The sequence below is a fragment of the Gordonia sp. C13 genome, from assembly GCF_023218005.1.
GTDB classification, from domain to species: domain Bacteria; phylum Actinomycetota; class Actinomycetes; order Mycobacteriales; family Mycobacteriaceae; genus Gordonia; species Gordonia namibiensis.
Window position 1 is genome coordinate 57,502 of the sequence record NZ_JALPSY010000009.1, and the last position, 57,671, is coordinate 115,172.

Annotated in this window: 49 protein-coding genes and 1 riboswitch (2 of these 50 only partly in view); of the genes, 22 read left to right on the top strand and 27 right to left on the bottom strand. The window is 68.5% G+C overall.

The features are described 5' to 3' along the window. From M1L58_RS09895 to M1L58_RS09945, 11 genes are all read right to left on the bottom strand, one after another. Positions 1–78, bottom strand: the 5' end (the start) of a protein-coding gene (locus M1L58_RS09895; RefSeq protein ID WP_248658763.1) for a GyrI-like domain-containing protein. It extends 549 nt beyond the left edge of the window; only the first 78 of its 627 coding nucleotides appear in the window; its start codon is at positions 76–78; its stop codon lies off the left edge, out of view. 22 nt (positions 79–100) lie between these two features. Further along, positions 101–904 (bottom strand): ABC transporter permease, encoded by an 804-nt coding sequence (locus tag M1L58_RS09900; RefSeq protein WP_248658764.1) that lies wholly within the window; start codon positions 902–904, stop codon positions 101–103. After that, positions 904–1,887, bottom strand: coding sequence for an ATP-binding cassette domain-containing protein (locus M1L58_RS09905; protein WP_248658765.1), 984 nt, complete (start codon positions 1,885–1,887; stop codon positions 904–906). The genes M1L58_RS09900 and M1L58_RS09905 overlap by 1 nt, the downstream gene beginning before the upstream one ends. After that, positions 1,884–2,396, bottom strand: a complete 513-nt coding sequence (locus tag M1L58_RS09910) for a GbsR/MarR family transcriptional regulator (RefSeq protein WP_248658766.1) — start codon at positions 2,394–2,396, stop codon at positions 1,884–1,886. Before M1L58_RS09910 ends, M1L58_RS09905 begins: the two co-directional genes overlap by 4 nt. 68 nt (positions 2,397–2,464) lie before the next feature. Continuing rightward, positions 2,465–2,950 carry a PPOX class F420-dependent oxidoreductase gene (locus tag M1L58_RS09915; RefSeq protein WP_248658767.1) on the bottom strand — a complete coding sequence of 162 codons (486 nt, stop codon included), beginning with the start codon at positions 2,948–2,950 and terminating at the stop codon, positions 2,465–2,467. A gap of 25 nt (positions 2,951–2,975) precedes the next feature. Further along, positions 2,976–4,151, bottom strand: coding sequence for a serine hydrolase domain-containing protein (locus M1L58_RS09920; protein WP_248658768.1), 1,176 nt, complete (start codon positions 4,149–4,151; stop codon positions 2,976–2,978). A gap of 77 nt (positions 4,152–4,228) precedes the next feature. Continuing rightward, the gene (locus tag M1L58_RS09925; protein ID WP_248658769.1) at positions 4,229–5,533 is read right to left on the bottom strand and encodes a polysaccharide pyruvyl transferase family protein; all 1,305 of its coding nucleotides are present in this window, start codon (positions 5,531–5,533) and stop codon (positions 4,229–4,231) included. Positions 5,534–5,619: 86 nt separating this feature from the next. Further along, a complete protein-coding gene (locus M1L58_RS09930) occupies positions 5,620–7,251 on the bottom strand; it encodes an FAD-dependent monooxygenase (RefSeq protein WP_248658770.1) in 1,632 nt (543 codons plus the stop codon). 110 nt (positions 7,252–7,361) lie between these two features. Then, entirely contained in the window at positions 7,362–7,757 is a 396-nt protein-coding gene (locus tag M1L58_RS09935; RefSeq protein ID WP_248658771.1) for a hypothetical protein, read from the bottom strand. Between the two features lie 75 nt (positions 7,758–7,832). Further along, a complete protein-coding gene (locus M1L58_RS09940; protein WP_248658772.1) occupies positions 7,833–9,260 on the bottom strand; it encodes an FAD-binding oxidoreductase in 1,428 nt (475 codons plus the stop codon). 119 nt (positions 9,261–9,379) lie between these two features. Beyond that, positions 9,380–12,577: a BTAD domain-containing putative transcriptional regulator gene (locus tag M1L58_RS09945; RefSeq protein WP_248658773.1), complete on the bottom strand. Its 3,198-nt coding sequence runs from the start codon at positions 12,575–12,577 to the stop codon at positions 9,380–9,382. Between the two features lie 114 nt (positions 12,578–12,691). Here M1L58_RS09945 and M1L58_RS09950 point away from each other — a divergent pair, with 114 nt between their 5' ends. Next, a complete protein-coding gene (locus M1L58_RS09950; RefSeq protein WP_006865041.1) occupies positions 12,692–13,069 on the top strand; it encodes a VOC family protein in 378 nt (125 codons plus the stop codon). 9 nt (positions 13,070–13,078) lie between these two features. Beyond that, complete coding sequence (locus tag M1L58_RS09955) at positions 13,079–13,642, top strand: mismatch-specific DNA-glycosylase (RefSeq protein ID WP_248658774.1); 564 nt, start codon at positions 13,079–13,081, stop codon at positions 13,640–13,642. 167 nt (positions 13,643–13,809) lie between these two features. On the opposite strand, the gene M1L58_RS09960 is transcribed toward M1L58_RS09955, so the two are convergent. The 4 genes from M1L58_RS09960 to M1L58_RS09975 are packed head-to-tail and all read right to left on the bottom strand — an operon-like array spanning position 13,810 to position 16,443. Beyond that, positions 13,810–14,106: a DUF503 domain-containing protein gene (locus M1L58_RS09960; RefSeq protein WP_006865039.1), complete on the bottom strand. Its 297-nt coding sequence runs from the start codon at positions 14,104–14,106 to the stop codon at positions 13,810–13,812. A 10-nt stretch (positions 14,107–14,116) separates the two neighbouring features. Further along, positions 14,117–14,947: a polyphosphate kinase 2 gene (gene ppk2, locus M1L58_RS09965; protein ID WP_248658775.1), complete on the bottom strand. Its 831-nt coding sequence runs from the start codon at positions 14,945–14,947 to the stop codon at positions 14,117–14,119. 27 nt (positions 14,948–14,974) lie between these two features. After that, on the bottom strand, positions 14,975–15,958 hold the full coding sequence (locus M1L58_RS09970; protein WP_248658776.1) for a malate dehydrogenase: 984 nt from the start codon (positions 15,956–15,958) through the stop codon (positions 14,975–14,977). Continuing rightward, a complete protein-coding gene (locus M1L58_RS09975) occupies positions 15,955–16,443 on the bottom strand; it encodes an META domain-containing protein (protein ID WP_374112691.1) in 489 nt (162 codons plus the stop codon). Before M1L58_RS09975 ends, M1L58_RS09970 begins: the two co-directional genes overlap by 4 nt. Before the next feature lie 56 nt (positions 16,444–16,499). Between M1L58_RS09975 and M1L58_RS09980 the strand changes: the two genes are divergently transcribed. Continuing rightward, complete coding sequence (locus M1L58_RS09980; RefSeq protein ID WP_248658777.1) at positions 16,500–17,729, top strand: hypothetical protein; 1,230 nt, start codon at positions 16,500–16,502, stop codon at positions 17,727–17,729. Positions 17,730–17,731: 2 nt separating this feature from the next. Here M1L58_RS09980 and M1L58_RS09985 read toward each other — a convergent pair whose 3' ends face one another. Next, positions 17,732–19,273 (bottom strand): hypothetical protein, encoded by a 1,542-nt coding sequence (locus M1L58_RS09985; protein ID WP_248658778.1) that lies wholly within the window; start codon positions 19,271–19,273, stop codon positions 17,732–17,734. Between the two features lie 180 nt (positions 19,274–19,453). Between M1L58_RS09985 and secA2 the strand changes: the two genes are divergently transcribed. From secA2 to gcvP, 8 genes are all read left to right on the top strand, one after another. Then, a complete protein-coding gene (gene secA2 / locus M1L58_RS09990; protein WP_248658779.1) occupies positions 19,454–21,826 on the top strand; it encodes an accessory Sec system translocase SecA2 in 2,373 nt (790 codons plus the stop codon). Then, positions 21,823–22,449 carry a CDP-alcohol phosphatidyltransferase family protein gene (locus M1L58_RS09995; protein ID WP_248658780.1) on the top strand — a complete coding sequence of 209 codons (627 nt, stop codon included), beginning with the start codon at positions 21,823–21,825 and terminating at the stop codon, positions 22,447–22,449. Before secA2 ends, M1L58_RS09995 begins: the two co-directional genes overlap by 4 nt. A 20-nt stretch (positions 22,450–22,469) precedes the next feature. Further along, positions 22,470–22,874, top strand: coding sequence for a glycine cleavage system protein GcvH (gene gcvH / locus M1L58_RS10000; RefSeq protein WP_248658781.1), 405 nt, complete (start codon positions 22,470–22,472; stop codon positions 22,872–22,874). Positions 22,875–23,223: 349 nt separating this feature from the next. Beyond that, the gene (garA, locus tag M1L58_RS10005; protein ID WP_005199386.1) at positions 23,224–23,676 is read left to right on the top strand and encodes a glycogen accumulation regulator GarA; all 453 of its coding nucleotides are present in this window, start codon (positions 23,224–23,226) and stop codon (positions 23,674–23,676) included. 41 nt (positions 23,677–23,717) lie between these two features. After that, positions 23,718–24,404 (top strand): transcriptional regulator FtsR, encoded by a 687-nt coding sequence (gene ftsR / locus M1L58_RS10010; protein ID WP_248658782.1) that lies wholly within the window; start codon positions 23,718–23,720, stop codon positions 24,402–24,404. 157 nt (positions 24,405–24,561) lie between these two features. Then, positions 24,562–25,074 carry a bifunctional nuclease family protein gene (locus M1L58_RS10015; RefSeq protein WP_248658783.1) on the top strand — a complete coding sequence of 171 codons (513 nt, stop codon included), beginning with the start codon at positions 24,562–24,564 and terminating at the stop codon, positions 25,072–25,074. A gap of 255 nt (positions 25,075–25,329) precedes the next feature. After that, complete coding sequence (locus M1L58_RS10020) at positions 25,330–25,971, top strand: MerR family transcriptional regulator (RefSeq protein ID WP_248658784.1); 642 nt, start codon at positions 25,330–25,332, stop codon at positions 25,969–25,971. Between the two features lie 95 nt (positions 25,972–26,066). Continuing rightward, positions 26,067–26,166, top strand: a riboswitch (glycine riboswitch). A 172-nt stretch (positions 26,167–26,338) separates the two neighbouring features. Further along, complete coding sequence (gcvP, locus tag M1L58_RS10025; protein WP_248658785.1) at positions 26,339–29,209, top strand: aminomethyl-transferring glycine dehydrogenase; 2,871 nt, start codon at positions 26,339–26,341, stop codon at positions 29,207–29,209. 175 nt (positions 29,210–29,384) lie between these two features. On the opposite strand, the gene M1L58_RS10030 is transcribed toward gcvP, so the two are convergent. The 9 genes from M1L58_RS10030 to M1L58_RS10070 all read right to left on the bottom strand — a co-directional run bounded on the left by M1L58_RS10030 (position 29,385) and on the right by M1L58_RS10070 (position 40,795). Further along, the gene (locus M1L58_RS10030) at positions 29,385–30,617 is read right to left on the bottom strand and encodes a hypothetical protein (protein ID WP_248658786.1); all 1,233 of its coding nucleotides are present in this window, start codon (positions 30,615–30,617) and stop codon (positions 29,385–29,387) included. Positions 30,618–30,752: 135 nt separating this feature from the next. After that, positions 30,753–32,945 carry a malate synthase G gene (locus M1L58_RS10035; RefSeq protein WP_248658787.1) on the bottom strand — a complete coding sequence of 731 codons (2,193 nt, stop codon included), beginning with the start codon at positions 32,943–32,945 and terminating at the stop codon, positions 30,753–30,755. A gap of 75 nt (positions 32,946–33,020) precedes the next feature. Next, positions 33,021–33,902 carry a 3-methyladenine DNA glycosylase gene (locus M1L58_RS10040; RefSeq protein ID WP_282578542.1) on the bottom strand — a complete coding sequence of 294 codons (882 nt, stop codon included), beginning with the start codon at positions 33,900–33,902 and terminating at the stop codon, positions 33,021–33,023. 5 nt (positions 33,903–33,907) lie between these two features. Further along, complete coding sequence (locus M1L58_RS10045; protein WP_248658789.1) at positions 33,908–34,981, bottom strand: hemolysin family protein; 1,074 nt, start codon at positions 34,979–34,981, stop codon at positions 33,908–33,910. Next, on the bottom strand, positions 34,974–36,395 hold the full coding sequence (locus M1L58_RS10050; protein WP_248658790.1) for a hemolysin family protein: 1,422 nt from the start codon (positions 36,393–36,395) through the stop codon (positions 34,974–34,976). The genes M1L58_RS10045 and M1L58_RS10050 overlap by 8 nt, the downstream gene beginning before the upstream one ends. Position 36,396: 1 nt before the next feature. Next, a complete protein-coding gene (locus M1L58_RS10055) occupies positions 36,397–37,830 on the bottom strand; it encodes a GuaB1 family IMP dehydrogenase-related protein (protein WP_154881804.1) in 1,434 nt (477 codons plus the stop codon). Between the two features lie 16 nt (positions 37,831–37,846). Beyond that, positions 37,847–39,304 (bottom strand): NADP-dependent phosphogluconate dehydrogenase, encoded by a 1,458-nt coding sequence (gndA, locus tag M1L58_RS10060; RefSeq protein WP_248658791.1) that lies wholly within the window; start codon positions 39,302–39,304, stop codon positions 37,847–37,849. A 94-nt stretch (positions 39,305–39,398) separates the two neighbouring features. Further along, complete coding sequence (locus M1L58_RS10065) at positions 39,399–40,349, bottom strand: M56 family metallopeptidase (RefSeq protein WP_248658792.1); 951 nt, start codon at positions 40,347–40,349, stop codon at positions 39,399–39,401. A 47-nt stretch (positions 40,350–40,396) separates the two neighbouring features. Then, positions 40,397–40,795, bottom strand: a complete 399-nt coding sequence (locus M1L58_RS10070) for a BlaI/MecI/CopY family transcriptional regulator (RefSeq protein WP_006360917.1) — start codon at positions 40,793–40,795, stop codon at positions 40,397–40,399. A 320-nt stretch (positions 40,796–41,115) separates the two neighbouring features. Between M1L58_RS10070 and M1L58_RS10075 the strand changes: the two genes are divergently transcribed. The 7 genes from M1L58_RS10075 to M1L58_RS10105 all read left to right on the top strand — a co-directional run bounded on the left by M1L58_RS10075 (position 41,116) and on the right by M1L58_RS10105 (position 46,329). After that, the gene (locus M1L58_RS10075) at positions 41,116–41,538 is read left to right on the top strand and encodes a PaaI family thioesterase (protein WP_006865016.1); all 423 of its coding nucleotides are present in this window, start codon (positions 41,116–41,118) and stop codon (positions 41,536–41,538) included. A 182-nt stretch (positions 41,539–41,720) separates the two neighbouring features. Beyond that, positions 41,721–42,023 carry an urease subunit gamma gene (locus M1L58_RS10080; RefSeq protein WP_248658793.1) on the top strand — a complete coding sequence of 101 codons (303 nt, stop codon included), beginning with the start codon at positions 41,721–41,723 and terminating at the stop codon, positions 42,021–42,023. Between the two features lie 45 nt (positions 42,024–42,068). Further along, the gene (locus tag M1L58_RS10085; protein ID WP_154881802.1) at positions 42,069–42,458 is read left to right on the top strand and encodes an urease subunit beta; all 390 of its coding nucleotides are present in this window, start codon (positions 42,069–42,071) and stop codon (positions 42,456–42,458) included. A 1-nt stretch (position 42,459) separates the two neighbouring features. Next, entirely contained in the window at positions 42,460–44,178 is a 1,719-nt protein-coding gene (locus M1L58_RS10090; RefSeq protein WP_248658794.1) for an urease subunit alpha, read from the top strand. Further along, entirely contained in the window at positions 44,178–44,849 is a 672-nt protein-coding gene (locus M1L58_RS10095) for an urease accessory protein UreF (RefSeq protein ID WP_248658795.1), read from the top strand. Before M1L58_RS10090 ends, M1L58_RS10095 begins: the two co-directional genes overlap by 1 nt. Before the next feature lie 47 nt (positions 44,850–44,896). Further along, positions 44,897–45,583 (top strand): urease accessory protein UreG, encoded by a 687-nt coding sequence (ureG, locus tag M1L58_RS10100; protein WP_248658796.1) that lies wholly within the window; start codon positions 44,897–44,899, stop codon positions 45,581–45,583. Positions 45,584–45,585: 2 nt separating this feature from the next. Beyond that, positions 45,586–46,329 carry an urease accessory protein UreD gene (locus M1L58_RS10105; protein WP_248658797.1) on the top strand — a complete coding sequence of 248 codons (744 nt, stop codon included), beginning with the start codon at positions 45,586–45,588 and terminating at the stop codon, positions 46,327–46,329. Between the two features lie 36 nt (positions 46,330–46,365). On the opposite strand, the gene M1L58_RS10110 is transcribed toward M1L58_RS10105, so the two are convergent. Next, positions 46,366–47,889, bottom strand: coding sequence for an NAD(P)/FAD-dependent oxidoreductase (locus tag M1L58_RS10110; protein ID WP_006865010.1), 1,524 nt, complete (start codon positions 47,887–47,889; stop codon positions 46,366–46,368). 217 nt (positions 47,890–48,106) lie between these two features. Next, positions 48,107–48,715 carry a GNAT family N-acetyltransferase gene (locus M1L58_RS10115; RefSeq protein WP_248658798.1) on the bottom strand — a complete coding sequence of 203 codons (609 nt, stop codon included), beginning with the start codon at positions 48,713–48,715 and terminating at the stop codon, positions 48,107–48,109. 182 nt (positions 48,716–48,897) lie between these two features. On the opposite strand from M1L58_RS10115, the gene M1L58_RS10120 reads away from it, so the two are divergent. The 4 genes in view from M1L58_RS10120 to recD are tightly spaced (at most 9 nt apart) and all read left to right on the top strand, a layout consistent with a single transcriptional unit that may run on beyond the window. After that, positions 48,898–49,362: an acyl-CoA thioesterase gene (locus M1L58_RS10120; protein ID WP_006865008.1), complete on the top strand. Its 465-nt coding sequence runs from the start codon at positions 48,898–48,900 to the stop codon at positions 49,360–49,362. 9 nt (positions 49,363–49,371) lie between these two features. Further along, positions 49,372–52,821: an exodeoxyribonuclease V subunit gamma gene (gene recC / locus M1L58_RS10125; RefSeq protein WP_248658799.1), complete on the top strand. Its 3,450-nt coding sequence runs from the start codon at positions 49,372–49,374 to the stop codon at positions 52,819–52,821. After that, on the top strand, positions 52,818–56,261 hold the full coding sequence (locus M1L58_RS10130) for a UvrD-helicase domain-containing protein (protein WP_248658800.1): 3,444 nt from the start codon (positions 52,818–52,820) through the stop codon (positions 56,259–56,261). The genes recC and M1L58_RS10130 overlap by 4 nt, the downstream gene beginning before the upstream one ends. Next, positions 56,258–57,671, top strand: the 5' portion of a protein-coding gene (gene recD / locus M1L58_RS10135; protein ID WP_248658801.1) for an exodeoxyribonuclease V subunit alpha. 461 nt of this gene lie beyond the right edge of the window; the window shows 1,414 of its 1,875 coding nt (coding positions 1–1,414); the start codon lies at positions 56,258–56,260; its stop codon lies beyond the right edge, outside the window. The genes M1L58_RS10130 and recD overlap by 4 nt, the downstream gene beginning before the upstream one ends.

Consider the following 57,671-nt stretch of genomic DNA (forward strand, 5'->3'; position numbering starts at 1 on the left):
GACCTCGAGGATGAGGAACTCGCCCCGTCTGGCCTGGTAGGAGTCGAGTGTCTTCTTGAAGTCGACCTTGTCGCTCAACGGGTTTCGCTCCGGTCCTCGGTCACGAGGTGATGGCCCGGCGTTCGTAGGTGCGCAGGGCGAGTCCGTACGACACCGCGCCGATCCCCAGACTCCAGGCGATCGCGGCGATCACACTGCCAGTGGACACCGTTGCAGCGGTGAGGGCTCCGCGGAGAACCTCGGTCACCGGGGTGAACGGTTGGTACTCCGCGAACTGTTTGACCCCGACGGGCAACGAGTCGGCAGGAACGAAACCGGTGCTGAGGAACGGCATGATCGTCAGGAACATCGGCGAGTTGCTGGCGGTCTCGACGGTGTCCGCGGCGAGGCCCAGGTAGATCGCGAGCCAGATCAGGGCGATCGAGAACAACACGGTGATGCCCAGTGCGCCGAGCCATCCGAGCGGGTCGACGGTGGGGCGGAAGCCGAGGGCGATCGCCACCGCGAGAACAATCGCAATGCTGAACAGCGCCTGGATGAGGCTGGCCAGGACGTGGCCGACGAGGACCGATGACCGTCCGATGTCCATGGTGCGGAAACGGTTGATGATTCCTGAGGTCATGTCCATCGCGACGACGATCGCCGAGCCCTGCACGGCTGACGCGATGGTCACCAGGATGATCCCGGGGACGACGTAGTCGAGGTAGGCGGCACGCCCGGTGGCCCCGCCGGACGTGGTCATCCCGGCACCGAGCTGCCCGCCGAAGACGAAGACGAACAGCAGCAGGAACACTACCGGCAAGCCGACGAGCATGATGGTCAGCGACGGGTACTTGACGAGGCGTCGGAGGTTGCGGCGCAACATGACCCGGGAGTCGGACACGGCGTAGGCGAGGGTGCTCATCACGCGGCTCCAGATGTGTCGGCGTCGGTCTCGGTGGAGTCCTCGGCCGGGGATCCGGTCAGGGCGAAGAAGACGTCGTCGAGGGTGGGGGTGTGGACGTGGACGTCGGCAACCTCGACGCCTGCGGCGTCGAACAGATTGAGTGTGGTGCGGATGGTGGAAACCGTGTCATCGGTGGCGATGTCGAGCCGCCGCGACTCGAGGACCGGCCGGGCGGACGGGAGAAGTCGCCGGGCCGAGTCGAAGGCATCGTCGTCGTCGAAAGCCAGCCGCACCTCGGAATCGTGAACCCGCTTCTTCAGCTCGGCGGCGGTACCCTCGGCGACGATGTGGCCGTGATCGAGCACGGCGATGCGGTCGGCGAGCTGGTCGGCCTCCTCCAGATACTGGGTGGTGAGGAAGATCGTGACCCCGTCCTCGGCGAGGCCGGTGATGATGTCCCACAACACCCTTCGGCTGCGTGGGTCGAGCCCGGTCGTCGGCTCGTCGAGGAAGATGACGCGCGGGGTGGAGACGAGGGTCATCGCGAGGTCGAGGCGGCGTCGCATGCCGCCCGAATAGGTCGACACCGCCCGGTCTGCGGCACCGGTGAGGTCGAACTGTTCGAGCAGTTCCTCGGCGCGCCGACGTCCGGCCGCACGTCCGAGGTGTCGGAGATCAGCCATCAGGGTCAGGTTCTCGCGGCCGGTGAACAGGTCGTCGATGGCGACGTACTGGCCGGTGACGCCGATGATCGATCGCACTGCCCGGGCATCGGTCACCGTGTCGTGGCCGTCGATGGTCACACTCCCGGAGTCCGCGGGGAACAGTGTCGAGGCGATGCTCACCGTCGTCGTCTTGCCCGAACCATTGGGACCCAGCAGGGCGGTCACCGAACCGGCCGGGACGGTCAGATCGATCCCGTTCAGAACCCGGTGATCGCCATAGCTCTTCGTGAGTCCGCGGACGACCATCTCGGCGCCGGTCATCTCGCTGAGGCTCATGATCGTAGGCCTTCCGACGGGGAGGCCGGGATCTCGCCGGCCGCGATCAGCACCTCGCGTTCCTTCTGCCACTCGGCGTACAGGGCGGGGATCCGGTTGGTGAGGAATTCGGTGAACGCCGCGATCTCACAAAGGACCGCTCGACGTTCCGCGGGGGCGTCGCGGAGGACTTCGAGTCCTTCGCGTGCGAGCGCTCCCAGCTCCTCGTACTCGGCGTTGTCCATCCCGAGGCCGCGTGCCGAGGTGATGTCGATCGAGATGCGGTCCATCCGCTCACCGGTTGCGCGTGACCGTTTCACCTGGCCCACGGACTCCAAAGTCGTGACGGCATTGGTGATCGCCGACCGACTCGCCAGCAGGGCGTCGCTCAGTTCGGCGATCGTGGGGGCGGGCGAATCGCACACCGCGAGAAAGCCGAGGACGCGTCCGACCATCGGCGGATAGCTGTATCGGCGCGCACAGAACCGCGCCATATGATCGGCGAACGTCAGCTGAGCATCGAGTGCCATACGTCACAGTGTGTACGTATGACTGAGATAACACAAATATGTGTCATCTGAGGCGACTACCCGTTGGGTCAGCCGTCCTGCGCGTCCAACTTCGCGGCGACGTCGGCGGGGAAGCCGCCGGTGGCGATCGGACCCCAGTGGGTCGGGGTGATACGGATCAGCGACTTGCCCTGCAGGCGCATCGCGGCGCGGTACTCGTCCCAGTCGGGGTGCTCGCCGGAGATGCTGCGGAAGTAGTCGACGAGGGCGTCCTCGGCGTCCGGCATGTCGAGGACCTCGGCGTCTCCGTCGACCTGGACCCAGGCGCCGTTGAACTCGTCGGACAGTACGACGACGCTCGCCACGGGGGTATTGCGGAGGTTCGCGGCCTTCGCTCGGCCGGGGTAGGTGGAGATCACGATCCGGCCCTCGCCGTCGACTCCGCCCGTGACCGGGGACAGCTGTGGCCCGCCGCTGGATCGGACGGTGCTGAGGATCATCTTGTGGCGTGGCCGGATGAACTCCAGCAGCGCTTCCCGGTCGACGGCATCGGCTTTCGCAACGGTTCTGGCCATGCCGACGACCCTACGCCGCGGCGGATCAGGGCAGGGCGGAGATCAGGCCGGCGAGGATCGCCGACACCGGCGACTCCTGCTTCCCGTCGACGGTGATGTCGTCGTCACTGTTGACCAGGATGATGATCGTCGTGTCGGAGTCGTAGTTGTGGAACAGCGATGAGTTGAAGCCGGGGAAATCGCCGTCGTGGCCCCACCAGCCGTCCCGGTTGCCGATTCCGATGCCGTAGCCGGCGGTGGCGGTGTTCGGCGGGGGAGACGTCAGGATCGAATCGCGCCGCAGTTGTTGCGTTGCGGGATCGAGCACGCCCCGACCGGTGAACAGGGCGTCACCCCAGCGCTGCAGATCGTCGAGGGTCGAGATCACCGCGCCGGCGGTGAAGGCGAAGGACGGGTTCCAGTTCGTGGAGTCGACCGTCTGGCCGGTCGCCTGCCCCTGGCTGGTCACGCCGTCGACATGCGGGTCCGGGATCTCGACGGACCCGCCCGGCCACGACGAATCTGCCATGCCCAGCGGTCGGAAGATCCGTTCGTCGAAGGCGTCGCGAATGGGTTGTCGCAGAACCCTTTCGATGAGGAGCCCCAGTAGCACGTAGTTCGTGTTCGAATACTGCCAGCCCGCCCCGGGTGCGAAGGCGGGCGGCAACGACTTCGCGGCGTCGACGAGTTCGCTTGGCGGCCAGTCATATCCGGGATCGGTGAAAAACCTCTGTGTGAAGGTGTCGGACAGGGTGTACGACGGGATGCCGCTGGTCATGTCCGCGACCTGACGAACGGTCGCACTCCCGTTGGGTGCTTCGGGGACGTACTCGCTGATCTGATCATCCAGCGAGACGCGTCCGTCTTGGACGAGCTGGAGCAGGATGGTCGCGGTCATCGTCTTGGTGAGCGACCCGATGCGGGTGTGATCCGCTGCGGTGATCGGCCGGTTCTGGCCCTCGACCGCGGTGCCGGCCGTTCCCGTCCAGATGCCTGCCGGCAAGATGACGCGAGCGATGACGCCCGGGAAGTCGCCGGATGAGCGGAGGTCGTCGAGCACCTGCTGGAAGGCCGCGCTGCTCTCGGCGGACACCGACGTAGGGGTGGTGCTCGACCCTGGTGAGGACGTCTGGGATGGCGAACAGGCCGCGATGCCCAGCACTGCGGCCACGCCGCACACCAGAACTCGCAGGACAAAGGCGCGCGCGGGCCGACTGGTCATCCTGGGATCCTCTCGCGCGGGGAGCGCAACAGCGGAGTTTCCCGAGCAATCCGGCGCAGAATTCGCGCTGCCGGGTGTCAGGCGCGGTGCGCCAGGAACGGGGCCACCGGATAGATGTCGAGTGCGGTGCCCACCTTGGCCTCGATGGCGCGCTCACGGTCTCCCTCGCCGAATCCGCCACCGGTGGGGCGGTCGGGGATCGTGTCTCCCGAATCGACGATGCTCCAGGCCGATCCGGCCTCGACGAGGGAACGGTGCTTGGTCGAGTAGTAGACCGGCATCGGCACGATCGCCACGCCCGGGTCTCCCGCCGCAGCCGCGATGAGATGCGGGTGGAAGCGGGTGCTGATCCAGGTGTTGCCCTGCCCGGCGGGCAGGCCGCCGAACCAGACGTCGCGGAAGTTCAGGATGCGAGCGCCGTCCAGACGCGAGCCGAGGTGGAAGGGCACCTCGTAGTCGTGACCCGGGATGCCCTCGACGACGGTGACCGCCGATCCCGGGACCTCCCAGGCGTCGAGGGTGTCGTGGACGAACGCGGCCAGTGCTTCGACACCGGAACCCGTTGGCCCGGTGAACTTCTCAGTGAGGTCCGACTGCAGGCAGAGCACGACGCCGCGACCTTGCCCGGGTGTCTCGGCGGGTGCTTCTTCGCGGTAGACCGCCGGCTCCGGCCGGTCCAGCGCGAGCCAGGCGTCGTCCCCGGATTGCCGCACGCCGACCGCGCCTTCGAGCGCCTGCGCCGATGCGGTGTCGCGCACGTCGACGATGTCGAACGCGCCCAACGCGGTGACAAGTGCCGTCCATGCCGGTTCCTCGACCGTCGGCACCAGGCCTTGACCGGTGGCCACGAGCTTCGCACCCGACCGGCCGGACACCGCCACGGCCGCGACGAGCAGCGAGACATGGTGCGGCCACACACTGTTCACGTACCCGCCGCCGAGCAGGTGGATGGTGGTCGCCGAGTGCAGGAGATCGATGCCGGCTGTGAGACGCGGCGCCAGGCCGGCATCGAGGACCGCGCGTCCCACCCAGGACCACGGGGCGTCGGGTTCGGTGTCGGAGGCGTAGTTCGAAAGTTGCCACAGCGTGTCGACGACACGCAGATTCGGGTGCGCGTCGCCCATCAGCGCGCTCGCCGACCCGGGGCTGTGGCAGTCCAGGATGACGATCGCCTGGGGGCGGATGCGTGCGAGGCGACGCAACCATGTGCGCGCGATGAGTTCGTCGCCGTAGTTGGGATAACCGGTCGGCGCGATCAGGTAGATGACCTCGCCGGAACCCAGGGCGCGACCGACAGCGGACTCAGCCGCCCGGCGTCGCGCCGATGCCTCCACACGGTTCGCCAGCGCGCGAACACGCTCCACCTGCCCCCATTTCGTCATGGTGAGAGATTACGGTGGCGACCCGGCGGTGCGACTCGGCGGTCGGGAGACCGGAGCGACTCGGCGGCCCGGAGGCCGGAATCGCCTCAGGCGAACGTCGCACGAAGGTAGGCGAGTACAGCGGCGGTGTCGCCCAGGGGGCCTCGGTAACCGAGATAGCCGTCGGGGCGGATGACGAAGGCGGTCGATCCGTCCGGGAGGTACCCGGCGGCGAAGCGACTCTCGGTGTCGCGGAGCAACGGTAGGTCGGTGCTGCCGACCTGCGCGGTGGGAGCGGCCACCACGTGGGCGGTCATGTGCCCGCGCGCGGCCTCGGTCACATCGGCGGCGAGGTTCTCGAGTACGGCCACGTCCTCGGCCCCCGCGGTCGCGTCGGCGTACAGCACGAGAGCGTGATCGACGCCACTCAGCAACGAGTACAACCGCAGCGCATGATTCACCGAATCACGACCGAGTCCGGCGGCATCCGGGGCCCGTTCGCCCGCCCGCGGTGCGGCCGGCGCGGAGGGGATCGTCGACCCCGCGGTGATCGGGCTGTCGGCGTAGGAGATCAGCAGTTGGGCTTCGCGGCGCGTCACGAACTCGACATCGGTGGAATCGGAGCCGATCCCCTCCCGCGCGTCGCGGACCGTTCGGCCGACGACCTCTTCGCCGACCGGGCGTCGTTCCAGGTCGTAAGTGTCGAGCAGGCCGGGAGCCGCGTCACCGGAGACGGCCAGGGCGAGTTTCCACGCGAGGTTGTGAGCGTCCTGCACGCCGGTGTTCATGCCCTGGGCGCCGGTCGGCGGATGGATGTGCGCGGCGTCCCCGGCCACGAACACCCTTCCGCGACCGTAGGAGTCGACGATCCGGTGGCTGATGCGGAACACCGACGACCACCGCAGGTCCGACACGGTGGCGGGTTCGGGTGACAACCGGTCGACGACGGCCTGGATGTGTGACAGCTCGGGGGTGCGGGTGCCCTCGAACCCGTGGGCGACGCCGTCGCCGCCGGAGGTCGGACCGATTGCGAGCTCCTCCGGCACGAGCATCGACATGCGGTACCGGCCCCGCCCCGGCAGGGGGATGCACACCAGCAGATCGTCGGTGGCTCCGTCAGGGGCCTGGTGCATGGCGCGGATCGCGTACCCGCGGGGCATCGACCAGTCCACGGCCACGTCGCCCAGCATGTACTGCTCGGCGAAGGCTCCGCCCTCGAAGCTCAGGCCCAGACCCTTGCGCACCGTGCTGTGCGCACCGTCGGCCCCGATCAGATAGCCCGCGCGGACGGAGGTCTCGGCGCCGGCCGAGTCGGTCAGAGTGACCGTGACCCCGTCGTCGTCCTGGGTGAACGCCGACACGCGCACGCCGCGCTCGACCTCGGCGTCGAGGTCGGCCAGACGGTCCCGCAGGACACGTTCGGTGGCGTACTGCGGCAGCAGGTGGAACCGGAAGGGCACGTCGGCCGGCGTGACCAGGTCGATTCGTGACACCTGGGCACCGTTGACGAACACGAACTGTCCACGCATCTCCATGCCCGCGTCCAGGATCGGTTCGATCACCCCCATACCCTCGAACACCTCGAGGGTGCGAGGTTGGATGCCAACGGCTTTCGCGTACTGGGGCGGCTCGAGGAGCGGGTCGACGATCCGGGCCCGGACACCTCGTCGGCGGAGTTCGATGGCGGCGGTCAGGCCGATCGGTCCGGCGCCCGCGACCAGTACATCGACGTCGTGCATTCAGTGACCCTTCGTCGTCCGGCGTCTGCGGTGTTCCCGGACCGGATTATTCGCCGAACGGCCGGTACCGGTGCGGTACTCGGGAAATGTGGCACGGCATCGTCGTGGACTCAGCGCGGGATCGACGACGGTCCGAGGATCTCGGCACCCAGCGCGGTGACGCGGGCGCGCAGCTCGCGGTCGGCGGTGACGACCACGCGACGACGATCAGGGTGGTCGCGGATGACGTCGACGATCGTGTCGTCCCCCGACGCCGGGGCCTCGACGACCGTCACGTCGGGAACCGATGCGACCCCGCGCGCTTTGCCCTCCACGACGAGCACGACCTCGATCGGTCCGGTCAATGCGTCGAGACCCGGCTCGGCGAGTAGCGCGAGGCGATCTCTCAGCCGCTGCGCTGCACCCCTCCGATCCCGCCACCAGCCGTCCGGTACCGAACCGACGACGTTCGCGCCGTCGACGACGAGCAGCGGGACGGCGAGGTGGGACGGGTTCGGACCGGTCATGTCACCCATCAGCCCACACGTAGGCGTTGACGCGCAAGCCCTCTCGCGGCTACTCGGTGTGCACCGGCTCGGGTGTCAGGCGATGTCGCCGTGACAGAACCGGTCGTGCGGGTCGAGCGTCGCCTTGATGTCCAGGAGCCGACGGCGGTGCTCGGCGCTGTATGCGTCGGCGGCGCGGCCGGCACGTTCGGCACCGGAGGTGAAGTTCAGGTAGGTGGCACCGGTGACGTAGAGCGCGAGCTCGGTGCGGGTCACGCGCAGCGTCGATTCGACGGCGAGCGCCACATGCGGGTCGGGAACCATCGAGATCAGTTCGAGGAGGAATTGCCCGGAGCGTGCCCGGTCGTTCGCCGCGCGGGCCGCACCACGTGCGATCGCGCCGCCGGCGTGGCGGATCTCGGCGGAGACGATGAGCGGTGCCGAGCCCGGCTCCGGGCGAGCGCGACCGGCGACCACCTCGATGGCCTCGTCGTGCAGCTCGTCGAACCACTCGGTGGTGACCATGACCGGCATCGGTTCGGTGGGGTCCATGCTGATCGCGTCCACTGCGTCGAACGGCATCTCGTCCCACAGGTCGACCAGGGGTGTCCGCCAGTTCCGCCACTCGTCGACGATCACCCGGCCGGTGGCGATGTCGCCGGACCAGCATCCGCGCACCACCGCGAAACTCCCGCCGCGCAACGGCTCCGGGACGTCGTCGGTGGGCGGCAGGTTCAGGATGGTGACCGCAGAGGTCAGGGTCTCCGGCTGGGCCGGTGCCCAGTCGCGGAACCGGCGCATGATCTCCTCGGCGTCGTCGGCCGGGTAGAAGAGGTTGCCCGCGTACACCGTGGTCACGTCGACGAGGGCGATCTCCATCGAGGTGACCACGCCGAGGCTGCCCGCGCCACCACCCCTCAGCGCCCAGAAGATGTGCGGGAAACTCGCCTCGCTGACGCGGATCGGCCTGCCGTCGGGAGTCACGAGATCGAAGGCCAGCACGGCATCCGAACCCAGCCCGAAGCGGCGCCCGAGCCAACCGAAACCGCCGCCGAGGGTGAAGCCGACCGCGCCGACGATGCTCGCCGAACCCATCACCGGCGCGAGGCCGTACGGAACCGCGGCGTCGAGCACCGCCTTCCAGGTGGCACCGGCGGCGACCCGGGCGGTCCTCGTGACCGGGTCGACGGTCACCGCGGTGAGACGGGACGTGTTGATGAGCAGGCCGCCGTCGGCCGGCACCCCGGTCCCGTGACCGGTGGCCTGGACGGTGATCCGCAGATCCTCCGCCGCGGCGAACCGCACGGCCTCGACGACATCGAAGTGATTCTCAGGGATGGCGATCACCGACGGCCGGTGGGTGACGAGCCGGTTGAAACCGGCGCGTGCCTCGCGGAAACCGGCATCGCCGGGGCCGAGGACCTCGCCGGCTATCCGGTCGCGCAGCTGCGCGAGCACCGAGGAGCGGGTGCGGATGATCAGCCGTTCGGGGCGGCCGGTCGGTGAGGTGGGTGTCGCGGTCATACGGTGAGTCCTCGAATGTGGCCGGCTTCGCCGGGCGGTCGGTCAGGTTTCCGGACGGGCCGGTTCGGAGACCAGATTCACCGACGGTGCTTGAGGGCGACTTGAGGCGGACTTGGGACCTACGCAGTCGGGGAGACGCCCCATGCCGCCGCGACGGCGTCGACCCGTTCGACCAGCGCTTTTGCCTCCTGCGCCACGGCGATGGCCCGAGCGCGGGCGAGTGTCGTCCCGAACGTCGACGCCGGGCGTCCATTGGCGTACTCGTAGCGGGCGCGGACGAACAGACGGTGAGCGTCACCGTAGTGTTCCCCGGTCCGTTCGGCGAACTCGTCGGCTCGATCCAGGAGGGCGGCTGCATCGGTCAGCTTTCCGGCGGTCACCAGAATCTCTGCGTGCAGTCCGAGCCAGAATCCGTCGCCGGTGCGCGGGTGGTCGGTGTTGCCGGGCCGGTCGGGGCGGGGGTCACCGGTCTCCAACCGGTCGATACGGACCAAGGCGTCGTCGAGGTCGCCGGCCATGGCACGAGCCCACCAGTACATGCGCTCGCCGCCACGACGCAGATAGGCGAGCGGGCCCGCACTCTCGGAGTCGATGATCTGTCCGGCGTCGAGCGCCCACTCCGCATCGCCGATCGTCGCCGCGGCGCCGACGGCGAAGATGGCGGTGCCCAACCGGGACCTGGGGTCCGGACGCGCGTCGGTGATGGCGGCGAACAGCGCGCGGCCGGCATCTCGGCCGAGATGGACTGTTGCCGCCCAGGCCCGGAAGCCGCGCGCCATCGTCAGCTGGTCGTCACGGAGTCCGTCGACGTCCTCGAGCGGTCCGTATGTGTCGAGGATGCGGTGGGCCGCACCGAAATTGCCGCGGGTGAACTCGTCGATGCCGGCGGCCTGCATGCCGAGGTGGACGACGACGGGATCATCGGACCGTTCGGCGCGGGCGCGGAGGTCGTTCGCGAGCCGGTGTCCGGTGTGCGCGTCGGCGACCTGGATGTGCGCGGCGCAGCGCGCGTAGTCGAGGGAGGCCAGCAGCCGCCGGTCACCGAGCGTGGTGGCCAGCGTGCGGGCGCGTTCCTGGAGATCGGGATCGGCGGCGAAATAACCGTGCACGGAGACCTCACCGGCGAGTTGTGTGGCGATCGCCCGCAGCTCGGCCTCCTGGTCGCCGGTGGCCCGTGCGAGTGTCGCCGCGTCACCGAAATGCCGCTTCGCGCCGTCGAAGTCGTAGGTACGGAGGGCGATGTCGCCCGCGGTCAGCAGGGCGCTGGTCGTGCGCTGCCGGTCGGCGAGCGGCCCCGCCGACCACAGGTGGCGGGCGACCCGGCTGACCGCATGCGGCGAGGAGTTCCCGGCCAGTGCGTCGGCGATGGCGAGATGGATGCGCCGTGCGCGCCTCGACGGAACCCCGTCGGCGATCGCCTCACGGATGATGTCGTGGCTGAAACCGAATCCGAACGGGTCGTCGGGGCCGAGGTCGATGACCCCGGCGGCGGAGGCGGGTTCGAGGGTGTCGAGCGCCTCGTCCACGGGTCGTCCGGCCGCGGTTGCGAGCAACACCAGGTCCACCCGGGTGCCGATGAGGGCGGCGATGTCGAGGAGTTCGGTTGTCTCCGGCGACAGTCCGAGGAGCCGTTGACGCACGACGTCGCGTACTCCGGACGGCACGGCGTTGCCCGCGATCGAACCCTGGTCGGCGAGGATGCGTGCCAGTTCGCGGACGAAGAAGGCATTGCCGCCGGTGCGTCGCTCGATCGAACTGACCGTTGCGACCTCGGGCCACTGTTGTGTCTCGCGGCGGATCAGCTCGGAGATGTCGTCCCCGCGGAGGGGACCGACGTGGAGACGGCGGTGTTCGGGGAGCCGTGCCAGCGTGGCGAGGGTCGAGGCGACGACGGGTCGATGGGTCGGTGACCGCAGCGAGGCGAAGAACGTGACGCCCGGCGTCCGTCGAGAGGCCATGTGCGCGAACAGTTCCAACGAGGCGCCGTCCGCCCACTGGAGGTCGTCGAGGACGATGATCAGTTTCGAGGTCTCGGCGACGCCGTCGAGGAGGTCGGCGGCTTGGTCATAGAACTGGAAACGCGCTGCGGCGTCGGGCATCTGACGCGGCGGCGGGATGACGTTGACGCCTTCGGTGACCATGCGGCCCAGAGAGCTGTCGAGGAGTCGTTCCCGGTCGGCCGGATCGAGCTGGGGGAGTACCGTGCCGAGGATCTGGACCCACGGCCACATCGACGGTGCCGCGGGATCGTCGACGCACCGCCCCCATAACACCCGCAGGTCGGCCGCCCCGGCCGCGCGTCGTCCCGCCTCGTCGATGAGGGCCGTCTTACCCGCTCCCGGTTCACCTTCCACCACGACGACCCCGCCGTGTCCGGTCATAGAGGCGAGAACCGCGCGGTGCAGCGCGGCCAGTTCGTCGGTTCGCCCGACCAGCGTCGGCGCGTCCTCGAAGGGTTCCCGATCCGGTGGTGTCTCGGTGGCCTCGACGCGACCGGTACTCGGGAGAGTGGTTGCCACCGTGAGAGATTCGCGCGGAGTGGGTGGAGCATCGAGGTGCGGTGCGTGATCGAGGATGTCGCGTTCGAGTTCTCGGAGCCGTGGGCCCGGGTCGACGCCGATCTCGTCGGCGAGGATGCGTCGGGCATTGGCGATCGCGCCGAGTGCATCGGACTGCCGGCCGAGCCGGTACAGCGCGGTGGCGAGCAGAACCCAGAGTCCTTCGTCGAGTGGTGATCTCTCGACGGCACCGTCGAGTTCGGTGACCAGCAGATGATGGTCACCCGCGGCCATCCGTGCCTCGAAGGACATCTCCCGCGCCGCGCCGAGCATACGGTCGAGATGGTCGGCGGCCTCGTCGCGGAACGCCAGTCCCTCGAACTCCGGGAGGATCGGCCGGTAGGCGTCGAGGACCTTCTGCAGGAGCGGGGCCGCGGCGGCGGTGTCGCCCTGCTGCATCAGGGTTCGTGCCGAGGTCAGATCCGCGGTCAGCCGGCGCAGGTCGACCTGATCCGGCGTCGTCGGCAGGCTGTAGCCGGTTCCGTGCGTGAGCAGCACGGTCGACGGACTGCGCGGTTTGCGGTCGGGTTCGAGGGCCTTGCGCAGGCCCGAGATGTAGGACTGCAACGACACCTCGGCGCGATCGGGTGGTGAGTCGCCCCAGATGCCCTCGATCAGCCGGTCGGCACGAAGCGGCGCACCCTCGGCGAGGACGAGCTGCGCGAGTGTGGCCCGCTGCTTGCGGGTGCCGAGTTCGACGGGATCGGAACCGATCTGGGCGCCGAGCCCGCCCAAGACCGTGTAAGAGAGTCCGAGCATCAGCGTGAGTGTAGTGCTCCGGACCCCACCGGGGAGGGGTTGTGGGCGAGGTCCGGTCCTTCATCCGACAGACGCCGGCGCCGGATGTCGGTGGCCGGCGATAGGTTGGTGCGCATGAGTCTCGCAGTGGGCATGATCACCGTCGACACCCTCCAGCCGATGCCGCTCGCCACGTGGTGGGCCGAGGCGCTCGGTGGCCGGATCGTCCAGGAGAACGACGGCTTCTTCGTCGTCCTCTCGCTGGCAGAGGGTGCACCCCTCCTCGCGTTCCAGCAGGTAGACGACCCGACGCCGGGGAAGAACCGCATCCATCTCGACCTCACGACCGACGACCGCGAAGCCGAGGTCGAACGACTCATCGCCGCCGGCGCGACGAAGATCGCCGACCGCGAGATGCCCGGCTTCGGCTGGGTGACGCTGGCCGATCCCGACGGCAACCAGTTCTGTGTCGCCGGGCAGCACGAGGCCGAGGTGCCCCCGACCGACGTCTAGCCTCGGGGGATGGGATTCACCAGGGCCGAGCTCCTCGAATACCGGGACCGCACCGTCGACGACCTCGTCGGTGACGACTGCCGATTACTGTTCGTCGGGATCAACCCCGGCCTGTGGACCGCCGCCACCGGCGCCCATTTCGCGCGGCCCGGCAACCGCTTCTACCCGGCGCTGGCACGCGCGGGGATCGTCGACCGGGTGATCGACGCATCACGTGGCATGTCCGAGGCCGACGCCGAGTTGCTGACCGGACGCGGGATCGGCATCACGAACGTCGTCGCCCGCGCCACCGCGACCGCCGCGGAACTCACGGTCGAGGAGTTCCGGGACGGAGGTCGTCGGCTGCGGGAACGTGTACGTGAGATCCGTCCGCGAGTGGTGGCGGTCGCCGGGATCACCGCCTACCGCATCGCCTTCGGGCGACGCGACGCGGTGTCCGGTCGCCAGGAGGAGACCTGGGACGGCGCCCAGCTCTGGGTGGTTCCCAACCCCAGTGGACTCAACGCTCACGAGACCGTCGACTCGCTGGCCGCCGCGTACCGGGAGGCCGCGGTCGCGGCGGGTGTGGTGTGAGCGAGTTTCGCTGAACCCCCCACCGAAAACCGCCCCTGAGGTCCGCCCGCGGCAAACCGCCCCCGATTTGCACCCTGGACAGGTCCGCCGGCGACATAGTGTCAACGGTCGCCCTCTGGAGGGTCCAGTTCAGGGGCGCTTTTCAGTCGGACGATGCGGTTCGGGGCTCAGAGGTCTTCGGAGTGGATGATCCGACGCCGCACCGAGAGCAGTTCCACCTCGGGATGGTTGGCGGCCGATCGCTCGACGGCGTCGAGCACGTCCACGACGTGGCTCCGGTCGGCCGCCACCACGCTCGTGCCGATCACCGCGCGCCGATGCATCTCGAGGTGACCGACCTCGGCCGCGGACACCGAGAAGCGTCGGCGGAGTTCGGCGACGATCGGCCGGACGACCGACCGTTTCTGTTTCAGCGAGTGCACATCACCCAGGCGATAGTCGAACTCGGCGAACCCGATCCACATCAGAACGCGATCAGTGGTCGGTGCGGATCAGCGTCGCCACATGGTCGGGAACGTATTTGGACAGTGATCGAGGCGGCCGGTGATAGTTGCCCGACTCGATCGGCCTCTTCGGCAGTGTCACCTCCGGGCGGGGCACCTCGGCGTAGTCGATGCTGCCGAGCAGATGCGAGATCATATTGAGCCGCGCATGTTTCTTCACGTCGGATTCGACGACGTACCAGGGGCTCAGAGCGGTGTCGGTGTGGACCATCATATCGTCCTTGGCGCGCGAGTAATCCTCCCAGCGATACACCGACTCGAGATCCATCGGGCTCAGCTTCCACTGTCGCACAGGGTCTTTCATGCGCTGCCGGAAACGTTTGAGCTGTTCGTCGTCGGACACGGAGAACCAGTACTTACGCAGGATGATGCCGTCGTCGATGAGCATCTGCTCGAAGATCGGTGTCTGCCGCAGGAAGCGGGTGTGTTCCTCGGGAGTGCAGAACCCCATGACCTTCTCGACTCCGGCACGGTTGTACCAGGACCGGTCGAACAGCACGATCTCGCCCGGCGCCGGGAGATGCGCGACGTAGCGCTGGTAGTACCACTGGCCGCGTTCACGGTCGGTCGGGGCGGGCAAAGCTGCGACGCGCGCGATGCGGGGACTCAGATACTGCGTGATCCGCTTGATGGTGCCGCCCTTGCCCGCGGCGTCGCGGCCCTCGAAGACCACCACCACGCGAGCGCCGGTCTCGCGCACCCATTCCTGGAGTTTGACCAGCTCGGTCTGCAGCCGGAAGAGCTCGGCCTCGTAGACCTTGTTCGAGATCTTCTGAGGCTTCTTCTTGTCCTTCTTGGCCATGGGAAGAGCGTACGGGCTGACGACCGTTCAGGAGGTCACAGCGGCGTCGCGCTCGGCTGCGAGTTCCGCGACCGAGGCATCGATCCGTTCCCGGGAGAAGTCGTTGATCTCGAGTCCCTCGACGATCTCCCACTGACCGTCGACCGAGCGCACCGGGAAGGAACAGACGATGCCCTCGGGCACGCCGTACACGCCCGGTGACGGCAGTGCGGTGGAGGTCCAGTTGTCGGCGGGGGTTCCGAGTACCCAGTCGTGGACGTGGTCGATGGTGGCGTTGGCCGCCGACGCCGCCGAGGAGGTGCCGCGCGCCTCGATGATCGCGGTGCCGCGACGCGCGACGGTGGGGATGAAGTCGTCGACGAGCCAGTCGCGGTCCGCAGCGAGGTCGGCGCCGCTCCGGCCGCCGACGCGCGCATGGAAGATGTCGGGATACTGCGTCGCCGAGTGATTCCCCCAGATGGTGACGCGGCTGATCTCACCGACCTCGACCCCGGCGCGGTGCGACAGCTGCGCGATCGCCCGGTTGTGGTCGAGGCGGGTGAGTGCGGTGAATCGCTGCGACGGGACCTCGGGCGCGTGGGCGGCCGCCACCGCGGCGTTGGTGTTGGCCGGGTTACCCACGACGATCACCCGGATGTCGTCGGCGGCAACGTCGTTGAGGACCGCTCCCTGCGCCGCGAAGATGTCGGAATTGGCCGCCAGCAGATCTGCGCGTTCCATGCCCTTCGATCGCGGACGCGCACCGATGAGCAGCGCGAAACTCGCACCGTCGAAGGCCTTGCGCGGGTCGTCGAAGACGTCCACGGACTTCAACAGGCCGAAGGCGCCGTCGTCGAGTTCCATCGCGGTTCCCACGGCGGCCGGGACCGCCTGGGGCAGCTCGAGGAGTCGGAGGGCGATGGGCTGGTCGTGACCGAGCATTGCACCCGCGGCGATGCGGAAGACGCTGGCGTATCCGATGCTCCCGGCCGCACCGGTCACGGTGACGACGGCCGGTGCGGGTCGGCTCACGAGTACTTTTCCGTCAGCAGGATCTGGGTGCCCGGTCCGGAGAGCACCAGTGCGTGGCCCACCGAGTACCAGGTGAGGGGGTCTCTGGTGAGCGTGGTGATCCACTCGTCGGCGCCCGCTCGGGGTCCGGGGCAGGCCATCATCGTCGAGGCGAGCGAGCCGACGCGCAGCACCGATCCCTCGACCGTCATCTCGCCGACGTGCCGGTTGCAGCCGGCGAACAGAGAGATTCGGTTGGCGGCGGTGAAGGTCAACTGGAGAGGGCCGCCACCGGGGATCTGGGGGCCGGTCACCGCCGTCGACGAGTAGGACTTGCCGACGAAGGGCGGAACTGCCGGTGCAGCATCACCCGGACCGGCTGCGAACGTACCGAGACCCGACACGAACAACACCGCGCTGACCAGCGCAACAATGCGTAAGCTGATGCGATGTTCGCGGGCTGTGTGGAGTACGCGTGCCGTCTGACGGCGATCCCCGAGGCTCACGTTCAATACGGTAGCCGACCGGATGGGGAATGCGATATGGCCATCGGAGGTGAGATGTGGTTTCGGTGACCTGCCGGACCGAATATCTGACGGGACGCCACCACGCCTCCGCGGGGGCCGCATGGATCGTCATGATGGTCGCGCTCGTCGCTCTCGTCGGGCTCAACATCGCCGGCGTCGACGGTCTGCTCATCGCGGTGGTGGTTGCCGGGCTGCTCGCCGTGTCGCTGTTCGCGGCTGCATACGGCCGACTGGGCGAGCGGGGAGCGGTGTTGCTGACCGTCGACGACGACACCGTCTACTTCGGCGACGAAGACCAAACGTTGGTGTCCTATCCGCTGAGCGCGCTGCAGTCATTCGCGATCGGTGGCCCGGCGTACGAAACCTCGTCGATGACCGGCCCGCAGGCCCAGCAGCTCACTGTCCTGGGGCAGAAATACCTCAGGTTGACCCTCGCGCGTCCACAAAAGGGCTCCGACGCCGGGGCCGATGAGGGCGTCGACCCCGACCTCTGGCAGGTCGCGATCGTCGAGGGCGATCCGGCGGCGGCCGCGGTGATCGACCGGCTGCGAGCGCATGCGCCGCAACGTGTTTCGACGACAAAGAACGCGGCACACAAGTCCGATCGGGAGAAGGCTGCCGACCGGCCGGCGACGGTGTCGGTGGGGTCGATGCCCCCCGACCATGACCTCACCGACCACGACTCCTCGGATCGCGAGCCCACGCCGGTCGATCTGCGCCGGCCCCGCATCGCCGACGCGGGCTCGGAGGAGGCCGCGCAGCGCCTGTGGGAAGAGGCGACCCGCCGCCACGACGAGGTGCTCACCGCCTACGGCACCTACGAACTCGACCCGGCGCTGCTGCTGAAGTATCCGGCGGTCACCGACGTCACGGTCGAACAGACCCAGACCTTCCACCTCGCTCTCGACGAGGCCACCGCCCTGCGTACCGACGCCTACCCGGGGAACCGCGGTCGCGCCGACGCCTACCAGCAGTCCGTGGCCGCCCTCCGGCGGGCCTGGATCGCATGTGAGAAGCATGGACGACGGATCGGCGCGGGCTACCTCGAACCCGCTGACCAGAACGCCCTCGACACCGCACTCAAGCTGTACAACCACGCCGAGGCGAGCAACACCCCCGCCGAGCAGGCCACGTACTACGGGCGGGTTCGCGACATCGTCACCACGATGACCGACCGCGGGGTCCTGCACCCGCCGGAGGCGGCGGTCGCGGAACTGAACGCAGTCACGCGTCGTGCACTGGAGGCCGGCAAGTCCAACGCGTGAGGTCAGTAGTGCGCCGCCTTGATGAACTGTCCGTCGAGTGTGTACATGCCCTTCGACGCGTCGACCCTGGCCATCTCGACGCGGATCACGAAATCGGTGTCGTCGTGGAGGTGTGGCTCGGTGACGTCGATGGCGACCGCGCCGCGGTCGTATTCGGGGATCGAGCCGCGCCTCATCGCGTCGTCGCGGACGCGATCGAACAACTGCGGTGAGATCGCGTCGAAGGCGAAGCCGTCCGGGCGGTAGCGTCCATCCCTGCCGGAGACGTCCGGGAACTTGCCCGGCGCAATGACGATCTGCCCGCTGCGGGCCGGGGTCGTGTACCGGAAGAGGACACCGCCACTGTTCTGGATGCTGCTGGCACTGATGATGGGGGTGTTGTCGGCGATGCCGCGGATCACGAACTCGTCGAGTACTGGTGCGTTCGGGGCGATCCCGGCGAGTGGCAGTGCGGAGCGGGCGATCGTGAACGCGGTGTCGAAATTCGCGGGGTCGAAGTACTTTGCGATGGCGCCGTCGGTGTGGGCCTCGATCTCGATGTCGCGGATGAAGGCGTCTCCGGGATCGAAGGAACCGGTGAGGACGACGGGCTCGTTCGCTGTGGGGCGTCGGATCTCGAACCCGTCGAGTCGGGCGTCCGAGACGATGGGCGTGACCTCGGCCTGCATGGACCCGGCGATGTCACCCAGTGAACCCGCGTTGATCGTGGCCGCGTCGAAGGTCTTGTCCGCCCGGTCCATGGTGGGCATCGCGGATGCGTTGGAACCACCGTCCCAGACATTGATGTTCGTCGCGCGGCCGTTGGAGGGATCGAAAACGATGGCCTGATCGGAGGTCGAGTCGAGGTTGTAGCTCAGGCGCAACACATTTCGGGTCGCACCGGGGCCCAGGTGGTCGACGATCTGATCGAGGAGTCGTTGGTGGCGTTCGGCAAGAGAGGCCTCCGCGTCGTCGCGGCCGGGGATGTCGACGGCCGAACCGAAGGACGGCAGCGACGGGACCGAGATCGTCCAGCTCTCGGCGACACCGAACAGCAGCGCGACGGCCGTCACCAGCGTCACCGCCGGGTAGATGATCGCCAGCCGGCCGGGATGGTCGTCGAACTCGGGGGTGGCGGTCTGATCGCGCGACGGCAACTGGTCGGGCGGGAGGGTCGTGAACGGGTTCGACGCCAGTGCCTGGAAATGCCCCTTGCTCATCGAGGTGATCCACCGCGCTTCGTAGGCGGTGTCATTCGGCGGGTTGACGGTCGCGGTCACCATCGTGGGCTGCATGTCCTCGGCGGTGAGGGTGCTGCGCGTGAGCGCCCCGACCTCGATCTGCGGGGCGTCCCGGGTGACGCCGCGCCGGAACTCCGGCAGCTCCGAGACCCGCGACGCGCGCGGACTGATCACGATCCCCACGACGACCAGCGGAACGCCGAAGAACAGGGCGACCCACCAGGCGTTGAACGCACCGAGTCCGACGCCGCTCGCCACCAGCAACCCGGCCACGACGGCCCGGACCAGTCGTAGGCGTGTCCTGCTCGGGAAGGTCGCGCTCATCGGCCGTCCTAGGGTCAGGGGAGCAAGGGCGAATGCGCCGTCGGCGAAATGGGTGGACTGATCATAATGTCGCCGACCCCGCTCTACCAGGGGCCGCGTACCGTTGTTGCTGACCTGACGGCGCCGCGAGGCCCGACGGGTCGTGTAGTTGGCCGGGAAACGATCAGGAGAAGTGTTTCGGTGGGAAAGCTGACCAACAGCATGTGGCGACTTCTGGGCGCCCAGTCGACTCGCAATCAGTCGAAGTCGCTGAGTGTGATCAAGGAGGCCGAAGCCCACACCGATTGGGCCGCCGAACTCGCCGACGACGCCTTAGTCGGTGAGGCCGAGAAGCTCGACATCGGGTCCAAGCCCGGCGACCGGGCGAAGTTCCTCGCGCTCGTCCGCGAGGCCGCGGACCGCTCGATCAACCTGCGTCCCTTCGACGTCCAGCTGCAGGGTGCGCTCCGTCTCCTCGAGGGCGACATCGTCGAGATGGCCACCGGTGAGGGCAAGACGCTCGCCGGCGCGATCGCTGCGATCGGACACGTCCTCGAAGGACACCAGGTCCATGTCATCTCCGTCAACGACTACCTCGCCACCCGCGACGCCGAGTGGATGAAGCCTCTCTTCGACGTCTTCGGCATTGCGGTGCATGCCATCTCGGAGAACTCCAGCCGCGAGGAGCGTCGACGCGCCTACGCCGGCGACGTCACCTACGGCTCGGTCAACGAGATCGGATTCGACGTCCTCCGCGACCAGCTGGCCCTGTCCGAGGCCGACCTCGTCTCACCCAAGCCCGACGTCGCGATCATCGACGAGGCCGACTCGGTGCTCGTCGACGAGGCTCTCGTTCCGCTGGTGCTGGCCGGATCGACCGAGACCGAGGTTCCCGACCAGGCCATCCACGAAGTGGTCTCGAGGATGAAGAAGAAGCACTACGAGATCGACGCCGAGGGTCGCAACGTGACGCTCACCGACGAGGGTGCGGCCTTCGTCGAAGAGGAACTCGGCGGGATCAACGTCTACAGCGAGGAGCACGTCGGTTCGACACTCGTGCACGTCAGCATCGCGATGCACGCCCACTACCTGCTCGAACGCGACATCCACTACATCGTCCGCGACGGCGGGGTCCACCTGATCAACGCCTCGCGCGGCCGGGTGGCCCAGCTGCAGCGCTGGCCGGACGGCGTCCAGGCGGCCGTCGAACTCAAGGAGGGTCTCGCGCAGACCGACTCGGGCGAGGTCATCGACACCATCACGGTGCAGGCGCTCATCGGTCGCTACCCGAAGGTGTGCGGCATGACCGGTACGGCCCTCGCCGCGGGTGAACAGTTCCGGCAGTTCTACGACCTCCGGGTGTCGCAGATCCCGCCGAACACCGAGAACATCCGCACCGATCTGCCCGACCGGGTCTACGACACCAAGGCCAACAAGGTCGAGGCGATCGTGGCCTACGTCAAGGAGATCCACGAGACCGGCCAGCCGGTCCTCATCGGCACCCACGACGTCGCCGAATCCGAGGAACTCGCGTACTTCCTCGAGAAGGCCGGTGTGTCGTCGGTGGTCCTCAACGCCAAGAACGACGCGCAGGAGGCGAAGATCATCGCCGAGGCCGGTGCGCGCAACGCGGTGACGGTCTCGACGCAGATGGCCGGCCGCGGTACCGACATCCGGCTGGGCGGCTCAGCCGATGACGCCGCCGCCCGCGACGCGGTTGTCGAACTCGGCGGACTGTGCGTGGTGGGCACCGGACGGCACGACACCGAACGTCTCGACAGTCAGCTGCGGGGTCGCGCCGGACGCCAGGGCGACCCCGGCACGTCGGTCTTCTTCTCCAGCCTCGAGGACCCGGTCGTCACGAAGAACCTCGCGTTCAAGCGTGATCCGGTGTCGCCCAACTCAGACGGCTCGATGGGCAGCAAGGGCATCGACCTCATCGAGCAGGCGCAGCGGATCGCCGAGGGCGTGCGCCTGGAGTTGCATGCCAACACCTGGCGCTACAACAAGCTGGTCAACCAGCAGCGGGACATCATCGTCGACCGGCGGATGAAGATCCTCACCACCGACACCGCGCTCGACGAGCTCGCCGAACTCGAGCCGGAGCGCTACGCCGAACTGGCGGGGGAGAAGCCCGCGAAGTCGGGCGATGCGGAGAAGGCGGACGAACCGTCGAAGGTCGACACCGAGGTCGCCGTCGACGCCGTCCCACGTGAGGTGCTGAGCCAGGCGGCCCGCGAGATCGTGCTCTATCACCTCGACCGCGCATGGGCCGACCATCTCGCGTTCGTCTCCGATGTCCGGGCCAGCATCCATCTGCGGTCGCTGGGCAAGGAGAGCCCGCTCGACGAGTTCCACCGGATGATCCTCGCGGAGTTCTCCGATCTGCCCGCCCAGGCGCTCGAGAAGGCGCGGGAGACGTTCCGGGAGGCGAAGATCACCCCGGAGGGAGTCGACCTCGGTTCCTCGGATCTGCACCGCTCGACGACGACGTGGACCTACATGGTCCACGACAACCTCTTCTCCTCCGGCGGGGCGAAGACGCTGCAGGGCATCATCGGGATCTTCCGGTGACCGATCCGGAGGCGGCACCCACGCCGGCTCCGGACCGGATCGTCACGGTGCCGAACGCGCTGAGCGTGCTCCGGCTCGTCCTCATCCCGGTCTTCCTCTGGCTGCTGCTCGTCGAGAAGGCCGACGGGTGGGCCTTCGCGGTGTTGATCTTCTCCGGGGTCTCCGACTGGCTCGACGGGAAACTCGCCCGACTGCTCGACCAGTCCTCGCGGATCGGGGCCCTGCTCGACCCGGCCGCCGACCGGCTGTACATCGTGATCATCCCGCTGGCCTTCGGCGTGCGGGAGTTCATCCCGTGGTGGCTCATCGGCATCATCATCGGACGTGATGTGCTGCTGTTCGCGACGGCGCCACTGCTACGTTCGCGCGGTGTTCTCGCCCTCCCGGTGCTGTATATCGGCAAGGCGGCGACCTTCGCGCTGATGAGCGCGTTCCCGTGGCTGCTCGCCGGTCAACTCGATCCGGTGAGCGGCTTCGCATACGCGATCGGGTGGGCGTTCATGATCTGGGGTGTGGGGCTCTACCTGTGGTCCTTCGTCCTGTACTGGTATCAGACGATCCTGATGATGCGACACATGCCGTCGCGCCGTCAGGCCGACACCTCGCCAGACAGTAGAGTCTGACGGGAACGAAAGGGGCCCTTGTGACCGACAGCAAAGTGCCAAAAGACCTGCGCTATACCGCAGAACATGAGTGGATCGAGAAGATCGGACCGACGACCGTGCGCGTGGGCATCACCGACTTCGCCCAGGATGCACTCGGCGACGTGGTGTTCGTGCAGCTGCCCGACTCCGGTGCAGAGGTCGCCGTCGGCGAATCCTTCGCCGAGGTGGAGTCGACCAAGAGCGTCTCCGACATCTTCGGGCCGCTGACCGGTACCGTCAGCGCGGTCAACGACGCACTGGACGCCTCGCCGGAACTGGTCAATTCGGACCCGTACGGTGAAGGCTGGCTGGTGGAGATCGAGGCCGCCGACGAGTCGACCCTCGAAGAGCAACTGGGTGATGTTCTCGACGCCGCGGGCTACCGCGCCGTCATCGAAGGGTAAGAGTTCCCGCCGATCCGTCCCGGTGGCTCTGATCGACCTGGCTGATCGCCCCGGTGACGATATGATCGACCGTGCCGGAGTCGACTCGCTCGCCGGTGCGATCTACATGACCGGTACGGTTACGGCAGTGGGAAAGAGGCGTGACGTGAACCGACTTCGCGATCACGCTCCGAGATCTACCCGTCCGCACATGTCATGTAGATTCAACCGGCCATCGTGGCGAGAGCCGATTCCGAACCGACGCGAGACCGCGATCGGGACCGGAGACGTGGACGGCCGGACAGTGCGGTTGGCCGAACAGTGCGGCGTGCACTGACAGTGCGATTGCACTGACGACGACGAAGGAGAAGTGGTGAGCGAAAACGACAGGGACTTCGAGGCGCCGGTGGAGACCACCTCGGTGTTCCGGGAGGAGTTCATCAATGAACTCGATGCCGGAACCAGCACCTCGAGTGAGCCGGCCGAGACGGGAGTCGAGCGACTCGCTCCCGGGACCGCGCTGCTTGTCGTGAAGCGGGGACCCAACGCGGGATCGCGGTTCCTCCTCGACCAGCCGACGACCTCTGCGGGTCGGCACCCCGACAGCGACATCTTCCTCGACGATGTGACGGTCAGCCGTCGTCACGCGGAATTCCGACTCGGCGACAACGAGTTCCAGGTCGTCGACGTGGGTAGCCTCAACGGCACCTACGTCAACCGGGAGCCCGTCGACACCGCATCGCTGAGCAACGGCGACGAAGTCCAGATCGGCAAGTTCCGCCTGGTCTTCCTGAGCGGTCCGCGCGACGAAGCAGACGCCTAAAAGTCGTGACGGCGTCCACGGCCCCCCGCGGCGGGGGATCGATGTCCATCGGCACGGTCCTCGCCCAGTTGCGTGATGACTTCCCGGACATCACGATCTCGAAGATCCGGTTCCTGGAATCGGAGGGTCTGGTGACCCCGGAGCGGGCGCCGTCCGGCTACCGGCGATTCAGCGAAGCCGACTGTCAACGGTTGCGCTTCGTCCTGACCGCCCAGCGGGACCGGTATCTCCCGTTGAAGGTCATCAAGGAACAACTCGACGCGATCGACAACGGGAACGGCGGCTTCGGTTCCGGCGGCACCGTGGCGCTGTCCACGGCTCGCGGCACAGTGGCCCCCGCAACCGATTTCGGTGCGCGTGCCGGTCGTGTGTCCCGGGAGACGCTGATCGAACGCACGGGCGTCGACTCGGCGTTCGTGACCGAACTCCAGCGCAACGGGCTGCTGACTGCGGGGCCGGCCGGGTTCTTCGACGAGGACGCCGTCCGTCTCGTCGAGGCCGCCGCGGCGCTGGCCAGTTACGGCCTGGAGACACGCCATCTGCGTGCCTTCAAGGTGTCCGCGGACCGGGAGGCGGGCCTGGTCGCCCAGATCGCCAACCCCATCGCCAAGGGCAAGGGGACCGGCGCGCGCGACCGCGCCGAAGAACTCGTTCGCGAGATCGCCGCGCTGTCGGTGACCCTGCACACGCAGTTGGTCAAGGCGGCCGTGCGCGACGTGCTCGACTGAACTCCTTCTCGACCAGCGCACTCCAGGCCCTCGGGTGTTCCCGGCGGCCTGGAGTTCTCGTATCGCCCAGCAGCGAGTCGGCCGCCGTCCATCGTCTGAGCGGTGTAGCGTCGAGGACATCAATCGATCGCCCTACGAGGCGTCTGGGAGGTGCGAGATGAGCGAGATGCGTGTGGTGGGCATCAGGGTCGAGCCCCCGCAGAGCCAGCCCGTGCTCCTGCTCCGTGAGGTCGATGGCGAGCGCTACCTGCCGATCTGGATCGGGCAGAGCGAGGCCGCGTCGATTGCCTTGCGGCAGAAGGGGATCGAGCCGCCGCGCCCGCTGACCCACGATCTGATCGTGAATCTCATCCGGGAGTTCGGCCAAACGCTCCTCGAGGTGCGCATCGTCGACATGCAAGAGGGCACCTTCTACGCCGAGATGATCTTCTCGGGCGATCTCCGGGTGTCCGCGCGGCCTTCCGATTCCATCGCCGTTGCGATGCGTGCCGAGGTGCCGATCATCGCCGACGAAGAGGTGCTCGCCGAGGCCGGCCTGCTGATCCCGGAGGAAGAGCCCGAGGACACCACCGTCGAGGCGGTCGACGAGAACAAAGAGGACGAGGTCGAGAAGTTCAAGGAATTCCTCGACAACGTCTCGCCCGACGACTTCAAGGCCAGCGGCGCCTGACGCGGTTCCCGGTCACGGAACGGCAACCGGGAGGTCACCATTTGCCTCAATCTCAACTTGAGGTTGAGCCTCATGGCGCGTCGCATTGATCCGGTGTCCCGCTCGGCATAGCGTCGAACTCGACATCGCGCACCACTCAGGGGCCGATGAAGATGTGATCGGCTGACCCGAGCAGGGCCTGGACCGCGTACTGTGGACGTGGATGTCAGGCATCTGATGCGGCATCCGGTCCGAGCTTTGCGAGGGAGACATCAAGTGGGCGATCGTCCGGTCGACAGTGAAGTGACGTCGAGCGACCCGTCACCCGACCATGCTGTGACCGATCGTCCCGCGGGCCCGACGCAGGGCAGCTTCGAGGAGGTCGCACCGGGTCTCTTCCCCGACGACACCGTGCCCGACGAGCTCGTCGGCTATCGAGTGCCGAGTGCCTGCCAGATCGCCGGCATCACCTACCGCCAGCTCGACTACTGGGCACGCACCTCGCTGGTCGTCCCGTCGATCCGCGGCGCCGCGGGTTCGGGCAGCCAGCGTCTGTACTCGTTCAAGGACATCCTCGTCCTCAAGATCGTCAAGCGTCTCCTCGACACCGGCATCTCCCTGCAGAACATCCGTGTCGCAGTCGACCACCTCCGCCAGCGCGGCGTCGAGGACCTCGCCAAGATCACGCTCTTCTCCGACGGCACCACCGTCTACGAGTGCACCTCCGCGGAAGAGGTCGTCGACCTCCTCCAGGGCGGACAGGGCGTCTTCGGTATCGCCGTCAGCGGTGCCATGCGCGAACTCACCGGCACCATCGCGGACTTCCCGGGTGAACGGGCCGACGGCGGCGTCAGCGAGGCAGCGCCCGAGGACGAACTCGCGGCACGCCGCAAGAACCGCACCCGTCGTACCGGTTAGACCGCATCCTCACGGCACCGGCACGTGATCCTCACGACTCTCCCGACGTCGTCTGGACCAACGCGACGTCGACCTGCGTACACTGGTGCGCGCGTCGCTACGCCGCGGGAGAGCGTCACCGAGCAGTCCAAGGTGACCGCCGAAGGAGCAACACCTCTCCGTCAAACTCTCAGGCACCCGGACCGTGGTGGTGACGGCGTCTCTGGAAAGTGACGACTCGTCGTCCGCCCACGGTGAAAGGTCGTCACGCAGCGCCGCGTGACACCGAATCTCTCAGGCGTCTCCCGGCCACCGGTCGGTGACATGACAGAGGGGGAGGGCGAACCAGCCGGCACCGCGCCGGCGCCTGCGAGAGGTTGCCCTCACCATGCCCTCAGCCGACACGTCGTCAGCGCCAGTCACCTTCGTGGACCGCCACGTCGGACCCGACCCCGACGAGACGCAGCGCATGCTCGCGGTGATCGGTGTGTCGTCCCTCGACGAGCTGGCCCATCGCGTCATCCCCGCGGTCATCGCGGACGAACTCGACTCGAACGTCCTGGGTGCACTGCCGCAGCCGCAGGGTGAGAGCGAGGTGCTCGCCGAACTCAGCGGACTCGCGGCCCGCAACACCGCTGCCCGTTCCATGATCGGTCTCGGCTACTACGGCACCCACACGCCCGGCGTCATCCTGCGCAACGTCCTGGAGAACCCGGCCTGGTACACGGCGTACACGCCCTACCAGCCGGAGATCAGCCAGGGACGCCTCGAAGCGCTGCTGAACTTCCAGACCATGGTCGCCGACCTCACCGGCATGGAGGTGGCGAACGCGTCGATGCTCGACGAGGCCACCGCGGCCGCGGAGGCGATGACGCTGCTGCGGCGCGCCGGCAAGTCGAAGTCGCCGCGTGTCGTCGTCGACGCCGACCTCTTCCCGCAGACCCGCGCGGTGATCGAGACCCGCGCCGAGCCGCTCGGCATCGAGGTCGTAGAAGCGTCCCTCAACCCAGAGCTGCCCGACCGCGGTCTGCCCGAAGGTGACTTCTTCGGCGTCGTCCTGCAGGTGCCCGGCGCGTCGGGACGTATCGTCGACGCCGCCCCGATCGTCGACGCCGCCCACGAGCGCGGCGCTCTGGTCGCCGTCGGTGGCGACCTCCTCGCGTTGACGCTGATCACGCCGCCGGGGGAGCAGGGCGCCGACGCGTGCTTCGGGACCACCCAGCGTTTCGGCGTGCCGATGGGCTTCGGCGGTCCGCATGCCGGATACCTCGCGGTCGGTTCGAAGCATGCGCGTCAGCTGCCGGGTCGCCTGGTCGGCATCTCCAAGGACGCCGACGGCAACCTCGCCTACCGCCTGGCGCTGCAGACCCGAGAGCAGCACATCCGCCGCGAGAAGGCCACCAGCAACATCTGTACGGCACAGGTCCTGCTCGCCGTGATGGCCGCCATGTACGCGTCGTACCACGGACCGGAGGGTCTCCGGGCCATCGCGCGCCGCACCCACGACGCCGCGGTCCGCCTGGCGAATTCGCTGGCGGCGGCCGGCTTCTCGGTCGCGCACGCCACGTTCTTCGACACCGTCGAGGTCCACACCCCCGGCCAAGCCGACGTGATCGTCGCCCAGGCTCGTCGCGAGGGCATCAACCTTCGCCGCGTCGATGCCGACACCGTCTCGATCGCCTGCGACGAAACCACCACCGAGGCCGACCTCGACGGCGTGCTGCGGGCGTTCGGCGCCGGCGGCGTGGAGCCGCTCGGCTTCGCCCAGTCCATCGAGAACCGCACCAGCGAGTACCTGACGCACCCCGCGTTCAACCGGTACCGCACCGAGACGGCGATGCTGCGTTACCTGCGGGCCCTGTCCGACAAGGACATCGCGCTCGACCGCAGCATGATCCCGCTCGGGTCCTGCACCATGAAGCTCAACGCGACCACGGAGATGGAACCCATCACGTGGCCCGGGTTCGCGGGCCTCCACCCGTTCGCGCCCGTCGAGGACACCGTCGGCATCCGCGAGCTCATCTCCACCCTCGAGAACTGGCTCGTCGCCGTCACCGGCTACGACCGCGTGAGCCTGCAGCCGAACGCGGGTTCCCAGGGAGAGTTCGCCGGACTGCTCGCGATCCGCGGCTACCACCGCAGCCGGGGCGACCTCGACCGCGACATCTGCCTGATCCCGTCGAGTGCCCACGGCACCAACGCCGCGTCGGCGGTCATGGCGGGCATGCGCGTCGTCGTGGTCGGTTGCCGGGAGAACGGCGACGTCGACCTCGAGGACCTGCGGGCGAAGATCGCCGCGAACGAGGGCCGGATCGCGGCCATCATGATCACCTACCCGTCCACCCACGGCGTGTTCGAGCACGACATCCGCGACATCTGCGGTGCCGTCCACGATGCCGGTGGACAGGTCTACGTCGACGGCGCCAATCTCAACGCCCTGGTCGGCGTCGCGCGTCCGGGGCACTTCGGCGGCGACGTCAGCCACCTGAACCTGCACAAGACCTTCTGCATCCCGCACGGCGGCGGCGGACCCGGCGTCGGACCGGTGGCGGTGCGCGAACACCTCGCGCCGTTCCTGCCCGGACACCCCCTCGCCGACGAGCTGCCCGGCACCGCGACCATCGCCGCGGCACCGTACGGTTCGGCGACGATCCTGCCGATCACCTACGCCTACATCGCCATGATGGGTGCGGCCGGTCTGCGTCGGGCGACGCTCACGGCGATCACCGCGGCGAACTACGTCGCCAAGCGGCTCGGCGACCACTACCCGGTGCTGTACACCGGCGAGGGCGGCTTCGTCGCGCACGAATGCATCCTCGACCTGCGAGCGCTCACCAAGGAGACCGGCGTGACGGTCGACGACGTGGCAAAGCGCTTGGCCGACTACGGTTTCCACGCGCCGACGATGAGCTTCCCGGTGGCCGGCACGCTGATGGTCGAGCCTACGGAGAGCGAGAACCTCGACGAGATCGACGCGTTCTGCGACGCCATGATCGCCATTCGCGAGGAGATCGATCGGGTCGGCAGCGGTGAGTGGCCGGTCGACGACAACCCGCTGCGTGGGGCACCGCATACCGCCGAGGCGCTGGTGGGCGAGTGGGACCACCCGTACTCGCGCGAGGTCGCGGTCTACCCGCAGGGCCTCCCGTCGGCCGGTGCCCGCGCCAAGGTGTGGCCCTCGGTGCGACGTATCGACGGCGTGTACGGCGACCGCAACCTGGTGTGCAGCTGCGCGCCGATCGAGGCCTACAGCAGCTGACCTGAGTGAACGTGGCTCCGCTCCTCATCTGCTCGTCGAGTAGGTGAGGAGCGCAGCGACGAGCCGTCCACCTGCTCGTTGAGTAGGTGAGGAGCGCAGCGACGAGCCGTCCACCTGCTCGTTGAGTAGGTGAGGAGCGCAGCGACGAGCCGTATCGAAACGACTCGGGCGTCTGCTATCCGCCCGCGGTTCCCGAAGGTGCCGGCGAGACCGCAGAGCTCGCCGGCACACTCGTCGGTCCGTAGACCACGCGGTTGATCGCGACGATCGCGCCGTCCTCCGGCGTGGGCATCGGGTTGGGGGTACGGGGGAAGGTGACCGTGGCGGTGGCGGCCGGCATCGGGGCGTCGCCGCGGAAGCCGAGCTCGGTGAGCAGCTGCAGCTGTTCGGGCTGCGAGGCGTAGGAGATGAACTCCGCGACCGCGTCGGCTGCGACGTCGCCGACCTCCGGTCCGGAAAGACGGACGACCGGGTAGTCCGCGATCGGCGTCGGCCCGGACGGGATCACCTCGGCCAACTTCGCGGGCTGGTCGGTCCTGGTCATCTGGAACAGTCGCTGCTCGGTGATCGGAACGGCGTGGATACCGGCCTTCGCCGGGTCGGCGGCATTGGCGATCGCGGTGGCCGCGCCCTGCGGGGTTCCGTCGGGCGAGAGCGGCGCGCCGCCGAGCATCGCCTTCACGCTCGAGGTCACCCGTGGCGACTCCGCGTCGGCAGTGGTCAGCGGGCCGGTCGTCCGTGTCACGCGGGTGGCGACCGCCTGAGCTGCCAGCGCGCTCGCGTCGGACTGAGCGCCGATCGGCATCGCCATGCGCAACGAGCCCCAGCCCTGCAGGCCTAACTCGGTGAGCGAGGCGTCCCGTTGTTGCAAGAGTGGGATCTGTGACCAGTCGAGCTGGTCGCCGGCGGCCTTGGCCAGCTCTGGCGAGACCGCGAGGACGACCGGTGTCGAGACGAGTGAACGGGAGTTGCCCTCGATCAGATCGGGTTTGGCCGAGGCCAGATCCGCCGACCACACCGACGACTGCGGCACCCAAGCGGCGGGGTAGGCGCCCATGGAGTCGGCTTCCCACGTCCCGGTCAGACCGTCGAGGGTGATCTTCGCGTCGCCGGGCCGGACGGCGATGGTGATGCAGTGGTCACGGACCACCGGTTTCGTGTTCGCGAACGAGGTCGCGATCGCCGCAAGACCGGGTGCGATGTCAGGATCAGCGATGATCGGTACCGAGGTGGCACCTTCGACGCACTGCGCGGCGGCGTCGTCGGCCTGCCGGTTGATGCGGTCACCGAGGTCTCGCCAGGTGACGACGATGGCCGCGACGAGCAGGATCGACAGCATTGCGAAGACGACACCTCGGCTGACGCCACGGTTCCGGATGCTCTCCCCGCGGTTCCGATGATGTGCCAACGCTGATGCCCTCCCTGCTCTGAGCGTGCTGTCCCCGGGCTCCACCCGGTCGATGTGCAGCGCAGGGTACGACGATACGCCGTGCCGGTCCATCGGGGACCGGCACGGTCGTATCAGTGCGTCGTGGCCGGGGTGTCAGCCGGCCGCGTTGGCGGCCTTGTACTCGCGGCGACGGCGATGCAGGATCGGCTCGGTGTAGCCGCTGGGCTGCGTCGTGCCCTCGAGGATCAGCTCCTTGGCCGCCTGGAAGGCGATGTTGGAGTCGAAGTCCGGGGCCATCGGCTTGTAGGCCTTGTCGCCGGCGTTCTGACGGTCGACGACCGGCGCCATCCGCTCGAGCGAGGCGACGATGTCGGCCTCGGAGACGATGCCGTGACGCAGCCAGTTCGCCAGCAGCTGGCTGGAGATACGCAGGGTGGCGCGGTCCTCCATCAGCGCGACGTCGTGGATGTCGGGCACCTTCGAGCAGCCGACACCTGCATCGATCCAGCGGACCACGTAGCCCAGGATCGACTGGCAGTTGTTGTCGAGCTCCTGCTGCTTCTCCTCGTCGGACCAGTCGGTCTTCGCGGCCAGCGGCACGGTGAGGATGTCGTCGACCGAGGCCGGGTCGCGCTTGGCGATCTCGTCCTGACGTTCGAAGACGTCGATCTGGTGATAGTGCAGGGCGTGCAGGGTGGCCGCGGTGGGTGAGGGCACCCACGCGGTGGTGGCGCCGGCCTTGGGGTGGCCGATCTTCTGCTCGAGCATGTCGGCCATCAGGTCCGGCATGGCCCACATGCCCTTACCGATCTGCGCCTTGTGCTGCAGTCCTGCGTGCAGACCGGTGTCGACGTTGAAATCCTCGTACGCCGCGATCCACTTCTGCTTCTTCATCTCAGCCTTGCGCACCATGGCGCCGGCCTCCATCGAGGTGTGGATCTCGTCGCCGGTGCGGTCGAGGAAGCCGGTGTTGATGAACACCACGCGCTCGGAGGCCGCCTTGATGCAGGCCTTGAGGTTGACCGTGGTGCGGCGTTCCTCGTCCATGATGCCGACCTTGAGCGTGTTCTTCGGCAGGCCGAGGACCTGCTCGACGCGACCGAACAGCTCGACGGTGAAGGCGACCTCGTCGGGGCCGTGCATCTTCGGCTTCACGATGTACACCGAACCGGTCCGCGAGTTCTGCAGGCCTTCTGCGCTCAGACCGTGGATGCCGATCAGCGAGGTGACCAGGCCGTCGAGGATGCCCTCGGGGACCTCGTTGCCCTCGGCGTCGAGGATCGCGTCGTTGGTCATCAGGTGACCGACGTTGCGCACGAACAGCAGCGAACGGCCGTGGAGGTCGAAGGTGGTGCCGTCGGGAGCGGTGTACTCACGGTTGCCGTTGAGCACGCGGGTGAAGGTCTTGCCGCCCTTGGTGACCTCTTCGGACAGATCGCCCTTGTTCAGGCCCAGCCAGTTGCGGTAACCGGTGACCTTGTCCTCGGCGTCGACCGCCGCGACCGAGTCCTCGAAGTCCATGATCGTGGTGATCGCGGACTCGACGACGACGTCCTTGATGCCGGCCGGGTCGGTGGAACCGATCGGCGAGGACGGATCGATCTCGATGTCGAGGTGAAGCCCGTTGTTGCGCAGCAGGATCGAGGTCGGCGAACCGGCCTCGCCGCGGTAGCCGACGAACGCGGCCGGATCGGCCAGCGTCGACGTTGCGTCACCGTCGAGCGTGACCTGCAGCGCGCCGTCGACCACGGCGAAGGACCGCACGTCGGTGTAGCTGCACTGCTCGAGCGGGACAGCCTTGTCCAGGAAGTCCTTGGCGTAGGCGATGACCTTGTCGCCGCGGACCTTGTTGTACGACGAACCCTTCTCGGCGCCGTCGGTCTCCGGGATCGCGTCGGTGCCGTAGAGGGCGTCGTACAGCGAACCCCAGCGGGCGTTGGAGGCGTTCAGCGCGAAGCGGGCGTTGAGGACCGGCACGACCAGCTGCGGGCCGGCGGTCTCGGCGATCTCGCGGTCCACGTTGTCGGTGGTGATCTGGAAATCGGCGGGGACGTCGGCGAGGTAGCCGATCTCGGTCAGGAAGCTCTTGTAGGCGTCGAAGTCGGCGGAGCCGGGGGTGAGGTCGGCGCCCTGGTGATCGCGGTGCCAGGCATCGATCTTGGTCTGCAGGTCGTCGCGGACGCCGAGCAGCTCGCGGTTGCGCGGGGCGAGATCGGCGATCACCGATGCTGCGCCCGACCAGAAGGCGTCGGCCTCTACACCGGTACCGGGCAACGCCTCGTTGTTGATGAAGTCGTACAGGACGGAAGCGACCTGCAACCCGTTGACGGTGATCCGGTCCGACATGATTGCCTTTCTCGAGCGAATGAAGACGAGATCCATGCTACTAGCCGGTAAGGCTGAACCGTACAGGCGTCCTGTTTAGGCGTGGCGGGCGATCTCGGCCAGGTGCGTACACCGCCCCAACAACTCCGCACGGAGTTGTGTTCCGGCGTCGGCGATGGCCGATTGTTCGCGGACGTACTCGGCTCGTCCGGCAGGGGTCTCGATCGGGACCGGCTCGTATCCCAGGTGGCGCAGATCGTAGGGACTCGCCCGCATGTCGAGATCCCGGGCGCGCAGGGCGAGCCCGAAACAGTCGACGGTGAGGTCGGCGGGCAGCAGCGGCGCCAGGGTGAAGCAGTGCCGGTAGAGGTCCATGGTGACGTGCAGGCAGCCCGGTTGTTCGTGGTCGACCTGCGACGCGCGGCTCAACTCGTGCTCGTTGCGCGGCCGGGCCGGCTCGGTGAAGAAACGGTAGGCGTCGAAGTGGGTGCAGCGCAACGGCATCTGTTCGACGACCCGATCGGTGCCCGCGGCGCCCAAGCGCAGCGGGATGTCGTGCCGGGTCTCGTCGGTGCGGTAGACCATCGCCCACTCGTGGAGTCCGAAGCAGCCCAGGCGAGCCGGTCGCGCGGCTGTCGCTCCCAGGAGGGCCACGGTTGCCTGCAAGGCGTCCTGGCGACGCCGGACATAGTCGGTGCCCACGCGAACGCCGGAGCCGGCTCGCTCGTAGCCGCGCAGGGGTAGGAACTCGTCGGCGTCCTCGAGCTGCACGCCGAAACCCGGATGCCAGCGCAGCACGTGGGACGGCCGCGACGAGTAATAGGTGAACAGGAAGTCGATGACGGGATGCTTCCCGCCCTTGCGGCGCGCCTCGAGGTACGGGCCGATGAGCGCGTCGACGCGACGCTGATGGTCGTCGCGGCGGGCGCGCCACTCGTGGCCCGCCAACACCGTCTGTTCTTCCACGTACACGGTCATGGCACTCACACCCGATGGGTCTCGTCCCGGACGTTGCCGACGAACTCCTCGACGAGATCGGCGAGCGGGACGATGCCGATCGTGCGGCCGTTGTCGTCCACGACCGCGCCGAGGTGCGAGCTGGTGCGGCGCAGCACAGTGGTCGCCTCGTCGAGGGGCGTGGTGGACGCGATGACCGGCAGCGGGCGGATCTTGTCGACACCGATGATGGTGTCGGGGCCGATGTGCTCGTCGAGGATCTCGTCGAGGACGTCCTTCAGATGCAGGTAGCCGGTGAAGGTGCCGTCGGATCCGCGGACCGGGAAGCGGGAGAACCCGGTCTCGCTGACGGCCTTCTCGACGGCACCGAGCGTCGGCCCGATCCCGCCGGTCGCCGACACCTGAACCTTGACGCTGCGCATCTTCTCGAGGGGGATCATCACCTCGGCGACGGTGCGGCCGATGGACTGCAGGGCCCGGGTGAGGCGCTCGTGTTCCTCGGCGTCGATGAGGCCTTCCTGCTTGGACTCGCCGAGCATCTGCGCGAGTTCACCCAACGACACCGTGGACTCGAGTTCGTCCTTCGGCTCGACGCGCATCAGGCGCAGCGAGATGTTGGCGAGCCAGTTGTAAAAGGAGATCAGCGGACGCACCAGGCGGATGAACATGAGATGCACCGGAACCAGCAGCATGGCCGCCGACTCGGGCCCCGCGAGTGCGATGTTCTTCGGCACCATCTCACCGAGCAGGATGTGCAGGACCACCACCAGCGACAATGCGATCGCGAACGAGATCGGGTGCAGCAGCGCGTGCGGCACGTGCGCGAGTTCGAGTGGTTTCTCGATGAGGTGCGCGACCGCCGGTTCCCCGACGCGGCCGAGCAGGATCGAGCAGATCGTGATGCCCAGCTGCGCACCGGCCAGCATGAGCGACAGGTGTTCGCCGGCCTTGATGACGGTCCGCGCGCGACTCTTGCCACTCTCGGCCAGCGCCTCGAGCCGGTCGCGGCGGGCCGAGATCAGCGAGAACTCGGCGCCGACGAAGAAGGCGTTTCCGCCGAGCAGCGCGAAGGCCAGTACGACCGCCCAGAGGTCACCCATTGTCGGCCTCCGTGTCTCGTGGCTCGTCTCCCAGGAACTCGCCGGCCGGGGCCGGTCGAAGTGCGACGACGTCGACGCGCCGGCCGTCCATCTGGGCGACCGTGGCCCGCCAGGTGATGTCGTCGCGGGTCTCGGGCATCTCGGGTGAGTTGTCGTCGCCGTCGCCGACCGGGGAGCGGCGGGGCAGGTCGACGACGTCGTCGACCTCGGGGATGCGTCCGAGGCAGTACATGACCAGACCGCCGAGGGTGTCGTACGGGCCGTCGGGCGCGTGATAGCCGGTCGCGTCGTAGAGCTCGTCGATGCGCAGCAGGCCCGCGCACAGGTAGCCGTTGCCGTCGATCGCGACGTCGGCGCGTTCGTCGTCGTGCTCGTCGGTGACGTCACCGAGGATCTCCTCGATGAGGTCCTCGGTGGTGACGATGCCCGCGGTCCCGCCGTATTCGTCGATGACGACGCACAACTCCATGCCGTCGGCCCGGATGCGCTGCATCAGCGCGTCGCCGTCGAGGCTGGCCGGGACGCGCGGCACGCTGCGTGCAATCGAGGTGACCCGCGTGGTGGCCTGACGCTCGGGCGGGATGGTGAAGGCCTGCTTGATGTGGACCACGCCGACGAGGTCGTCGAGGTCGCCGTCGACGACGACGGGGAAGCGTGAGTGCCCGGTGCGCGACGACGCGATCACCAGGTCGCGGACGGTGTCCTCGCGGTCGAGGGTGTCGATGGTGACCCGCGGGGTCATCAGATCCTCGGCGGTGAGCTCACCGAATCGCAGGGAACGGTCCACCAGCGTCGCGGTCTGCTCGTCCAGCGCCCCGCGTCGGGCCGAGTTACGGACCAGCGACACGAGTTCCTGCGGTGATCGGGCGGAGGCGAGCTCGTCGGTCGGTTCGATGCCGAACCGGCGGACGATCCAGTTCGCGGTGCCGTTGAGCCCCCGGATCGCCCAGCGGAACACCGCGGAGAACGCCGTCATCGGGCCTGATGTGGCACGCGCGACGGCCAGCGACTTGGCGATCGCGAGGTTCTTCGGGATCAGCTCACCCAGAACCATCGACAGCGAGGTGGCTATCACCAGCGCGAGGATCAGTGAGGTCGCCGAGGCGACCGACGGACTCACGCCGGCCGCTTCCAGTGGCGGCTTGATGATGCGGGCGAGGACGGGTTCGGCGATGTAGCCGGTGATCAGGGTGGTGATCGTGATGCCGAGTTGGGCGCCGGACAGCTGGAACGACAGCGTCGAATGCGCGCGCTGCACCAGCCGTGCGCGCCGGTCTCCGCGTTTGGCGACATCCGCCGAGATCGTCGAACGTTCCAGTGCGGTCAGCGAGAACTCGGCCGCCACGAACAGCGCGGTGCCCAACGTGAGGGCGATGAAGCCGACCAGACTCGCGACGAGTATGAGGATGTCCACGTCACCACCCGCCCGGCAGGGGACGCCCTTCGGCGAAACCGGCGGGCGACTGGACTCCGAGGACGACCTTGTCGTGCAGCTCCCGCAGGTTCCTGGCCCCGGTATAGGTTGCGGTGCTGCGAATCCCGGCACAGATGTGGTCGATGAGGTCCTCGACGCCGGGGCGATCGGGGTCGAGCCGGATCCGCGACGTCGAGATCCCTTCTTCGAAGAGGCTCTTGCGGGCGCGGTCATACGGGCTGTCGCCGGTCGACCGCGCCGCCACGGCCCGCTTCGACGCCATGCCGAAACTCACCTTGTACGGACCCTGTTCGTCCTCGAGAAGATCGCCGGGTGATTCGTGGGTGCCGGCGAACCAGGAACCGACCATCACGTTCGACGCGCCGGCGGCGAGGGCCAGGGCGACGTCGCGCGGATGACGGACACCGCCGTCGGCCCACACCGACGCACCGTGACTTGCTGCGACCCCGGCGCACTCGGCCACCGCGGAGAACTGGGGTCGACCCACGCCGGTCATCATGCGGGTGGTGCACATCGCGCCCGGACCGACACCGACCTTGATGATCGAGGCGCCGGCGGCGATGAGGTCGAGGGTGCCCTCCGCGGAGACCACGTTGCCCGCCGCGATCGGGACACCGAGGTCCGCGTCGGCGACCGATCTCAGTGCGGTGAGCATCTTCTCCTGGTGGCCGTGCGCGGTGTCCATGACGAGCACATCGGCACCTGCGGCGACGAGGGCTCGGGCCTTGCCGACCACGTCGCCGTTGATCCCGACGGCGGCGGCGATCCGCAACTTGCCCGACGCGTCGACGTTGGGCTCGTAGATCGCGTGGCGTAGCGCACCCACGCGGTTCAGTACACCCGCCAGCCTGCCGTCGGCGTCGACGAGTACGGCGACTCCGAGATGGAGGTCGCCGAGTTCGTCGAACACCTCGCGCGGCGGGGTCTCGACGGGCAGCGTGACGATGTCGGGATCGAGTACGTCACGGACCCGGGCGAAACGGTCGACGTCCCGGCAGCGCTTCTCGGTGACGACACCGACCGGGCGTCCGTCCTCGACGACGACCGCGACGCCGTGGGATCGCTTGGGGATCAACGCGACCGCGTCGGTCACCGAATCCGACGGGGTTAGCGTGACCGGGGTGTCGGCCACGAGGTGGCGCGACTTCACGAACGCGATCGACGACGCGGCGGCCTCGATGGGGAGGTCCTGCGGGAGGACCACGAGTCCGCCGCGGCGCGCGACCGTCTCCGCCATGCGCTTGCCCGCGACGGCGGTCATGTTCGCCACGACGATCGGGATGGTGGTCCCGCTGCCGTCCGACGTCGACAGGTCTACATCGAATCGCGAACTGACATCAGACCTGTTGGGGACGATGAAGACATCGTCGTAGGTCAGGTCGTGGGTCGGCCGATGGCCTTCGATGAATCGCACCGGTTCTCGCAGGCTCCTATTCGGTCACTTCCGAGCGGTCGCCGCTCCACAGGGTGTGGAAGGTGCCTTCCTTGTCGACGCGCTGATAGGTGTGGGCGCCGAAGAAGTCGCGCAGACCCTGCGTGAGCGCGGCGGGCAGGCGTTCGGCGCGCAGGGCGTCGTAGTAGGACAGCGACGAGGCGAAGGCCGGCACCGGGATACCCAGCAGGGTGGCGGTGGACACCACGCGGCGCCAGCTGTCGATGCCGACCTCGACCGCTTCGCGGAAGTAGGGGGCGAGCAGCAGGCTGGGCAGCTCGGGATCGTCGGCGTAGGCCTCGCGGATGCGGTTGAGGAACTGCGCGCGGATGATGCAGCCGCCGCGCCAGATGGTGGCCAGCGATCCGCGGTCGACGTTCCAGCCGTACTCGGCGCTGCCGGCGGCGATCTGGTCGAAACCCTGGGCGTAGGCGACGACCTTGGAGGCGTAGAGCGCGGTCTTGATGTCGGCGATGAACTGTGCCTTGTCGGCGGGCGCGTCACCGAGGTTGCCCGAGGACAGGCCGCGGGCGGCGACGCGCTGGTCGGTGGCGCTCGACAGGGCGCGGGCGAAGACTGCCTCGGCGATGCCGGTGGTCGGGATGCCGAGGTCGAGTGCGGACTTCACGGTCCAGCGGCCGGTGCCCTTCTGGCCGGCGGCGTCGACGATGACGTCGACGAGCGGCTTGCCGGTCTCGGCGTCGACCTGGCTGAGCACGTCGGCGGTGATCTCGATGAGGTAGCTCTCGAGCTCGGTGCCGTTCCATTCGCGGAAGACATCGGCGATCTCGGCGACGGGCATGTCGAGGGCCTTGCGCATCAGGTCATAGGCCTCGCCGATGAGCTGCATGTCGGCGTACTCGATGCCGTTGTGGACCATCTTGACGAAGTGGCCGCTGCCGTCGGGGCCGATGTGCGTGCAGCAGGGTTCGCCGTCGACCTGGGCCGCGATCGACTCGAGCAGCGGGCCGAGCGACTCGTAGGACTCGGCGGGTCCGCCGGGCATGATCGACGGGCCGTTGAGGGCGCCTTCCTCGCCGCCGGAGATGCCGGCGCCGACGAAATTCAGTCCGCGTGCCGACATCGCGGCCTCGCGGCGGATGGTGTCGGTGTAGAGGGCGTTGCCGCCGTCGATGATGATGTCGCCCGGCTCCATCGCGTCGGCGAGCTCGTTGATCACCGCGTCGGTGGCGTCGCCGGCCTTGACCATGATCAGCACGCGGCGGGGGCGCTCGAGCGCGGCGACGAACTCGGCGACCGTCTCGGTGCGGATGAAGTTGCCGTCGCTGCCGTGGTTGGCGAGCAGTGCGTCGGTCTTGGCGACGCTGCGGTTGTGCAGCGCGACCGTGTACCCGTTGCGGGCGAAGTTACGCGCGATGTTCGAACCCATGACGGCCAGACCGGTGACGCCGATCTGAGCTTTCCCGGAAGGTGACGATGCCTCGACGTTGTTCATGCCCGACAGCCTATTGCCTCACGATCCGATACGGCGATCTGCCTCACCGTTCGGGCCACGTGCGAAAGGTGTTCACCGAGCTGGTTCGGACGGCTCAGAACGCCGACATCAGGCGGTTGAGCTCGGTGAGCCAGGGGATCGCGACCGCGAGAGTCGGCAGCACCAGGATGGCGGCGGCGGTCGCGTAGGCGGTGACCGCGATCCAGCGGGCGGGGCGGTCGTCGCGCAGCCGGTGGACGCGAGTGAGAGTGGTCGGCCCGCCGACGGCCATCGCGCCGCGGGGAGCGACCGCGTCGGCGCAGGCGACGAGTGCGCGGCCGAGGGTGGTCGGAGCGGTGGCTCGGACGGCCTGGTCGTCGGCGAGGGCTTCGACGAGCAGTTCGGCGGCGCCGAGAGCCGAACTGGAGCGGACGAACCGCGGGAACGCCTCGTGCAACGCGATGAACGCCTCGAGGACGAGGTCGTGCCGGGCCCGCAGATGTGCGCGCTCGTGGGCGATCACGGCGATGAGCTCGTCGCGCGTCAGTCGGTGGACGACGCCCTCGCTGACGACGACGCGCTGGCGCAGGCCGGGGAGGCAGTAGGCGAGCGGCTGCTCGACGTCGATCATCCGGACGTCGCGGGCGTAGAGGGGGTCATCGGCATCGGTCCGGTCGCAGCGATCGAGGATGTCGATCAGCTGGCGGTGGGCCTTGCGACGTGCGCGGGTGCGCAGTCCGACGCGGATCGTCGTGTAGAAGAGGCGGGCGCCGACCAGCAGGGTGAGGACGAAGACGCCCACGCAGGCCAGCCAGAGGGGGAGGCCCAAGCGGTCGATCTCGTGCAGCGGATGCGTCGTCGGCGTGCCGTCGGCCCCGATCACCAGGAGGTTGGCGGCGATCGCCAGGCCACAACTGAACGCCGACAACACGGCGGCGAGTGCGATGGCCTGCCACAGCGTCATCGCCGCGCGTGGCGCTCTGATCGGCCATTTGGCCCGGGACAGTGCCTCGGGTACGGGTCCGGCGAGCACCAGGCTGACGATGCCGAAGAGCAGGGCGGTCATCCGGTGGGCTTCCTCAGGGGTGGGCTGTTGGGGGGTGTGCCGCGAATCTAACCGGTGTCGCGGGTTCCTCGGGCGGCTTCGAGTTCATCGAGAGCATGACGTAGGGCCGCGGCCTCGTCGGCACCGACCCGTCCGACGAACGAGACGAGGGCTGCGTGCCGGGACCCGGGAGCGTCGGCTTCGCTGAGGGCGTCGACCATCAGACTCGCGACGAGGTCCTCACGGGGGTGGGTGGGGACGTACTTGTGGGCGCGGTCGTCGCGGATCTGGGTCACGAGGTTCTTCTTCGCGAGACGCTGCAGGACGGTCATGACCGTCGTGTAGGCGAGCGAGCGATCCTGGGACAGTTCGGCGTGCACCTGCCGGACGGTCTTCGGTTCGGAGCCGGCCCACAATGTGTCCATCACCGCGCGCTCGAGGTCGCCAAGCCCATTCATCTTTCGCATTTTACTGCTGTGCCTCCCGTTGTGCGCCCCTAGGCTCACGTCTTCTTCGGTTGTCGCGTCCGCGCAGGCGGTTTCGCCTCTCACGTGGCCTTTCATCCGACCCCTTGACACGTTGGTAAGGCTAGCCTACATTAAGTGTCACGTCGGACCGCGCGAGAGTCCTGAGGGCTGCAGAGACCCCCGGTCCACGCCACGGAAGGTCCCGCATCTCATCGAGGTGCGGGGCCTTTCGGTTTGTCTGGACCGACAACGTCGGGGGCGGCATCGGTGTTCCCGGGTCGGTATCGCCAAGGCCGGACGGGCGTGTCAATCTTGACGCCATGACTGCGAACAGTGCGGACGAGATCCTCCAGAACTCCTTCGGCAAGGGACTCGACGGCGTGCTCGGACTCGAGGTCGTCGAGGCGGGTCCGGATCGGATCGTCGCCACCATGGAGATCACCGAGAGCCACCACCAGCCGTTCGGGATCGTCCACGGCGGTGTCTACTGCGCGGTCGGCGAGAGCGTGGCGAGCATGAGTGGCTTCCTCTGGCTTCAGGACACGGGTATCGGAGGGACTGCGGTCGGCGTCAACAACAACACCGACTTCCTCAAGTCCGTCAGCACCGGCACGGTCACCGCGACGTCGACGCCGATCCACCGCGGTCGACGTCAGCAGCTGTGGGCTGTCGACATGGTGGACCAGGACGGCACGCTGCTGGCCAAGACGCAGGTGCGTCTACAGAACATCGAAGCCCGATAGCCGATCGGTCTCCGGCTCCCGGGCCCCTTCGGATGGTCACGATCTGACCGCCCGACCCGTGAGCCGCACGGTCCCCGGTTCGCCGTCACCCGTCGACGAGCCGAGGTCTCCTCGGCGTGGCAGGATGACTCCACCGCCAACAACCACGACCACCCGTCGGCCACCTACGAGGAGCGAACCCGGTGCGACTGTCGCCGCATGAACAAGAACGGCTGTTGATCTCCTACGCGGCCGAACTCGCGCGACGGCGGCAGGCCCGCGGCCTCAAGCTCAATCATCCCGAGGCGGTCGCGCTCATCACCGACCACGTCCTCGAGGGTGCCCGCGACGGTAGGTCGGTGGCCGAGCTCATGACCTCCGGCCGTGAGGTGCTCACACGTGACGACGTGATGGACGGCGTGCCCGAGATGCTGCACGACGTCCAGGTCGAGGCGACGTTCCCGGACGGCACCAAGCTGGTGACCGTCCACGACCCGATCGCCTGAACTCCGCTCCGCCAACCGATCTCCAGCTGCCGAAGAGAGGCCGAGATGTCGGGTACGCCACCCACTGCCACACGCTCCTCGCTCGTCCCGGGCGAGGTGATCCCCGCCGAGGGCACCATCGAGCTGAACGCCGGCGCCGACGTCGTCGAGCTGACCGTCGTCAACTCGGGGGATCGCCCGGTGCAGGTCGGCAGTCATGTTCACTTCCCGCAGTCCAACCCTGCACTCGACTTCGACCGCGCGCTCGCGCACGGACGACGCCTCGACATCCCGGCCGGGACCGCGGTGCGGTTCGAGCCAGGCATCGAGATGGCCGTCGGTCTGGTCCCGCTCGGGGGAACGCGTGAGGTGTACGGGATCTCGATGGATCCGCCGGGTGAATGCGGGCCGGTGGGCTCGTCGGCGCCCGCCGCCGACGCCGACGGGAGCAAGTGAGATGGCGATACTCGGACGCGACCGCTACGCGCAGCTCTTCGGTCCCACGACCGGCGACCGAATCCGACTCGCCGACACCGATCTGCTCATCGAGGTCACCGACGACCTCTCGGGCGGCCCCGGCCGGGCAGGGGAGGAGGCGGTCTTCGGCGGCGGCAAGGTGATCCGCGAGTCGATGGGCCAGAGCCGGGCGACCCGCGCCGACGGTGCTCCCGACACGATCATCACCGGCGTCGTGATCCTCGACCACTGGGGAATCATCAAGGCGGACCTGGGAATCCGGGACGGACGCATCGTCGCGATGGGCAAGGCCGGTAACCCCGACACGATGGACGGTATCCACCCCGACCTCGTCATCGGACCGTCGACCGAGATCATCGCCGGCAACGGCAAGATCGTCACCGCCGGCGCCATCGACTGCCACGTGCATTTCATCTGCCCACAGATCATGGACGAGGCGCTCGGCAACGGCATCACGACCCTGATCGGGGGCGGTACCGGTCCGGCCGAGGGCAGCAAGGCCACCACCGTCACGCCGGGCGCCTGGCATCTCGCGTCGATCCTCGCCGCGACCGACCACTGGCCGATGAACATCGCCCTGCTGGGCAAGGGCAACACGGTCAGTCCGGCCGCGATGCACGAGCAGATCCGCGCGGGCGCCTCGGGTTTCAAGTTGCACGAGGACTGGGGGAGCACCCCCGCCGCGATCGACGCCTGCCTGCGGGTCGCCGACGAGACCGGGGTGCAGGTCGCCCTCCACTCCGACACCCTGAACGAGGCGGGCTTCGTCGAGAGCACGCTCGGAGCCATCGCCGGGCGCAGCATCCACGCGTACCACACCGAAGGGGCCGGCGGCGGCCACGCGCCCGACATCATCACGGTCGCGGCGTACCCGAATGTGCTTCCGTCGTCCACGAATCCGACGCGGCCGCACACCGTGAACACTCTCGACGAACACCTCGACATGCTCATGGTGTGCCACCACCTCAACCCGACGGTGCCGGAGGATCTGGCCTTCGCGGAGAGTCGGATTCGTCCGTCGACCATCGCCGCCGAGGACCTGCTCCACGATCTCGGTGCGATCTCGATGATCGGCTCGGACTCGCAGGCGATGGGGCGCATCGGCGAGGTGGTCCTGCGGACCTGGCAGACCGCACACGTGATGAAGCGCAAGCGCGGTGCACTTCCCGGTGACGGACGCGCCGACAACAACCGCGCCCAGCGGTACATCGCCAAGTACACGATCTGTCCGGCCGTCGCGCACGGCTTCGACGACGAGATCGGCTCGGTCGAAGTCGGCAAACTGGCCGACCTGGTTCTCTGGGATCCGGCGTTCTTCGGCGTCCGGCCGGATCTGGTGATCAAGGGCGGCGCGATCGCGTGGGCGGCGATGGGTGACGCGAACGCGTCGATCCCCACCCCGCAGCCGGTCCTGCCGCGCCCGATGTTCGGCGCCGCACCGAAACTGGCGGCCGCCACGTCGGTGAGCTTCGTCGCCCCCGGCGCAGACCCCGACCTCGCCGAGCGGATCGGCGTCGACCGTCGTCTGGTGCCGGTCAAGAACACCCGCGGCGTCGGCAAGACCGACATGGTGAACAACGACGCGTGCCCGACGATCGAGGTCGACCCCGACACGTTCACGGTCAAGGTCGACGGCGAGGTGTGGGATGCCGAGCCGGTGTCCGAACTGCCGATGGCACAGCGATACTTCCTGTTCTGATGTCCGACCGTCCTCGAACGCAGTCCTCGCCCGCGCACGCCCCGCTGGCGATGATGCTGTCCCTGGCCGACTCCCGGCTGCCGGTCGGCGGGCACGTGCACTCCGGCGGTGTGGAGCAGGCGATCGCGGACGGATTCATCCGTACGGCAGCCGATCTCGCGGATTTCCTGTACCGCCGTGTGACGACGAGTGGTCTCGTCGCGGCCTCGGTTGCCGCCGCGGTGACCGACGGGGCGCTCGAAGTCGCTGCGGCACAACGAGAGATGGACGCCCGCACACCGTCGGCCGCGGCCCGGAAGGCCTCGCTCGCGCAAGGTCGCGGAATGGTCCGGCTCGCCCGCCGGATGTTCCCCGACCACGACTGGTCGGCACACAAGCCGACGACGCATCTCCCGGTGATCAGCGGATCGATCGGCGCGGCGTCGTCGCTGTCGGGATTCCACACCGCACTGGTCCTCGTGTACACCACGATGAGCGGGTCGGCGACCGCCGGCCAACGCCTGCTCGCGCTCGACCCGGCGGATGTCTCGATCATGATCGCCGAACTCGGCGCCGAGTGTGAACGCGTCGCGGCGCAGGCGGCGGTAGGCCTCGCCGACCTGTCTGACCCGATCCTCGACGTGTTCGCCGAACGTCATGAGCGGCAACCGATGCCGCTCTTCATGTCCTGAAATCAGGCAGGTACCTTCCTGCACGTCCCGATCAAGAGGAGTCAACGATGCCCCCGCATCTCATCGACGGGCAGCCCCACAGCCACGACCACGACCGGCCCCGGCGTAAGCGTGAACCCGGTGAGGCGCTGCGCATCGGCGTCGGCGGTCCCGTCGGGTCCGGCAAGACCGCCCTGGTCGCCGCGCTCTGCCGCCAACTGCGTGACGAACTGTCGGTGGCCGTGCTGACCAACGACATCTACACCACCGAGGACGCGGACTTCCTGCGCCGCAACGCGGTTCTGCCCGACGAGCGGATCACCGCCGTGCAGACCGGCGGATGCCCGCACACCGCGATCCGCGACGACATCACCGCCAACCTCGACGCCATCGACGACCTCGTGGAGGCCAACCCGCCGCTCGACCTCATCCTCGTCGAGTCCGGTGGTGACAACCTCACCGCGACCTTCTCGACGGGTCTGATCGACGTCCAGATCTTCGTGATCGACGTGGCCGGCGGCGACAAGGTCCCGCGTAAGGGCGGTCCGGGCGTCACCTTCTCGGACCTGCTGGTGATCAACAAGACCGACCTGGCCGAGCGCGTCAACGCCGACCTCGGGGTCATGCGGCGCGATGCCGACAAGGTCCGCGAGGGACGGCCGACGGCGATGATCTCGCTGACCGACGACCCGGCGGCCACCGACGTGCTCGCCTGGGTTCGCGAGCAGCTCGCCGCGCCCGTGACGACCGGGTAGCGATGCGCACCGACGTCGAGATCATCGCGACCGCCGACCGCGGTGTGCGGCACAGCGCGACCGGTGGTCTCGCCGTCCGGGTGACCTCACCCGGCCACGCCCAGCTGATCGGCACCGCAGCCACGCCGCTGGGTGGCGACGAGATCGTGGTTCGTATCCGGGTGGAGCCCGGTGCGCACCTGAGTGTGGGAAGCGTCGCCGCGACGATCGCGCTGCCCGCGCGCGACCGGGCGGACTCCCGTGCGCGATGGGACATCGAGGTGGGTGCGGGTGGCCGCCTGCGCCTCGATCCGCAACCGACCGTGGTCGCCGGCGGCGCGGTCCACACTTCGAACATCGTCGCCGACCTCGACCCGACCGCGGTCCTCGATCTGTACGAACATGTGCAGATCGGCCGGTCGGTGCAGATCGACGGGGCGACCACCACGGATCTCGACCGGATCGAGCGCGACCGCACCGGAGCGTGGACCGGAGGCCTACGGGTCACGGTCGGCGGAGAGGTGTGGCTGGCCCATCGCGTCGCCCTGGGTGCGTCGACACCGGCCGCCGCGATCGGCCATCGTGCGATGAGCAGCGTCTTCCGCTACCCGGACGATCGGGGGGAGGAAGTGCACCCGAGCGAGTTCGCGGCCCGCCTGCGGTTGGCCGGCGAAGCGACCCTCACCAGTGCGCTCGGTTCGTCGGTGACGGCGACGCGCCGCCTCACCGACGCCCTCGACACAACAGCGCTGGTCCCCAACGGATAGGGGACCAGCGCTGTTGTAGGTCTGTCGGGGTCGGCGTCAGCTGGCCGCTTCGGACTCCTTGCCGACGGCGTCCTTGCCCTCGGTCGGTACCGATCCCGACGCGTCGGTGGCCTTCGAGTCGACCGTTCCGGAGTCGGTCTCGGCGGCCTCGGCGTCGGGCCCGCTGCCGTTGCCCTCCGCGGCCTGCTTCTCCAGCGCCGACAACTGTCCGATCGCGGTACGCGCGTACACCTGCTGTTCGGTGACGGCGAGCTGCGAGCGGCCCCGAGTGGTGAAGGCGAAGAACCAGTTGATCAGCGTGTTCAGTCGGTTGCGGAACCCGACGAGGTACACGAGGTGCAGCGCGAGCCAGCCGAGCCACGCGAAGTAACCCTCGGTCTCGAACGGCTTCTTGAAGCCCGGAACCGGAACCTGCATCACCGCGGAGTACCGCGAGATGGTGGCCATCGACCCCTTGTCCCAGTAGCTGAACGGCTTGCGCTGGTCCGGCGTCTGGCCCTTGAGTTCGGCCTTGATCGCGTCCGCGGCGTACCGACCGCCCTGGATGGCGCCCTGGGCGACACCGGGCACGCCGTCGACGGCCATCATGTCGCCGACGACGAAGACCTCGGGATGACCCGGGATCGTCAGGTCCGGTCCGACCTTCACGCGTCCGGCGCGGTCGAGTTCGACTCCGGACTGTTCGGCGAGCTGCTGGCCGAGCGGGCTGGCCTGGACGCCGGCCGACCACACCTTGCACTGCGACTCGATGCGGCGGGTGGTGCCGTCCTTCTCCTTGACGACCAGGCCGTCGTAGTCGACGTCGACGACCATGGCGTTGAGCTGGATCTCCACGCCCATCTTCTCCAGGCGGGCTGCGGCCTTGCCGCCGAGCTTGGGGCCGAACGGCGGTAGCACTGCCGGCGCGGCGTCGAGGAGGATGACCCGCGCCTCGGTCGGATCGATGTTACGGAACGCACCCTTGAGGGTCTTGTCACTCATCTCGGCGATCTGGCCCGCGAGCTCCACACCGGTCGGACCCGCCCCGACGACCACGAAGGTGAGCAGCTTGGCGCGCTCGGCGGGATCGTGGGACAGCTCGGCCTGCTCGAAGGCGCCGAGGATACGGCCGCGCAGTTCGAGGGCGTGGTCGATGGTCTTCATACCCGGCGCGTACTCGGCGAAGTGGTCGTTGCCGAAGTACGACTGGTCGGCACCGGCTGCGACGATCAGGTCGTCGTACGGGGTGACCGTGATGCGCTCGAGGAGCCGCGAGGAGACGGTCTTGGCCTCGAGGTCGATGTCGAAGACGTCGCCCATGAGGACCGAGGTGTTCTTCTGCTTGCGCAGGACGACGCGGGTCGCCGGGGCGATCTCGCCCTCGGCGACGATGCCCGTCGCGACCTGGTAAAGCATCGGCTGGAAGAGGTGGTGGGTGGTCTTGGCGATCAGCGTCACGTCGACGTCGGCCTTCGCCAGACGCTGGGCGGCGAACAATCCGCCGAAGCCGGAGCCGATGATGACCACTTTCCTGCGGTCGGTGGCTGCTACGGCGGGGGCCTGGGCGGCGGGGCTGCTCATCTCCAGACATCTCCTTCTCGCTCGATGGGGGACGGATCGTGCTTCGGTACCGTGCGGGTTCGTGTCGTCACGAGGCCGAACCGCGTGCGACGGGGATCGAGGCAAAACCGTGCTTGCCCACAACGGTAGTCAATGATGCGCGACCGGGCGCGACCAGGACGGCGTGGCGCGACGCCATAAGCGGGGTCACGGCCGGCCGGATGGTGCCGCTCCACGGTCAGGCGGTCAGATCGCTCGCCGATGACCAGCGCAGAGATCGTCGGTGCCATTCGGTCTTGAGGATCTGGTACTCCACCTCGTACCGATCGGGACCGAGATGGAGTGGGTGTGTCGGCATGCCTGTTCCAACGGTTTCGTCGCCCACGTGGATTCCCGACAGTGTCATGCCGAGTTTTTCCATGACCCGCCGCGAGGGCATGTTGCCCGCGACGGTGCTGGCGAAGACGCGTTCGGTGTCGAGATGGTCGAAGGCGAAGGCCATGAGTGCGAAGGCGGCCTCGGTGGCCAGGCCGCGGCCCCAGACCGTCCGACGGATGCGGTAGCTGAGCTCGAGTTCGGGGCGTCGGCTGTGACGCGGAGTCCGCAACGACGCCCAGCCGAGGAATGCTTCGGTGGCGGGATCGCAGAGCACCCAGGTGCCGGTCCCGTACATCCGGCGCTCGGACTCGGCCCGCGGGACCACCCAGTCCTCGATGACCGTTCGGGGGGTCGGGGTGCCGCCGCTGACGAAGCGCATGACCTCGGGGTCGCTGTCGAGGTGGACGAGGTCGTCGATGTCCATCGCAGACACCGGGCGCAGACGTGCCCGTGCCGTGTCGATGTTCACCCGAGGCCCCTCACTGCCCGACTCGAGCCCGCGAATCGCGCGGGCACACCCTCTGGCGAGACGCACCCGCGGCGACTGCCTGCCTGCACATCTCTGCCGTTCCCCCGGGGGCGAGTCTACGGTCTCGACACGGTCGGTACCGCAGTACGCGGTGGGCGTGTCCCGCCGTTAAGGTTGCTGCCGTGGCTTCTGAACCCTCTGCACCGGATTACGTCCTCGAGATCCCCGTCCATCTCCGATGGGGCGACATGGACATCAACAATCACATCAACAACGTGCAGATCTCCCGCCTCTTCGAAGAGGCGCGCGTCCGTTCCTTCCACGAATGGATCTCCGACGGGCCGCGGAACTTCTCCTTCCTCGTGGCGCGCCAGGACATCGAGTTCTCCGCGCCCGTCCACTACTCCACCCACCCGGTGATCATCCGTTCGTGCATCGGGCGGGTCGGTCGCTCGTCGTTCACGATGGCGCTGCGCCTGTTCGACAAGGAGGGTGTCCTCTGCGCGACGGCGGAGACGACGCTGGTGGTCGTCGACCCCGCGGTCGGCCGGCCGACGCCGATCCCGGATCAGCTGCGGGAGGTCCTCCTGAAGAGTCTGGGCGAACCGGTGAAGTTCCACTCGGCACGCGCGAACACTGCGGGCTGATCGCGCCTGGTGCTGATCCTTCATCGCGCCGAGCGCACCGACACCCTCACCGAAGCGCTCGCCGAGGTCCTGGCCGCGCCGCTCGACGACCCGATGCGTACCGAGATCATCTCGGTACCGGCGGCCGGTGTCGAACGCTGGCTCGCCCAGCACCTCGCCCGTCGGCTCGGTTCCGGACCCGCGCTGTCCGACGGCATCGCGGCCAACATCGACTTCACCGGCCCGGGACGGCTGGCGGACGCGATCTCGGCTGCGGTCCTCGCCGGGGACCGCTTCACGGGCGACACCCCGCTGTCGGCGGTAAACCCCTGGCGCGCTGCCGAATTGACCTGGCCGGTGCTCCGGGTACTCGATGAACGGATCGACGACCCCGAACTGACGGTGATCGCGCGGCACATCGGTGCGGGCGACGACGCGTCACCCCGGATCGGCCGCCGCTACGCGACCGCGCGACATCTGGCCGAACTCTTCGAGCGATACGGACGATCCCGTCCGTCGATGATCGCAGGCTGGGCGGCGGGCGATGATCTCGACGGTGCGGGTGGACCGCTGCGGGACGACCTCGCCTGGCAGGCCGGGTTCTGGCGTGCGGTACGGGCGGAGATCGGACAACCCCATCCGGCGGAGGTCCTGGGCGAGGTGTGCGACCGGCTGCGTTCCGCCCCCGGGGTCGCCGACCTTCCCGACCGCCTGTCGGTGTTCGGCCCGACCCGGATCACCGAGTCCTTCCGCAACATCATCTCCGCGGTGAGCGTTCATCACGACGTCCATCTGTTCGTCCCGCACGCGAGTCCCCGGCTGTGGGACGAACTCCGGGCCGCCTCCGGGGGTGAGTCCGCCGGGCGAGCGCCCGGTGTGAGCGTTCCGCCGCGCCGCCGCGACCGTCCGGTTCCCGAACTCCGCAATCCGTTGCTGGCCGGGCTGTCTCGCGACCTGCAGGAACTCCAGTTGCGGTTGGGCGACATCGTCGACCGCGACGTCCACCATCCGCCGCACACGCCACTGCCCGACACGCTGCTCGGTGCCCTCCAGGCGGGTATCCGCGACGACGCGGGGACCGTCGACGACACGGGTGCGGCACCGTCGGCCGAGTTCGCCGACGACGGGTCCGTCGAGGTGCACGCGTGCCACGGTCCCGAACGCCAGATCGAGGTGCTCCGCGACCGGTTGCTGCACCTCTTCGCCGACGACCCGACCCTTGAACCCCGCGACGTCCTGATCATGTGCCCCGACGTCGAGACCTTCGCTCCGCTCATCCGGGGTGCCTTCGGACAGGCCGGATTGCCGCACCCCGCCTTCGATCTGCGTGTGCGCCTCGCCGACCGCGGGGTCCGTCACGTCAACCCGGTCATCGACACCGTCGTCGGCGTGGTCGAACTCGCAGCCGGCCGGGTGACGGCGGGTGACGTGCTCGATCTGCTCGGGACCGAACCCGTCCGGACACGATTCGCGATGACCGACGACGACCTGGAGCTCGTCCGGGAATGGCTGGGCCACAGCAATGTCCGCTGGGGACTCGGGACGGCCGAACGCGCCCGGTTCGGTCTCGAGCGCTTCCGCCAGGGCACCTTCGACGCCGGTCTCGACCGCATCGCGCTCGGCGTGGTCGCCGAGGAGACCGACGACGAATGGCTCGGCACCGCACTGCCTCTCGCAGGTGTGGAGAGCACCGGTATCGACCTGGTCGGCCGGCTCGACGAGTTCCTCGATCGCCTGGGACGCGTACTCGCCGAGCTGACCGCCACCGCACCCGCTCATCGTTGGGCGCAGACCCTCGTCGAGGCGGTCGGCTCGCTCACCGCGACCGCACCCGCAGACGACTGGCAACGCGCGCAGGCCATCCGGATGCTCGAGGACGCCTTCGGCGGCACCGAGGAGGTGCTGCGTCTCGCCGACGTCCGCGACCTGCTGTCCGCGCTGATCGCGGGTCGTCCGACCCGGTCGAACTTCCGGACCGGTGAGCTCACCGTGTGCACCATGGTCCCGATGCGGTCGGTGCCCCACCGCGTCATCGTGTTGCTCGGTATCGACGCCGAGGTGTTCCCGCGTGTGCAGCGTATCGACGGGGACGACGTACTCGGTGTCGATCCGCTGGTGGGAGAACGCAACCCGCGGGACGAGGACCGGCAGTGCTTCCTCGACGCGATCGGTGCCGCGCAGGACAACCTGCTCGTCTTCTACAGCGGCGCCGACCCGGTGTCGGGGCGGCACATCCCGCCCGCCGTGGTGGTCAGCGAACTGATCGACACCCTCGACGGGCTCACCGGCCCGGACCGGCCGACGATCGTGCGTCGACATTCCCTGCACGGCTTCGACGCCCGCAACTTCGTCGACGGCGGTGTCCCCGGCATCACCGGACCCTTCAGCCACGACGCATCGCTGCTCGCCGGTGCCGAGGCACTGCGCCGTCCGGCCGATCCGGTCGTCCCCGCGGCCCGGGAGACCCTTCCCGCACCCGAACCGACGCCCGAGCTCGCCGACATCGACCTCGCGTCGCTCATCGACTTCCACGTCGACCCGATCACTGCCTTCGTCCGCCAACGGCTGGGCGCCCGCATCCCCGACGACGAGACACCGCACGACGATCGGCTCGACGTCGAGCTCGACCCGCTCGACAAGTGGGGGATCGGCGACCGTTTCCTCACCCGGATGCTGTCGGGCGTACCGATCGGCGACTGCGAGGCCGCCGAGCTCCGACGGGGCACCTTGCCGCCCTTCGCTTTCGGCACCCGGGAGCTCCAGGCCATCTCGCGTGCGGTCACCCGCCTACACGGCGTCGTCGCACCGCTGCGCCCGGGGTCGCCGGAGACCCTCGACATCCTCGTCACGCTGCCCGACGGTCGACGCGTGCACGGCACGGTCGGCGACGTCTTCACCGCCGACGACGGACAGGCCCGCCTCGTCCGCGCCACGTACTCGCGACTCAAGGCCAAACAGCAACTGAGCGCCTGGATCACGCTCCTCGCCGTCGCGGCCGCCGCGACCCAGGGCAATGCCGGCGCGGCCCGGGTCGGCTCCGCGGTGTCGGTGGGTCGCGCCGCCCGCGGGGGCGGCACCACCACGCTCACGCTCCGACGCCCGGAGGACCCGGTGCCGCTGCTCGATCAGCTCGTGAGGCTGCGGGACGAGGGCCTGCGCCGCCCGCTGCCGCTGCCCCTGGAACCGGCGTTCACCTTCGTCGACAACGACGGGCCCGGTCGCCGGAGCCACTGGGCCCTGAACAGTGCACGCAAGGTCTTCGACGACACCTACGGTCCGCGCCACGACCGGTACCTCAAGCTGGCGTTCGGCGGCGATGTCCTGGCCGACGTCGAGTTCGACGTCCTGCTCGAACAGGCGGCACCTGCCGACCGCGTTCTCGGCGGAGTGGAACTCGCTCTGGCAGAGGGCGAACCGCTGTTCACCGGCCTGGCCCGTGCGGTCTGGGCTCCCGTCGGACAACACCGGGAGGGGACATGAGACGCCCGGAACCCTTCGACATCACCGCCGAACTGCCGCAGCACACCACCGTTCTGGAGGCGAGCGCCGGAACGGGTAAGACCTACGCGATCGTCGGGCTCGCGGCGCGATATCTCGCCGACGGGGTACCGATCTCGGAGATGCTGCTCGTAACCTTCAGCCGGGCGGCGACCGCCGAACTGCGGGAACGGATGCGCGCCCGTGTGCGTGAACTGCTCGACGCCCTGGCGGATCCCGCCGAGGTCCTGTCCGGGCCCGCGCAGGCCGATGACGACGCACTGCTGCGACAGCTGGCGAGCGGTACCCCGGAGGAGGTTCGCACGCGCCGGAGGAACCTCGCCCGCGCACTGAGCGACTTCGACGCCTCGACGATCGCCACCACCCACACGTTCTGCAACCGGATGCTGGAGGCACTGGGCTTCCTGGGCGAACGAGAACTCGTCTACTCCATCGTCGAAGAGGTCGACGAACTCACCGAGGAGGTCGCGCTCGACCTCTACCTGCGCGGCTTCTGGGCCAGTGACTCACCGGAGTTCAGCTTCGCCGAGGCGCGGGAGATCGCGCGCGACGCCGTCCGCCAGGCGTCGGTGCGACTCGCCCCGGACGAGAGCGCACTCGCCGACGGCTCACCCGCCGACCATGTCGCGGCCCGGCGGGTGAGCTTCGCCAAGGCCGTGCGGCAGCATGTCGAGACCCGCAAGCGGGACGCCCGGGTGCGCACCTATGACGACCTTCAGGAGATCCTGCACCGGATCGTCGGCGACGAGGTGGTCGGCGACCGTGCCTGCCAACGGATCCGCGACACCTTCTCGGTGGTGCTCGTCGACGAGTTCCAGGACACCGATCCGCTGCAGTGGGACATCCTTCGCCGCTGCTTCCACGGCCATCGCCGGATGATCCTCGTCGGCGACCCGAAGCAGTCGATCTACGGGTTCCGCGGGGCCGAGGTGCTCAGCTACCTCGCCGCGGTGTCGTCCGCCGACACCCTGAAAGCGCTCGATGTCAACCGTCGCTCCGACGGCGCACTCGTGCATGCCCTGGAGCACCTGTATGGCGAGGCGACGCTGGGACATCCCGACATCGTGGCGCGCCCGGTCCAGGCCGCCTTCGCCGGCAGCCGGCTCGAAGGACGTCCGCCGTTCCGGCTACGGGCTTTTCTCCGCGGGGATTTCACCTCCCTCAACTCGTTCAACCTCCCCGGCGTCAAGGAGGTGCGGTCACGCATCGCCGCCGACGTCGCCGACGACATCGCGAGCGTCCTGGCCCGGGGCGACCGGATCGACCTGAACGGTGTCTCCCGGGCCGTCGATCCCGGCGACATCGCGATCCTGGTGCGGCTCAACAGCACCATCGAACCGCTGCAGCGAGAGCTCGCCGAGCGCGGCATCAACTCGGTGATCGGGTCGGGTGTCAACGTCTTCTCGACATCGGCTGCCCAGCATTGGCTGTGGGTGCTGCGTGCCGTCGAACAACCGTCACGCTCGGACCGGGTGCGCATCGCTGCCCTGACCACGCTCTTCGGGTGGTCCACCGAACGGGTGGCGACCGCCGCGGAGCCCGAGATCGCCGAACTCGGTGCCGAATTGTCCATGCTCGCGCGGGTTTTCGCACAGGGCGGATTCGCCGCGATGGCCCAGCGCCTGTTCGACGCGCATGAGGTGGCGGCACGGGTTCTCACCGTCGAGAACGGCGAACGCACCCTCACCGACCTCATCCAGGTGTCGGCGCTGTGCAACAAGCACGTCGTCGAAACCGGTGGGGGACTGAGCGCCCTCCTCGAGTGGCTGACCGAACGGGTCACCGACACCTCGTCGCGCCAGCGTTACGAGGACCAGAGCCGACGCCTCGACCGCGACACGCAGGCCGTGCAGATCATGACCGTGCACGCGAGCAAAGGGCTCCAGTTCCCGATCGTCTACGTGCCCTACGGGTGGGACGGCACCTGGATCAACGACCGCGGCAACATCACCTACCACGACGAGACGGGAAACCGCCGGCTCGACGTGGGCGGCCAGCAGGCACCGGACCGCGCCGCACGACGCCGTCGCTACGCCGACGAGGTGGCGGGCGAGGATCTTCGTCTGCTCTACGTCGCGCTCACCCGCGCCCAGTCGCAGGTCGTGGCCTGGTGGGCGCCGTCGCGGAACACCACGACCGGGCCACTGCACCGGTTGATCTTCGGCCGCGACAATGCCGTTCGATCCTCGCCAGGGGACCCGGAATGGACGGTCGCCGGGGAGGTACCGATCCCCGAGGCCGATGCCGACTGCGTGAGTATCCTGCGCACCCTCACCGCGCGGGATCCGGCGATCTCGGTCGAACCGGCCGGTCGGCTCGACACAGACACCGTGGCTCCGGCCGCAGGTGACGCAGACAACCCTGCCGTGTTGGGTATTGCGCACTTCGATCGCCGGATCGACCAGGACTGGCGCCGCACCTCGTATTCGGCCCTCACCGCCGACGCTGCCCACGGCGCGCACGGTTCACCGGGTGGGCCGTCGACCTCGGTCGTCGAGACCGGCAGCGAACCCGACGACGACGTGACCGACATCCTCGACGACGAACCCATCGCCCTTCCCGGCGACGTCGCAGAGGAAGCCGGAACCGACTCGGCCGCAACGCGTCCCGGGATGCCATCGCTGATGAACGGTCTGCCGTTCGGCGCCGCCTTCGGAACCCTTGTCCACGAGGTCCTCGAATACGTCGACACCTCGGCGCCGGACATCGACGCCCATGTACGAGAACTCTGTTCGCGAGCACTCGGCGCTCTCGCCGGCGACATCGACCCCGACCGGCTCGTCGCCGCCCTGATCGGTGTGCTCACCACGCCACTCGGATTCGGCGACCTGTGGAGCATCGACCCCCGTGATCGTCTGGCCGAACTCGACTTCGAACTGCCCCTCGGCCCCGCGGACGAGGCGCCATCAGGAGGCGGCACGACCCTGGGCCGTCTCGCCGACCTGATGGAAGAGCATCTGCCGGAGGCGGACCCGCTGCGTGCCTACGCCGACCACCTGCGCGCGGTGCCGGGCCGGCGCCTCCGTGGATTCCTCACCGGCAGTATCGACTCGGTGCTGCGGATCCCCGACGGACGCTACGTGATCGTCGACTACAAGACCAACCGCATCCGTCCAGGCGATCTCGTGGTCGAGGACTTCGATGTCGAGGCCATGGCCGGGGAGATGATCGCCGCCCACTATCCGCTGCAAGCCATGCTGTACTCGGTTGCGCTGCACCGTTATCTGCGCTGGCGGGTTCCGGACTACGACCCGGCTCGGCATCTCGGACCGGTGCAGTACCACTTCGTGCGCGGCATGGCCGGACCGGACACCCCGCCCGGTTGCGGTGTCTTCGAATGGATGTTGCCCGCCGGGCTCGTCGTCGAACTGTCCGACGCGCTGGCCGGTGCGGATGCCGGTACCGGAGGGAGCGGTCGATGAGCACACCCGATGTCCAGCGCGTGGATTCGGCGACGGGCACGCTCGCCGACTGGAACGCCGCCGGCCTGCTCGCCGCCGCGGATCTGCACATCACCGACCGGCTCGTCCGGATGTGCGGTGAACCGGTGTCCGACGACGCCCGTCTCGGCGCCGCTCTCGCCGTTCGTGCGGTCCGCCTCGGCTCCACCTGCCTCGCTCTCGACCGCATCGGGGAGCTCGCGGCAGGGCAGGAATCCACGGAGGTCGAGATACCCTCGCCCCGTGATCTTCTCGATGCGTTGGCGGTGAGCCCGCTCGTCACCGGCAGTGACGCCGGACCGTTGCGGCCGCTCGTGGTCCGCGATTCGGCCGACGGCCCGCTCGTCTATCTGCAGAAGTACTTCCGGCAGGAGCAGACGATCCGGGAGATCCTCGACCGGCGTTCGCAGACCGCGCCCTCGGTGGACACGGCAGCACTCCGCGAAGCCGCTGCGGCGGTGTACTCCTCGCCCGACGACGGTGCCCTGCAGAAGCTGGCCGCCGCGGTCGCGGCGACCCGCTGGACGACGGTTCTCGCCGGTGGCCCGGGAACGGGCAAGACCTACACCGTCGCCCGCATCCTCGCCGTCCTCGACCGTCTCCAGGGGCCCGGCCTCCGCATCGGACTCTGCGCACCCACCGGGCGCGCTGCCGCACAGCTCCAGGCCTCCGTGGAGGCCGAGTCCACCCTGCCGGTCACCGCCCACGCAGTCACCCTGCACTCGCTGCTCAGCTGGCGCCCCGGCTCGAATCCGCGGTACGGACGGGGGCGCACCCTGCCGCACGACGTCATCGTCGTCGACGAGACGTCGATGCTGTCGATGACCGCCATGAGTCGTCTCCTCGATGCGGTCCGTCCCGACGCGCGGGTCGTGTTCGTCGGCGATCCGCACCAGTTGGCCTCGGTGGAGGCGGGCGCCGTCTTGGCCGACCTGGTCGAACGGACCGACCTCCCGGCAACCGGTGGAACAGACGGTCCGCCGGCGACACTGACGCAGGCGTTCGACGCCGTGGGCCTCGACCCGGCCGCCGAGGATCTCGATCCCGACGACGTCGCACGTCTGGCCGACGGCGTCATCACGCTCCGTCGGCAGTTCCGGTTCGGAGGCGGAATCTCGAAGGTCGCGGCCGCCGTCAACGCCGGCGATCCCGAGGCGGTCCTCGAGCTGGTCACCTCACCGGACATCGACGATGTCGAACTGTTCGCCCCCGACGACCTCGACGGAGTGGCCGGCGACATCCTGTCGTGGGGACGCGATCTGCGCAGTGCGGCCCGCACGGGCGACGCGGCGGGAGCCCTGGATGCCCTCGACTCTCACCGGGTCCTGTGTGCGCACCGCGAAGGCTCGTGGGGTGTGCGCGGTTGGACGACGCGCATCACCGACTGGCTGG

Bases quoted from the DNA above. Each gene is read 5' to 3' on its own strand.
- M1L58_RS10105 (WP_248658797.1), top strand. From the start codon at position 45,586: ATGCGCACCGACGTCGAGATCATCGCGACCGCCGACCGCGGTGTGCGG.
- ureG (WP_248658796.1), top strand. From the start codon at position 44,897: ATGCCCCCGCATCTCATCGACGGGCAGCCCCACAGCCACGACCACGAC.
- M1L58_RS10130 (WP_248658800.1), top strand. From the start codon at position 52,818: ATGAGACGCCCGGAACCCTTCGACATCACCGCCGAACTGCCGCAGCAC.
- M1L58_RS10015 (WP_248658783.1), top strand. From the start codon at position 24,562: ATGAGCGAGATGCGTGTGGTGGGCATCAGGGTCGAGCCCCCGCAGAGC.
- M1L58_RS09910 (WP_248658766.1), bottom strand. From the start codon at position 2,396: ATGGCACTCGATGCTCAGCTGACGTTCGCCGATCATATGGCGCGGTTC.
- M1L58_RS09985 (WP_248658778.1), bottom strand. From the start codon at position 19,273: ATGAGCGCGACCTTCCCGAGCAGGACACGCCTACGACTGGTCCGGGCC.
- M1L58_RS09915 (WP_248658767.1), bottom strand. From the start codon at position 2,950: ATGGCCAGAACCGTTGCGAAAGCCGATGCCGTCGACCGGGAAGCGCTG.
- M1L58_RS09955 (WP_248658774.1), top strand. From the start codon at position 13,079: ATGGGATTCACCAGGGCCGAGCTCCTCGAATACCGGGACCGCACCGTC.
- M1L58_RS09905 (WP_248658765.1), bottom strand. From the start codon at position 1,887: ATGAGCCTCAGCGAGATGACCGGCGCCGAGATGGTCGTCCGCGGACTC.
- M1L58_RS10090 (WP_248658794.1), top strand. From the start codon at position 42,460: ATGGCGATACTCGGACGCGACCGCTACGCGCAGCTCTTCGGTCCCACG.
- M1L58_RS09935 (WP_248658771.1), bottom strand. From the start codon at position 7,757: ATGACCGGTCCGAACCCGTCCCACCTCGCCGTCCCGCTGCTCGTCGTC.
- ftsR (WP_248658782.1), top strand. From the start codon at position 23,718: ATGTCCATCGGCACGGTCCTCGCCCAGTTGCGTGATGACTTCCCGGAC.
- gndA (WP_248658791.1), bottom strand. From the start codon at position 39,304: ATGAACAACGTCGAGGCATCGTCACCTTCCGGGAAAGCTCAGATCGGC.
- M1L58_RS10045 (WP_248658789.1), bottom strand. From the start codon at position 34,981: ATGGGTGACCTCTGGGCGGTCGTACTGGCCTTCGCGCTGCTCGGCGGA.
- M1L58_RS09945 (WP_248658773.1), bottom strand. From the start codon at position 12,577: ATGCTCGGACTCTCTTACACGGTCTTGGGCGGGCTCGGCGCCCAGATC.
- M1L58_RS09920 (WP_248658768.1), bottom strand. From the start codon at position 4,151: ATGACCAGTCGGCCCGCGCGCGCCTTTGTCCTGCGAGTTCTGGTGTGC.
- ppk2 (WP_248658775.1), bottom strand. From the start codon at position 14,947: ATGGCCAAGAAGGACAAGAAGAAGCCTCAGAAGATCTCGAACAAGGTC.
- M1L58_RS09960 (WP_006865039.1), bottom strand. From the start codon at position 14,106: ATGTGGATCGGGTTCGCCGAGTTCGACTATCGCCTGGGTGATGTGCAC.
- M1L58_RS10075 (WP_006865016.1), top strand. From the start codon at position 41,116: ATGACTGCGAACAGTGCGGACGAGATCCTCCAGAACTCCTTCGGCAAG.
- M1L58_RS10065 (WP_248658792.1), bottom strand. From the start codon at position 40,349: ATGACCGCCCTGCTCTTCGGCATCGTCAGCCTGGTGCTCGCCGGACCC.
- M1L58_RS10035 (WP_248658787.1), bottom strand. From the start codon at position 32,945: ATGTCGGACCGGATCACCGTCAACGGGTTGCAGGTCGCTTCCGTCCTG.
- M1L58_RS10070 (WP_006360917.1), bottom strand. From the start codon at position 40,795: ATGCGAAAGATGAATGGGCTTGGCGACCTCGAGCGCGCGGTGATGGAC.
- M1L58_RS09930 (WP_248658770.1), bottom strand. From the start codon at position 7,251: ATGCACGACGTCGATGTACTGGTCGCGGGCGCCGGACCGATCGGCCTG.
- M1L58_RS10110 (WP_006865010.1), bottom strand. From the start codon at position 47,889: ATGAGCAGCCCCGCCGCCCAGGCCCCCGCCGTAGCAGCCACCGACCGC.
- M1L58_RS10095 (WP_248658795.1), top strand. From the start codon at position 44,178: ATGTCCGACCGTCCTCGAACGCAGTCCTCGCCCGCGCACGCCCCGCTG.
- M1L58_RS09940 (WP_248658772.1), bottom strand. From the start codon at position 9,260: ATGACCGCGACACCCACCTCACCGACCGGCCGCCCCGAACGGCTGATC.
- M1L58_RS09925 (WP_248658769.1), bottom strand. From the start codon at position 5,533: ATGACGAAATGGGGGCAGGTGGAGCGTGTTCGCGCGCTGGCGAACCGT.
- M1L58_RS09900 (WP_248658764.1), bottom strand. From the start codon at position 904: ATGAGCACCCTCGCCTACGCCGTGTCCGACTCCCGGGTCATGTTGCGC.
- M1L58_RS09950 (WP_006865041.1), top strand. From the start codon at position 12,692: ATGAGTCTCGCAGTGGGCATGATCACCGTCGACACCCTCCAGCCGATG.
- gcvP (WP_248658785.1), top strand. From the start codon at position 26,339: ATGCCCTCAGCCGACACGTCGTCAGCGCCAGTCACCTTCGTGGACCGC.
- M1L58_RS10040 (WP_282578542.1), bottom strand. From the start codon at position 33,902: ATGACCGTGTACGTGGAAGAACAGACGGTGTTGGCGGGCCACGAGTGG.
- M1L58_RS10085 (WP_154881802.1), top strand. From the start codon at position 42,069: ATGTCGGGTACGCCACCCACTGCCACACGCTCCTCGCTCGTCCCGGGC.